Origin of the sequence: Akkermansia massiliensis, assembly GCF_018847375.1 — a bacterium.
Lineage (GTDB): Bacteria > Verrucomicrobiota > Verrucomicrobiia > Verrucomicrobiales > Akkermansiaceae > Akkermansia > Akkermansia massiliensis.
This window is the reverse complement of record NZ_CP072036.1, coordinates 2,531,064-2,588,734: the sequence shown is the minus strand read 5'-3', so window position 1 is coordinate 2,588,734 and position 57,671 is coordinate 2,531,064. Positions and strand designations below refer to the sequence as shown.

The window sequence follows — 57,671 nt, the reverse complement described above, 5'->3', positions numbered from 1 at the left end:
TAGCGTTCTTCCTTGATGGCGGCGATGGCGGCTTCAAAGGGTTCGTGGTCTTCATCCGGGTTCTTCTGCACGCCCAGCACCACGTCGCCGTACATCTGGACAAAGCGGCGGTAGCAGTCCCATGCGAAGCGGGGGTTGCCGGTGGCCTTTACCATGGCTTCCACGGATTTTTCATTCAGGCCGAGGTTCAGAATCGTGTCCATCATGCCGGGCATGGATTCGCGGGCGCCGGAACGCACGGCCACCAGCATGGGCATGGCTTCCGTATCGCCGAACTTGCGGCCCAGGATCTGTTCCATCCTGGCAACGCCTTCCTTGATCTGCGCGTCAAGCTGGGCGGGATAGGTGCATTCGTGATCGTAGTAGTAAGTGCAGACCTCCGTGGTGATGGTGAATCCGGGAGGGACAGGAAGGCCAATGCGGGCCATTTCCGCAAGGTTGGCGCCCTTGCCGCCCAGAAGATTTTTCATGCTGCCATTGCCGTCGGCGGACCCTCCGCCGAAGGAATAGACGAATTTGTCAGTAGATGCGCTGCATGCGCAGGAATTGGTGGACATATCGATTGTTGTAGTCGAATTAATGATTCTGCCCAAACATCAACCACAGGAGCCAACAAAAGACCCGATAGCGAGTTAGGGTCGAGTAAGGATGCCCGCCGCCCCTCGCTTTGTCAACTCGAAATTGTACGGAAAACGGAAATGTTTTTTATGTTTTTTAGGGAAAAATATCTTCCGCTTTTTCTCTCCGTCTCCGTGCTCCCGGCTGCATTTTTCAAAGAGATTCCCGGAAGGAGGAATCCGGCTCGTAATAAAGGATATCCACCGGACATTCCACATAAATGGTGCCGCCCGTCCAACGGAGTAATGGAAGAATGATCCCCGGGATTCTATAATTCCGGGTGCGGGCTACCGTCATTTTACCCTTGATCCGCACATTGGGAGGTTCCGAAATATAACAGATATCCTGAATTTGCTTCCTTGTCACCCGGTCGATGTCCAGGATTGCGCGGCCCGTAAAATGGTAGGATACATCCGTGGAAAAAACCAGAATATTGGAACTGAAGTTGCTGTACCCGGCCTTGCGGCATGCTTCCTCCCCCGCCCTCTGCAATTCTTGCGAGGCTGTGGAGGACAAAACGTTGGAAAGGCCTTTTATGTGCACAGGGCTTTCCTGGGTAATGGAGCAGGAGGAAAGAACCAGCAAGGAGCTTCCCGCCAGAAGAATAGGTTTCATGATTTTGAGAGAGAATATTAAATTAATCCGAGTTTTTCGGAACGGATAAGTCTCCGCCGGAAGATGGGGTTCTTCAAGACAGCTTTAAGGATTCACGAGGACGCCGGCAGCGGCGGCAGTCCTTGTAAATAAAAAGCGGACGCTTATCAACCAGATAAGCGTCCGCCGGAAGGAATATGTTTTTTATTTTTACGCCTTGCAGAAGGTGTCTTCATCCGCGCAGGCCGCCTGGACCCACTTGACGGAGGAATCACTGGAGGCGATATGCACCAGGCAGTGGTACACGGCTTCCTGGTCCGCATCCAGCCGGGCAGCTACCTGGGCGGCGGTTTCCGGGGTGGAGCCAAGGGCCGCCCTTACTTTCCCCAGCAGGGCCAGGAAGGTTCCCGCGGCCTTTTTGCCGGCCTCCACGCCGGGTTGGTGGTAGGCGTTGATATTCACGAGGGAGGCATAGAAGGAGACGGCGCGCTCAAACAGGGCGACCAGCATGCCGAGCGTTTTGGCGTTCACTTCCGGAATGGAGATGGTGATGGAGGAACGGCCGGATTCCGCCAGCGCCTGGCGGGTGCCGCGCAGGAAGCCCTGGAGGAAGTCTCCGCAGGTGGCGCCCGCTTCCACTTCCACCGCGTCCGCGGAACATTCCCGCACTTCGATAAAGGTGGCGAAGAAGTTGTTCACGCCGTCGCGGAGCTGCTGCACATAGGCGTGTTGGTCCGTGGAGCCCTTGTTGCCGTATACGGAGATGCCCTGGCAGACTTCGTTGCCATCCAGGTCCAGCCGTTTGCCGAGGGATTCCATAATGAGCTGCTGAAGGTATTTGGAGAAGAGCACCAGGGCATCCTTGTAGGGGAGAACCACCATGTCCTTTTCCCCCTTGCCGTTGGTGGCCTTGTACCAGGCCAGCGCCAGCTTCATGGCGGCGTTGCATTTCACGCAGTCCTGGCGGGTCTTTTCATCCATCAGGCGCGCGCCTTCCAGCAGTTCATCCACGTCCACGCCCTGAAGCACGGCGGGAACCAGGCCGACCACGGACATGACGGACGTGCGGCCGCCCACCCAGTCTTCCATCGGGAAGCGCTTGAGCCAGCCTTCCGCTTCAGCCGTTTTGTCCAGTTTGGAGCCCACCCCCGTGACGGCAACCGCCTGGGGCGCGAATTCCAGTCCGTTCTTCCTGAAGAAGTCCTGGGCCACCAGCATGCCGTTGCGGGTTTCCGGCGTGCCGCCGGATTTGGAGATGACGACGACGAGCGTTTCTTCCAGCGGCAGGGATTCCAGCACTCTGTACATGCCATCCGGGTCCGTGTTATCCAGGAAGAACATGTCCAGCCCAGCGGCCGGGATGGCGTCCGCCACCAGTTCCGGGCCAAGGGCGGAACCGCCGATGCCGATGACGAGGGCGGCGGAGTATTGTTCCGCGCGGGGAGGCGTGATTTTGCCGTCCAGAACATCCTGGCCAAAGGCCTTGACGTCCGCCAGAGGTCCATCAATGGCGGCTTTCAGTTCCGGCGTGGGAGCCAGTGCGGAGTTGCGCAGCCAGTAGTGGCCCACCATGCGTTTTTCATCCGGGTTGGCAATGGCGCCGGATTCCAGCGCCTTCATGTCGGCGAATGCCCTGTCTATCCGCCCCTGCATGGAGGACAGGAAGGCGTCGTCCAGAGGAAGTTTGGAAAAGTCAAGGGAGATGCCCAGTTCAGGGTAGCGAACGAGTTGTTGTGCGTATAGGCTCATGATAGTAATGGATTGGAAAAAGAGTTACTGGAGTTTTTTCAGGATGCTTTTGGCCTGCACGTCATCCTGGTCCGCCGCTTTCTGGAACCATTCCCGGGCCTTGGCAGGGTCCTTGGGCATGCCAAAACCGGTGTGGTACATGATGCCCATGTTGTATTGTTCCGAGGCATAGCCTTCCGCAGCCGCCCGCTGGCGCATATGGAGCTGTTCCCTGGCTGCCGTGGCGGAGAGGCCCAGGGCCCGCGCGGCATCCGGCCACGTGGCGCCAAATTTGGAGGCGGAGGCGGCATAGCCCGCAGCAGCGGCCTTGCGGTTCATTTCATCCGCTTTTTTCTTGTCCCGCTTCACGCCGTATTTGCCCAGCTCAGACAGGAACGCCATGCCCCAGTAGCCGCGGGGACTGCCCAGTTCCGCCGCCTGCTGGAAGCATTCAAAGGCGTCTTCATATTTTTTGGTGCCCATGGCGCGCACGGCATCGGAGATGTGGAGTTCCGCCTCCTTCAATCCGGGGAATTCCGGGATGGCGGCCCATTCCCTCTTCAGTTCCTCCCGGTCCCTTTTGGATTTGGGGGGCATGCCGGACGGCCCGGAAAAGCGGAAGAGGGGGAAATACCCTTCCATGGCTCCCATGTTGCCCAGGCCGGACATCAGGAAGACGCCGGGGGATACCCTCCACATGTGCATGTACTGGATGCGGCCTTCCTGAAGGGATTCCTTGGCCACCCATTCCGGCATGTTCGCCGGTTCCCCGAATTTTTCCGTCAGGCCCACCAGAAGAGCCTTGTAGGCGGATTTCAATTTGGTTTCATACTCGGAACCGCGGCATTTGCTCCGGGAGTAGAAGACAACGGCCCTCAAGCCGCCGGAGGGGTCATAGTCAAAGTTCAGGGAAAAGGTCTGGCCGCCGATGGACTGTTTGGTCTTAAATACGCCGTTGAGGCCGGTGCGTGAAAGGAGGGCGTCCGTGGGCGGCCCTTCAAGCTGCTTGCTCTGCCTCAGGGTTTTCAGCACCTGGTCCTTGTCCATTCCCACCTCCAGGTTTTCATAGAGGGCGGCAAGCAGAGGGGCGCACGTAAGCGCGAAGAGTCCCGCAACATAGGCTAGTTTTTTCATAGAAAAAGTAATTGGGCGGTTTCCTACCAGACCGGGAGGGCTTTCAAAAGGATAAAATGCGTCAGCGGAGGTGAGGAAAATTTTTCATAAAATATTCATTTCCAATCTATCCACAATCTTTTCAGATAATCCTCTCCGGTGAAGTCCGGAGGCATGGGATCATGGGTCAGCCGGAAGCCGGGAAGAGCCTCCGCCACCATCCTGCGGAAGTCCGCGTGGCTCAGCTTGCGGCAGTTGCTGGTGCACAGCATCCAGCCGCCGGGTTCCAGGCATTCGCGCGCCTGGGCCACCAGTTCCCCGTAGTGGGATTCCACCCGGAACACCCTTCCCCGGTCATCCCGGGAGAAGGTGGGGGGGTCCAGAATAATGCCGTGGAAGGTGCGGCCCTGCCTGGAGAACCGTTCCAGCCAGCGGCGGACGTCTCCCTTGCAAAAATACTGGGTGGCGGGGTCAATGCCGTTCAGGCTGAAGTTTTCCCTGGCCCAGTCCAGGCACGGCTGAGCCAGGTCCAGCGTGGTCGTCTGAGCCCCTCCCAGGGCGGCATAAACGGAAAAGGCCCCCGTGTAGGCAAAGGTGTTCAGCACTCTCATGCCGGGGGCGCTCCGTTCCCTCACCTGGCGGCGGTGGTCGCGCTGGTCCAGAAAGATTCCCTGGGAATAACCGGTGGACATGTCTATTTTGAAACGCACGCCCTGCTCCGTGACCGTAAATTGCAGGGGAAGTTCCGGTCCGGCTATTTGCACGGGCGCCTCCTTCTGATTCTGTTCCAGCCTTTTGTGGAACACGGGGATATCCAGTTCCCGGAGTTCGCGCTCCAAATCCGCAGGGATGGGACAATCCCGCGTGGAGACCAGAACACGGTCTCCCATCTGGTCCGCAAATACGCCCGGGCGCCCGTCCCCTTCCCCGTCAATCACGCGGAAGATGTCGGTATCAGTGGGAATCAATCCCTTTTTGTAATCCAGGCAATGGCGGTAGGTGCGGCTCACGGCGGGACGAGACTACGGAATTTGACGGCGGGGGGCAATGCAAAAGCAATGAAAAGGGGGGAGAATCCTGTGGGTGCAGGGCTGTTCCATTGCCGCGGAAATGGACTTCATGGACTTCATGGACTTCATGGACTTCATGGACTTCATGGACTTCATGGACTTCATGGACTTCATGGACTTCATGGACTTCATGGACTTCATGGACTTCATGGACTTCATGGACTTCATGGACAAAGTAAAGATTAAGTCCATTCTGTCCATCAGGTCCATTCACTGCCATTCCGGATGAAAGCTCCCCATGGAGAGAGTCCGGGGAGCTCACAAAAAAGGGAGCCGGATCCAATGATCCGGCTCCCTGATGATTGAGGCTGTTTTTCCAACGAGGGCCTTAGTCGGCGTATTGTTCGTTGAGGGCTTCCATGATTTCCTTGGAGGCTTCCGGGATGTTGGTGCCGGGGCCAAAGATGGCCACAGCGCCGTGTTCCCTCAGGAAGTCATAGTCCTGGGCGGGGATGACGCCGCCGCAGAAGACCAGGATGTCCGGACGGCCCTGCTTGGCGAGTTCCTCCACCAGGGCGGGCAGCAACACCTTGTGGCCGGCGGCCAGGGAGCTCATGCCGATCATGTGCACGTCGTTTTCAATCGCCATTTTGGCGGTTTCTTCCGGCGTCTGGAAGAGCGGGCCTACGTCCACGTCAAAGCCGAGGTCGGCATAGGCGGAGGAGACCACCTTGGCGCCGCGGTCGTGGCCGTCCTGGCCCATCTTGGCGACGAGGATGCGGGGACGGCGCCCCGTGCGTTCGGCGAAGTCGTCCGTCATCTTGCGGACTTCCTCCACCAGCGGATCTTGACCATAGGTTTGAGCGTACACGCCGGTAATGAGTTTGATTGGTGCTTTGTGGCGCCCGAAGTGTTTTTCCAGGGCGGAGGAGATTTCACCCAGGGAGGCGCGGGCCTTGGCTGCCTTGATGGCAAGGTCAAGGAGGTTGCCTTCACCTGTGCGGGCGCATTCGGACAGGGCTTCCAGCGCGGCTTCGCACGCGGCGGAGTCACGTTCCGCGCGCAGCTTCTGCAGGCGGGCGATCTGGGCGTCCCGGACGGTGGTGTTGTCCACTTCCAGAATGTCCATCTTGGCTTCCTGTTCCAGACGGTATTTGTTGACGCCGATGATGGGCTCCTTGCCGGAGTCAATGGCGGCCTGGCGGCGCGCCGCGGCTTCTTCAATGCGCATCTTGGGCAGCCCGGTTTCAATGGCCTTGGCCATGCCGCCGAGTTTTTCCACTTCCTGAAGGTGGGCCCAGCCCTTGCGGATGAGCTCATTGGTCAGGTATTCCACGTAGTAGGAGCCGCCCCACGGGTCGATCACCTTGCAGATGGTGGTTTCATCCTGAAGATGGAGCTGGGTGTTGCGGGCGATGCGGGCGGAGAAGTCCGTCGGCAGGGCGATCGCTTCGTCCAGGGAGTTCGTGTGCAGGGACTGCGTGTGGCCGCAGGCGGCGGCCAGGGCTTCAATGCAGGTGCGGGTCACGTTGTTGAACGGGTCCTGCTCCGTGAGGGACCAGCCGGAAGTCTGGGAGTGCGTGCGCAGGGCCAGGGATTTCGGGTTCTTGGGGTTGAACTGCTTGATGAGCTTGGCCCACAGCACGCGGGCGGCGCGCATTTTGGCCACTTCCATGAAGTAGTTCTTGCCCTGGGCCCAGAAGAAGGAGAGGCGCGGGGCGAAGGCGTCAATGTCAATGCCGGCCTTGATCCCGGTGCGCACGTATTCCAGGCCGTCCGCAAGCGTGTACGCCATTTCCAGGTCCGCCGTGGCGCCGGCTTCCTGCATGTGGTAGCCGGAGATGGAAATGGAGTTGAATTTGGGCATGTACTTGGAGGTGAACTCAAAGATGTCCGCAATGATTTTCATGGAGGGATCAGGCGGATAGATGTAGGTGTTGCGCACCATGTATTCCTTGAGAATGTCGTTCTGGATCGTGCCGGAGAGCTGGTCCAGCGTGCAGCCCTGTTCCTGGGCGGCCACGATGTAGAAGGCCAGCACGGGCAGCACGGCGCCGTTCATGGTCATGGAAACGGACATCTTGTCCAGCGGAATGCCCTTGAAGAGGATTTCCATGTCCAGGATGGAGTCCACGGCCACGCCGGCCTTGCCCACGTCACCCACCACGCGGGGGTGGTCGGAGTCATAGCCGCGGTGCGTCGCCAGGTCAAAGGCGATGGAGAGGCCCTTCTGGCCGGCCGCCAGGTTGCGGCGGTAGAAGGCGTTGGATTCCTCCGCCGTGGAGAAGCCTGCGTACTGTCGCACCGTCCAGGGACGGGCCACGTACATGGTGGCGTACGGTCCGCGGAGGTTGGGGGCCACACCGGCGGTAAAGTCCAGGTGCAGGCAGTCGTCGTACACGCTTTCCGAGTAGGTGGGCGGCACGGGAATCTGTTCATTGGTCATCCAGGTTTCCGTTCCGGAAGCCGTGGCCGGGGCGCCGGCCTTGATTTCAGGATAGGAGGCGGATGCAAAATCAGGAATATTGCTCATTGAATGAAATAGGTTGGTGGTTGTTAGAGGCCGATCTTGTTCTGGATAGCTTCAACGGTGTTGTAGCAGTTGGCCTTGACGTGGATGAAGATATCCACGCCGGCTTCCTTGAACACTTCCACATGGTCGGCCGGATAACCGGCGAGGGCCACCATCATGTCCGGCTTGATTTCCTTGAGCGCCTTGCAGAAGGCGGGAACGATTTCCGGATAGGTGTCGTCCGTGGAGCAGATCACGCACACGGCGCAGCCGCTTTCCGCAGCCGCCCTGGCCGCGTCTTCCGGGGTCTGGAAGCCGGACGGGTAAACCACGTCCAGGCCGCCGGCGCGCAGGAAGTCGCGGGAGAAGTCCGCACGGGCCTTGTGCTGGCGCAGCGGGCCCATGTTCGCGAAGAATACCATCGGGCGGGAGCCTTTTTCCTCCACCCAGGCATCGGCCTTGGCAAGCAGGGATTCAAAGCGTTCCGCCAGGCGGCGCTTCGGCAGGGCTTCCATTTCCAGCGGTTCGCCGCACTTGCAGTCGGCGCCGGCCACGAGAGCCTTGTTGATAAGGCAGGTGGAGAAGCCTTCACTGGCGGCCTTGCAGGCGGAGTCCACGCTCATTTCTACTTCCGGGAGCTGCACGTCCGCATTTTTGCAGCAGCCGTGTCCCTTGGGAGCGGCGCAGGCGGCGCCTTCCGGCGTTTCCAGCTTTTTCTCCGCCAGGTTGACGTACTGGTTGACGCCCACGATGGACTGGCGGCGCTGGTCCGCCAGTTCATAGCGCTTGGCGGCGGTGGCGTTTACCTTCTTCTGGATGGTGCCGGCCTTGAGGGCCTTGATGATGCCGCCTTCCTTTTCAATGCCCTGGAAGACGTCCCAGATTTTCCGGGAGGCTTCGTCCGTCAGGTTTTCCAGGTACCAGGAACCGCCGGCGGGGTCCACTACCTTGTCCAGGTTGCATTCGCCCAGCAGAATCAGCGGGCAGTTGCGGGCGATGCGGCGGGAGAATTCGTCCGGCATGCGCACGGCCGCGTCAAAGGGCAGCACGTCGATGCTGTCCACGCCGCCCATGATGGCGGAGAAGGCCTGGGCGGAGCCGCGCAGAAGGTTGACCCACGGGTCCACCTTGGAAAGGGTCCAGAAGGAGGTGTGGGCATGAAGCTTGATTTTGGCAGCTTCCTCACTGCCGCCGCATTCCTTCACGATGATGGCCCAGAGTTCGCGCAGGGCGCGGATTTTGGCGATTTCCAGGAACAGGTTGGCTCCAATGGAGACCGTAAAGCGCATGTGCGCGGCGGCTTCATTCACGGAGATGCCGCGTTCCTCCATGGCGCGCAGGTAGGCCACAGCGGTAGAGAGCATGGCGCCCACTTCTTCAAAGGAGGAAGCGCCGGAGTCCGCATAAGGCAGTCCGCTGACGCCGATGGTCTGGAAGGCGGGAGCGTTGGCGACGGCCCATTTGGTCATCACCGCCATCTGGTCATAGCAGGCGCAGATGCCCTTCCCCCCGCAGAGGGAGCCCTTCATCACGGCCTTGCCCACCGGGTCGTACAGAACGCCGCCCTTGAGGTCCGCCGTGTTGAATCCGGCCGCCTTGTACGTGTTCAGGAACATGGAGAAGGTGCCCAGGCCGCAGGAGCCGGGCGTGATGTACACGGGCAGCTTGTCAAGCTGCACACCCTTGAGAGCGGTATCCCAGTCGGCCTGCTTGCGCAGCTTCAAGCCGCACTTGCAGTTGAGCTGGACGTTCACGGCAGTGAGGCCGCGGTCCAGATCGTGCAGAAGCTTGCCGTTGAAATCTTCCGGAGTGGAGGCGGGAATGCTCTGGGCAATTTCGCAGGGCTTTTCCATATAGCCCAGGGCGCGCGTTCCGCGGCGGTACGGGAATTGCCCGGCAGGCGCCACCGGAGCGTGTTCATCCCATTTGTTATAGATGGGATGCAGAGTGATTCCCTCCACAAGCTTGGTAAAAAGCTTCTTGTCAAAGTCAGCCCCTTTCAAGGCAGCGACGGCTGCCTCACGCCATTCGGCGTATGTGGCTGGTGCGAATTCTCCGAAGTCAACCTCCGGAGCCGTTGTTTTGTTTCCCTGTTGCATGGCGAAGTCAATGGGTAAGGCCTAATATGTTGGTTTTTAGTCATGCGCAAACCAGGCCAGATTTAAAGCGCAGCGTTATTTTAGGAAATCAAACTATAAAGTCCAGCGAGAAAAACACTCCAAGCCCAATGAACGCGAATTTGCCACATCACGCGCGGCGAGCTTGCAAAAACGATGTAAATAGCGTAAATACCGGGATTAAGCATGCCCCCTTCAACTACCGTCAAACTTCCTGCCCAGCTGGTCAGGCAGCTTCACTCCTTCCGCCGCCGCCTCAGAACGGTTAAGATGCTGGAAGCCGTATGCCTTGCAGGCATTGCCGTGATCCTTTCCTACGTTCTCCTGTACCTCTCCGACAGATTGTGGGAAACGCCCTCCGCCGTGGGCTGGATTCTTTTTTTCACCGCCATGGCCGGCCTGGCGGTGTTTATCCCGTGGTGGAGCTTCCGGTGGGTGTGGCAGCGGCGCACGGAGGCCCAATTGGCGCGCCTGATTTCCCGGACGGATGCGGCGCTGGGGGACCGGCTCCTGGGCGTCATCGAACTGGATTCCGAAAAGTACGGGCGCCAGTACAGTTCTGAAAAATTGAAAGCGGCCGCCATGGAACAGGTGGCCCGCGAAGTGTCCGCGCGGGATCTGACGGTGAATATCCCAAGGCCCAGCCACAAGAAATTGTTCGTCCTGCTGGCCATCCTGGCCTTATGCACGGCAGGCGTATGCCTGGTGAGCCCGGAAGCGGCGGGGAACGCCCTGGAACGCTGGCTCCAACCGTTCGATCCTCCGGAACGCTATACGTTCACCCAGCTGGACCCTACGCCGGATTCCCTGGTCATTCCCCTGGGGGAAAGCTACCTGTATGAGCTCAAACTGGCGAACGCCACCAAGTCCCGCCCGCAGACGGCAGAGTATTTCTTCCGCAACAGGGTGCGCCAGCAGGCCCCCCTGACGGACGGCGTGTATAAAATCCACATTCCACCCATGCAGCAGGCGGACAGGCTGGAGTTTTTCGCGGGGGACGTCGTGCGGCGGCTGAAAATCATTCCGAAGGCCCGCCCCTCCCTGCTGGGCGCTACGGCCACCGTGGCCTACCCCGCCTATATGGCGCGCCCCGACGGGCAGGAGGCCATGCGCGCAGGCGTCATTTCCGCCCCGGAAGGCTCCACGCTGACGTTGAAGGTGACTGCCTCCCAGAACCTGGCATCCGCGGCGGACGCGCAGGGTAAGCCGCTCCGCGTGGAAGGGAGCAGCGTTGTCATTCCGGATATCCGCCTGGAAAAAGACCCCAGGGAAATAGAACTCACCTGGACGGACAGCGACGGCCTTGCGGCCTCCCAGCCTGTGCGTATGCGCCTGGAACCCATTGAGGACAAGCAGCCTTCCATTTACCTGAGAGGAGGGGAGAATGACCGCTACGTGCTGGAAGACACCAGCATTGAATTGGAGGTGGAGGCGGCGGACGATTTCGGCCTCCGGGAAATGGGGGTGGAATGGCAGGGGGAAAAATCTTTTTACGACGATGAGGAAGAGAACGCCGCCGCTCCGGACCCGGCCAAGGCAGGCAAGCCCGTTCCCGGCCTGCGCGGGGAAAAGGTTCTGGCGGACGGCCATCCCACCCAGGCCAGCCTGAAAGGGATGTACCTGTTCCAGGCCAGGGCGCTGAAATTGTCCCCCCAGCGCGTCGTCGTTCGCGGGTTCACGCAGGATTACAAGCCCGGGGGAAAACGCGTTTATTCGGAACCCATGATCATCTTCGTCCTTTCCAAATCAGAGCATGCCCAGATGATCCGCAATGAACTGGAACGCATCACCAGCGAGCTGGAGGGGATGATCCGCCGCATGGACGCCATGACGGACGAGGCGAAGCGCCTGAAAGGAATGGAAGGCAGTGAATTGAAAAAGGCGGAGTCCCAGGAACGCCTGCACGCCCTGGCGGATGAAGAACAGACCAACAGGCGCGAATTGAGCGACCTGCTCAACCGCTCGGAGGACCTGTTCAAGGAGGCTTCCCGCAACCCCCAGATAGACCCCTCCGGCATGAAGGAGTTCATGAAGGGCATCTCCATGCTCAAGCCCATTCCCAACGGCCCCATGAAGAAGGCGCAGAAGCAGTTCCGGGATTCCGCCTCCGAGAACCGCTCCGAACAGGAGAGCCGGAAGGACCTGGACGACGGGGAGAGCTCCCATTCGGACGCCACCCAGGCGCTTAAAGACGCCATGAACCAGCTTTCCAAGTCCGCGCAGGACATGGAGGCCAGCACCTTCGTGGCGCGGCTCAAGCAGGCCGCCGCCAAGGAGGATTCCATCGCGAACGCGCTTGCCGGCCAGATCAATATCATTGTGGGCATGACCATGGATGAACTTGACCCCTCCACCAAACGGGAGATGGAAACCATCGCCACCCTTCAAAACGCCTCCACGCAGGACATCGGCTGGATTCTGGAAGACCTCAGCTATTACAAGTCCCGCACCGGGGAACGCATTTACAGCGACCTGTACAACCAGATGAACGCCTTCTCCCTCCGCGAGAAGCTGGACCTGGTGCACGGCAACATCCTGAACGCGATTACGGCCCGCTCCATTGACGAATCCCGCCTGTATGCCTCCACCCTGCGCCACTGGGCCAAGCTGATAGACGATTACAAGAAGAGCCGCGGCGGCGGCGGTGGCGGAAGCGGCGGTGGCGACCAGGCCTCCATTTCCGACGCCGAGTTCGAGTTCATGCTGAAAATCATCCGCATGATCCAGCAGGAACAGGACATCCGCATGCGCACCCGCGCCGCCGAGCAGGAACACCGCAAAACCCTTACTGCGCCAGCCCCATGAATACCGTGAACCTTTCCGCCCTGATTCTGGCAGTTTCCCTGCCCTGCGCCGCCGCTCCGGAGCCCGCTCCGGAATATTCCGCCAAGCACAAGGAAACGGCCTCCAAGCTGGCCGGACAACAGGACGAACTCCAGGCGGACACCTCCGACCTGATCCTGGGAGAAACCAATGAGAATGTGGTGGATCTGCTGAAAAAGTGCCGCCATGCCATGAATGACGCCGTGGACCTGCTAGAGGTTTACAATACGGGCGGCCAGACGCTGGCCGCCCAGTCAGACGTGATTGAGCTGATCTACCAGGCCGCCAAGGCCAAGATGACCGGAGCCGGCGGACAACCCAAGCCCGGAGGACAGGCCCTGATGGACATGCTGCGCCAGCTACTGGGCATGGACAACGATTCCCAGTCTGCGGAACAGCAGGACGGGGAGGGAGAAGGCGAAGGAGAAGGACAGAACGGCTCCCAGAAAGGCAAGGGAAACAATCCCGGACACGGAGCGGACGGAAAATCCAACATGGCCTCCACCCAGGAGAAGGGTGTTTCCAATCCGGACATGGCTACGGAAACGCGCTCCGTTCCCAAATCCACCGGCATGTCCGCGGACGACATGCCCTCCGAATTCCGCAAGGCGCTGGACGCCTACAACAAAACCCTTCAGAAGTAAACATGCACGCCCGCCGGGCGGCTCCCGCCCGTGAATGAACAATAACTCCCTTTCCCCCATGAAAAAGGCCCCCATCCTCCTTACCGTTCTTCTCGCCTGCTGCATGGCGGCCGCGCCGCAGAACGCCGCTGCCCAATCCTCCATGAGAACGTCTTCCCCCGTGCCGCCCCAGGTGGAGCTGATGTACGTGAAGGGACTCCGTTACCTCCAGAACGCCCAGAAGACGGACGGCACCTATGATGGCACCTACGGGCAGGAGCCCGGCATCATCGGCTTCTGCCTCATGTCCGTGCTGGCCCACGGGGACGACCCGAACACGGGGCCGTACGCCACCATGGTGCGCCGCTGCGTGAATTACATCCTTTCCAAGCAGAACAGGGGATCCGGGTACATTGGGGATTCCATGTACAACCACGGTTTCGCCACGCTGGCGCTGGCGGAGGCCTACGGCATGGTGAGGGACGACCGCATAGGCCCCGCCCTCCGGAAGGCCGTGGCCCTGACGCTGACCGCCCAGAAGAAGAACAAGACGGGAGGCTGGCGCTATTCCCCGGAGTCCACGGATGCGGACAGCACGGTGACCGGCTGCCAGATCGTCTCCCTGTTCGCGGCGCGCAACGCGGGCATTCCCGTGCCGGACGAGGCCTTTGAACGCGGCCTCAAGTATATGGCTTCCTGCCGTGACAAGAAGGGCGCCTACGGCTATACCGGCCCGGCGGGCCCCCGCGTCACCCTCACCGCCATCGGCTCCCTGACGCTGTCCCTGGCACGCCTCAAGACGGACCCGTCCTTCAAGGATTCCCTGGCCTACCTGAAAAAGAACCTGAATTACCGGGATTCCTCCTACCCGTTTTATTTTGAGTATTACATGTCCCAGGCCCTGTTCCATGCGGACCAGGAGGTATGGAAGGAATGGAATTACAAGAACATGCGCTACCTGGGCGCCTCCCAGGCACCCAACGGTTCCTGGCTCTCAGACCATTCCGCAGCGTATTCCACCTCCGCGGCCCTGCTTTCCCTGGCGCTCAATTACAGATTTTTACCCATCTATGAACAATAGAATCCGCCTTTCCCTCCTGCTGGCTCCGGTCTGCCTGCTGACCGCCTGGGCCAATTCCGTCGTAGACGTGGTCACGGACAGCAATTACCGCCTCCGCGGGGAAATCGTCTCCTACGGCAAACAGGGCATCGTCATCAAGCACCCGGCCATGCGCCAGAACGCGGTCATCCTCCCGTCGGAAATCCGCGCGCTTTATTTCACAGGCACCTCCTCCCCGGACCTGCGAGCCAGGGACAAGATTTTCATGGCCACGGGGCACCGGGATATCATCCCGTGCAACATCATCTCCATCACGCAGGACAAGGTGCAGTACCGGGACATGCTGGGCAACGAGCGTTCCATCCCCCGCGACCAGGTGGCCGGCTTCCGGCTGGATACGCTCCAGGAAAAGGGCTTCTGGCAGGAACCCCTGATTTTCGACAACAGCTGGGTTTATTCCGGCAACCGGGAGGACGATTACCGCACCCAGTCCGGAAGAAAACTGATGAACGCCCTGAAACCGAAAATCCAGGGAGACAAGTACCAATACCGGCTGGGCAACAGCGACTACCCCACCTGGATTCCCCTGTACAAGAACATCGGCCTGGATCCTTCCTCCTTCACCTTCCGCACCACCATGACGATGGACGGCAACAACGACCGCGCCGGCATTGTCTTCTGCTTCGGAGGGAACGAGAACATTCCCTTCCGGTCCAATTCCGGCAGCAGCCTGAACAGGCTCATGCTCAGCATCGCTCCCGGCAAATGCACCCTTCTCCGGGAACAGAAGTCCGGCATCATCGTGCTGGGGGAAGTGGACATCCCCACCCCTACCCTGACGGAAGGCGTGGATATCAGGCTGACGGCCTCCCGGCAGGGAGAGAACGAGCAGGTTTACGAGCTGCTGGTGGGAGACCTGCCGCCCAAGCTGATGACGGACCCCAGTCCCCCGGAACAACCGTTGCAGGGGGACGCCTTCGGCCTCCAGATGGAAGGGCACGTCTCCCTGACCATCAGCAGGCTGGCCCTTTCCTCCATCACCCTGAGCGCCAAATCCGTGACCAAGAATGGAAATGCCGCAACGGACCTTGTCCTGACGAAGGAGGAGGATGCCATTCCCGGTTCCATCAGCGGCTACAACAGCAGGAATAAGACGCTGACTCTTTCCACGGACAAGGAATATCCGGGCATTCCCCGGGAGCTTTCCATCCCCGCCAAGTATCTGGATACCGTCTTTTTCGCGGAACAGAACAAGAAGGACGATTCCCGCTCTGCGGCATGCCACAGCATTCTGATGAAGGACGGCTCCCGCCTGCACGGCAACATCCTGAGCATGGATTCCCTGAGAATCATCCTGCGGCATCCGCAGCTCGGGCAGATTTCCCTGCCCCTGAAAAACATCACCCGCGTGGAGTTTCTGAATTCCGCACAGCCATCCCGCTCCACCCCCTGATATATCCGCCATGAAACAAGCAATAACGCTTTTCCTGGGTGCCTGCATCCTGCTGGCCGCCGCCCTTCCGCCCACCGCACGGGCGGAAGGGGTCATTACGCTTAAATCCGGGGAAAAACTGCCGGGCAGCCTGGACACGCTGGACAGCCCGTACCTGAAAGTCCGCTCCAGCATTCTTTCCAAACCTGTGGATGTCAACCTGGAGGAGCTTGACGAGCTGGTTTCTTCCCGTCCGCTGGAGATACCGGAGCAGTTTTCCGTCATCAGGCTCGCCAACGGGGACGAGTTTTACGGCACCCTGAAGGCGCTGGATACGGAGAGCCTTCAACTGCAAACCGCGTGGGGCGGCCTGCTTCCCGTCAACAGGAAGTACGTGCGGCACATCGGGTTCGACTCCCAGAAAGCCTACCTGCGCAACGCGACGGAATCCCTCCAGGGCTGGAAGTCCTCCGCCAACAGCATGCTCCCGGAATGCCGCAACGGGTACTGGATCATGCGCGGCTCCAACAATACGGAACTGCAAACCTCCTTCCCCATGCCGTCCCGCCTCCATGTACAGTTTTCCCTTTACCATACCAATACATTCCGGATCAATCTCTCCCTCTGGCAGGACTCCAACTCCGGAAGCAGCATTGACCTGGGCCTCTCCCTGGAAAAGGCGGAACTCTCCAAGAATAGTTCCGGCCAGTACCGGACGCTGGGGAGGGTGAAAAGGAACACGGAGCGGAACTGGTATGCCGACAAGAGCGTCAAGCGTTCCGACGTTCATTTTTACGCCGACCCGGAAAAAGGCAATTACTACCTGTACGTCAACGGAGAACAGGTTGGCCGGTGGGAAGAGGTCAAGGACATGGACAATATCTTTGAGAATGAAAGCGGGGACGATGAGGAAGAAGACAGGGAAGCCTCCAAAAAGCATGAATTCAAACCGGGCAACACTCTTGCCGTGAGCGGTTACGACGGCTTGAACATGGCCGTGTTCAACCTGAACGTGTTTGACTGGAACGGCGCCCTCCCCCACCTGGCGGAGGAACAGGACATCATTTCCAAGTACGACACGGACGCCTCCAGGGACAAGGCCCTGCTGGTGAACGGAGACGTGCTCCGGGGAGCCATTTCCCTCCAGGAAAACGGCTCCATCCGCATCAAGTCGGACCACTATGACGTGACCATCCCCACCGCCAAGGTGCGCGCCCTGGACCAGAAAAGCCAGGAGGAGAAGAAACTGCCGGAGGACGGCGCGGACACCCGCGTTTTCCTGACGGACCAGAGCATCCTTTCACTGAACCTGGAGACCCTCAGGAACGGCTTCATGGAAGGGCGTTCCGCAGCGCTGGGAAAAGTCAGAATCCCGCTGAAATCCATCCGGAAAGTCCAGTTCAACCTGCAAAGCCCGGAGCTCCGGAAGCAGAGGGAAACGCCGTTCCGGAACAGGTAAAGGCGCGCCGCACGCGTTTTAGCCAATCCGGTTCCCGGGAGCGTTTAAGAGCGCATGCGTCAATGCTCCTCCATTTCCTCCGCCCGCCGCACGGCGCTTTTCACCGCCTGAATCCAGGCATTGCGGAATCCGCATTCGTCCAACGCGTTCAGGGCGGCAATCGTGGTGCCTCCGGGGGAAGTCACCTCATCCCGGAGCGCCATGGGATGCTTCCCGGTCTGTTCCAGCATGAGGGCGGACCCCCGCATGGTTTCCACGGCCATTTCCAGGGCGGTTTTCCTGGACAGTCCCATGGCTACGCCGGCGTCCGAAAGAGCGTCCAGCACCGTAAACATGTAGGCGGGCCCGCTGCCGGAAATGGCGGAAACAGCGTTCATCCTGGCTTCCTCCACCTTGTAGACGGAGCCGCAGCCGGAGAGCAGCCGCCGGGCCGCCTCCTCATCTTCATCCGTCACGGCGGCTCCCGTGCTGTAGGCGATGACCCCGGCCAGCACCATGCACGGGGTATTGGGCATGGCGCGCACGATGCGCGTTCCGTCGCTGGCGCAGGCTTCCATGTCATCCAGGGAGATGGCGGCAGCGATGGAGATCAACAGCGGCAGCTCCTCCCCCCGTTCGGAAAGGGAGGAAATGAGGGAAAGTACGCCGTGCGGCTTAACGGCCAGAATCAGGGCCTCCACAGCGTCCGCCGCATCCGCCTCCGTGGCCGCTTCATGCACGCCGGGGTATTCCTGCTGAAGGGCCTGCACGTTTTCATGGTGGTGGTCGTACACCCAGACTTCCTCCGGGGACACCGCTCCGGCTTTCAGCATGCCGCGCAGGAGGGCGCCGCCCATTTTTCCCAGTCCAATGATACCTGTTTTCATGGTTGATGATTTTCTTGCGGTCAAAAATATAAACGGTTTATAGAAAATAAAGATATTAATTACAACCTGTGAAAGTGAAAGATAAACTTTTGCACCTGTTTCCTCCAGCTTTCAGTGGCAAATTATTCGTAAAAATTGTAAACGGCTAATCTCCAGTCTATTCCGCCTGATTTGCTTTGCAGAAGCAGCCTTCCACATGGTCGTTCACAAAGCCGGCCGCCTGGAAAAAAGCGTAGCACATCGTTGAACCGAAGAATTTGAAGCCTCTCTTTTTCATGTCTTTGCTCATGGCGTCAGATTCGGGAGATGTGGCGGGGATTTGGCTTAGGGTCTTGAAATTGTTAACAACAGGCTGACGGCCGGGGAAGAATGAAAGGGCATACTGGTAGAAACTGCCGAATTCTTTCTGAACAGCCATAAACAGTTTCGCGTTATTGACTGTGCTATTGATTTTCAAACGGTTTTTGACGATTCCATCAAATTGCATCAACCGGTCGATGTCTTCCGGCGTCATTTGCGCTACTTTCTCCACATCAAAGCCATGGAAGGCTTCCCGGTATCCTTCGCGTTTCCGGAGGATAGTAATCCAGGCCAAGCCTGCCTGGGCGCTTTCAAGCACCAGAAATTCAAACAGGGTTTTGTCGTCGGTAACGGGTTTGCCCCATTCTTCGTCATGGTATTTTATATATAGTTCGTCTGTTCCGGCCCAACCGCAACGTGCATTGATGATGTCTTCCATACTTTTCCAGGTTAAAATTCCTTTTTCCTGAACAGCCATGCGGCCAGCGTCATGTGAAAGACGAAGTACCCCAGCGTAATCAGGGCCAGACTGCCGAACAGGGAAAGGGGAATGGTCTGCCCGTTCAGGGCGGAATCCGTTACGGAATAAATCTGGAAATTCGGAAAGATGAGGGCAAACAGCCTGCTGCCCGCCATTTCCCACCAGGAGATGCCTCCCGTTCCGGAGCCCACCCACAGGGAGAGCGCCTGCGTCTGGAACAGCCCCGCCAGATAGACCATGAACGTCAGCAGCGCGCTGATGATGGTTCCGTTCGTCATGCAGGACATCAGCAGCGTGAGGGAGGAGAGGACCACGAATTCGCACATCATGACGCCCAGGCCCGTCTGCACGTTCCAGGTAGCGCCCTGGAGGCGGATTCTGTCCAGGTACGGCTGCATTTCCTCCACCGTATAGCGGCCTTTCAGGGAGGCGATCTGCTCCGCCACTACCGTATCCGTCCGCAGCCACAGCACCAGCGTCATCACAGCGTCCATCAGCAGCACGGCGATCAGGGTGAGGGCCAGCACCCCCAGCACCTTCCCCATCAGGTAGTCGATGCGAGGAACCGGCTTGCACAGGATGGTGTACAGGATGCGGTCTTCCGCGTCCTTGGGGATAATCAGGGCCGTGGCCGCCACGCAGAAAAAGAGGCCGAACACCCGCATGGCGCCGTAAGCGGAGTTTTTCAGCAGAACGAGTTCATTGATTCCCCCGGTTTCCGGCCCCAGCACCGCGCTCAGGCGGAAGGAGCTCAGGGCCAGCAGAGCCACGGCAAAGAGGCCCAGAAAGAGAAACACCTTCATCCGCACGAGCTGCGTGAAGGTGGTACCGGCGATTACGGCCATGCGCCTGGGCGAAGGTATATAACCGGAGGTAATCCATGCCATGCGGACCATCTTGCCGTATTCCGGAACAAATAAAAGAGCTTTTTATTTCATGTGCTGAACTCCTTCCGCCTTGAAGAAGCTTCCCTCCCGTGTTCTCATGGGGCGCGTATGAGTCTACGATCCCAGTTGGAAGAATTGCTTCCGGAACTTTTGCCTTCCGACCCGGCCCAGGCCATCAAGGGGACCGAACTCATCCGCCTGGTGCGCCTGAGGCTGGGTGAGGAGTATTCAGACGCCTCCCTGCGCTACCATTTCTCCTTCATGGCCTCCGAGCCGGACTCGGAAATCGCCAAGGTGGAGCGCGGCCAGGGCTATTACAGGCGCGTTCGGGACCGGGACGGCAAACCGGCGGCCAGGGGGCTGCTGCCCCTGTTTCTGGGGGAAAACGAACCGGACGCGCTGAACTGCCGCGCCAAGGCGCTGGCCCTGGCCGTGCGCCAGTATGATACCACGGGCCGCGGGGTTTTCGTGTTCAGCACCAGTGAAACGGGAACCTCATGGGTGAAGCCGGACCTGGCCGTCGTGGAATGGCCGGATGGGGAATGGGAGGGGAACGCGCTGGTCTTCGACCAAAGCGCGCTTCAGCGCCGCCGCATGATCGGAGCGCCCATGATGGGCATCCGCAGCGTCTGCGTGGCCCGCATGCCCGGAGGAGAAGACGGCAGGAGGGAGTTTTTCAGGACCCTGGCCACGTCCCGCTGGGCGCAGTGCGGGGAACTGGTCATCGTGGGGGAACTTCCGGATGATTCCGAATGCGCCGCGCTGCGCGGACTGGCCGCCGAATTCGGCGTAGGCGTCGTGTGCCTGGAAATTGCAGACGAACGCCTGTGCGAACTGCCGGGGGCGGAAGAGATTTTCAAGGCAGGGGACGAGGAATGCGCCGCCCTGCTGGCGGAGCTGACGCCCGTGCGCCTGGCTTCCAGCCGCCTGAAGGCGCTGGAGGCCGATACCGGGGAAACCCTGGGCGGGGAATTCGGCGCCCTGTTCGACTGGCTGGCCGCCTGCCTGGAACGCGGCAGCGTGGAGGAATATGAATTCCGGGTTTCCTGTTATTGAATACGGCAGAGAGATTCTTGACAGAACTTGCGTATTGAATTAAAGATTTTCCCGGCCCCAACCCGCCCTCCCCCCTGACATGGAACAAGAAACCCTGGTTTACCCGCTTGCGAACAATACCGTTCTGCAAGACAAGTATACGATATTGAATGTGCTGAACGCCGGAGGCTTCGGCATTACGTACCTGGCGCTGGACAATCCCCATTCCCGGTACGTCGTCATCAAGGAATGCATGCCGGACGCCTACGCCTACCGGGACATGGAAACCGGCTTCGTCCACCCGCGGGACGAACAGGCCGCCGTCAACTTCGCCCAGAGCATTTCCAACTCCCGGCAGGAGGCTTCCGTCCTGGCCCAGCTCAACCACCCCGGCATCGTACAGGTGTTCGACATGTTTGACGCCAACGGCACCTGCTATTACGTTATGGAAAACATCCAGGGGCAGACCCTGTTCGACCTGATGACCACCATGCACGCCACCGGACAGAGCATGGAGCCGGCACGGGCCACGGACCTTCTGTTCCGCCTGCTGGACATCCTGCACTATCTTCACGCCATGGGGGTTTACCATTGCGACATCAAGCCGGGAAACATCTTCATCCAGCCGGACGGCACGCCCAAGCTGATCGACTTCGGCGCCGTGCGCACCAAGACCCTCCAGCACCAGGGCCTCGTCCAGATCACTCCCGGCTACACGCCGCCGGAATTCTACCCCGGACGCCGGAGCGAAATCGGCCCCTGGTGCGACATGTACGAGCTGGGCGCCACGTTCTACGAATTGCTTACGGGCCAGGTTCCCCACCCGGCGGACCAGCGTTCCGTGGTGGACCGCAACCCGAAGGTGACCAGTTACGCGGCCCTGCGGAAGACATACCCCATGAACTTCCTTTCCGGGATTGACAAGGCCCTGTCTCCGGATGAACGCAGCCGCTTCCATTCCGCCAAAGCATGGAACGATTACATCAACGCCATGGCGGCCGCAGGAACCCTGCAAGCCGGAGGAGTGGCGCGGAAAGCCCTGCCCAAGGCCAGAAAGAAATCTTCCGCAGGCACCGCCTTCGTCATCATCCTGCTCATCGCGGCGGCGGCCGTCTGGATATGCTGGAAGCAGGGCCTGATCAATTTCTGACCCCCACCTCCCGTTCATGCTGGACCTGGCGGAAGAACTGAAGGCGGCGGCCGCGGAGGGGATGCAGCTCCCTTCCCTGTGCGTGGACCCGGCGTCCATCCTGGCCGTGATGGTCAATGAAGTGGTTCCGGAATGCCCGGAAGACGATTTTTACGGGAACGCCCCCGCGCCGCTGTACCTGTCCACCGCCCTGCCCCTGTTCCGCCGGGGCGGCCTCCCAGCCTCTTCCATCCGTGACGTGACGGAAGCCGGCATTTACATCACCAACGCCGTCAAGAGGCCCAAAAGGGAAAGCGCGGTGCCGCAGGAAATGATTGAAGAGAGCCTCCCCGTGCTGGAACGGGAATTGTCCCTTTTCCCGAATCTCCGCGCCGTGATGCTGATGGGGGATGTAGCCAAAAAGGCGTTCAACATGATTGCCCGCAGCAAGACGGGGAAGAGCGCCATTCCCGCCGGCTCCACCTACAAGCTCCGCAGGACGCCCTTTCATGCCATGGGGCTCCGCATTTTCCCGTCCTACATCATGACGGGGCGCAATCTTCTGATTGAAAAGTCAAAGACGGCCATGGCCGCGGAGGACATCCGCGCCATGCTCGAGTTTATCCGCAGCCAGGAGCTCTGAAGGCGCTTGCGGCCATGAAACCGGATGGAGAGGAAGAGAGCCCTCTTTTAAAAACAGATGCGGCCTTTGTCCGCATTCTGATCAGGTTGCCGCGCAGGCATGCGGCTCTCCTGCAAACGCCGGGAGAAATTCCGCCATCAATTAATAATCTAAGGTATTCTATTGCGCCAGGGAGTGAAGGAGCATTTCAGATTCATTTGCCCTGCGGGCTTGAAATTTCGCTTTCCGTTCTACCGGGCTTGTCCGGATTTCCGGCCTCTTGGCCGAATCCCTTTCCGCAGCGCAGCAAAGGGAATTTTTTACCCTTTTCATGTTCCGTTCGGAGCCGATAAGGGCGGCAGCCCCTTATTTTCAGCAACGCGACAGTGGGAAAAATAACGGAGGAAGGACATATCCCCGGCATGCCCGCTGCATCTTTCCACGCAGGAAGACTTTCATGACGGCAAGGGCCGAACCAGACGGTTCAGCCCTTGCAAATGGTTGAGAACTGAGAAAAGGCGCTTACAGGCTTTCCCCGAAGTCCTGGCGGTACTTGGCCGCCAGTTTTTCAGGCCAGTCGCTCTTGGCGCGGAGCTTGCCCATGAAGAAGCGCAGCACGGGCGGTTCCTCCACGAATTCCAGGCCGCCGATCAGGTCGCGGTTGTCGTAGAGCCATTTCATGCGGTCCGCCACGTATTTGACCTGGGACAGCGTGAAGACGCGGCGCGGGAAGGCCAGGCGGAGCAGTTCCACATCCGCCAGAATGTCGTCGCCGTTTTCGTCGCGGACGCTGGAGAGCGTGCCGCGTTCCATCCCGCGCACGCCGGAGGCGATGAAGAAGGCCGCCGCCAGGGCCCCGGCAGGATAGTCCTCCTGCGGAATATGGGGCAGGAAGCGCCCGGCGTCAATATGGGCGCCCAGGCCGCCCGCGGGGGTCACGCAGGGAATGCCCATGTCCACCATCTGGCCGATGAAGTATTCAATGAAGGAGGGGCTCTGGGAAATCACGGTCAGGTCCGTGGTTTCATACAGGCCCACGGCCATGGCTTCAATTTCACGCACGGAGATGCCGCCGTAGGTCAGGAAGCCTTCAAACAGGGGAACCAGGTGCTCCATTTTCTTGGCGATGGAGCGGTCGTTCGTGCAGATGCCGCCGCCGCGGGAGGAGGAAACCTTGCGGGCGGAGAAGTATACCAGGTCCGCCAGGCCGCACATGGTTTTCAGGATGTCAGCGCAGGAGGAGTCCTTGAACTCGTCTTCACGCATCTTGATGAAGTAGGCGTTTTCCCCGATCAGGGAGGCGTCCAGCACCAGCATGATGCCGAATTCGTCGCAAATGCCGCGGATTTCACGCATGTTGGCAATGGAGAAAGGCTGGCCGCCGATTAAATTGGTGGAGGCCTCCATGCGCACGAAGGGAATTTTGTCCGCCCCATGGCGGGCGATGCAGTCGCGCAGCTTGGCGGGGTCCAGGTTGCCCTTGAAGGGGTTGGTGCTGACCGGGTTGACGGCGTCATCCGCCACCAGTTCCTCAATCTTGCCGCCGTTCAGGTCAATGTGGGCGTGCGTGGTGGTGAAATGGTAGTTCATGGGAACCACGTCCCCGGGCTTCACGAAGGTGCGGGCGATGATGTTTTCACAGGCGCGGCCCTGGTGGGCGGGAAGCAGGTATTCCTTGCCGAAGACGTCCCATACGGCCTGCTTCAGGCGGTCAAAGCTCTGGGAACCGGCATAGGCGTCGTCCGCACGGAACATGGCGGCGATCTGGTTGTCGCTCATGGCGTTGACGCCGGAATCCGTCAGCATGTCCAGGTAAACGTCGTTCGTGCTCAACTGGAACGTGTTGAACCCGGCTTCCTGCGCGGCTTCCAGACGGCGTTCCACGGGGACAAGATGCAGCTTCTGCACCACGCGGACTTTATGCAGTTCCAGGGGAATTTGTTCCCCATTGTAAAATTTGACAACGTTGGATGGTTCTGAATTCATAAAATAAAAGGTGAATAAAAGTGTAGCAGAATGAGTCCTTTCCGCAACATAAAAGACACCCCGCTTCTTTTTCTCCCCTTCCGGAAAGGCAGGAATGCCGCTGGCAGGAAAAATGTGGAACTTACGGGAGGAAACTCCTAGCGTGAACTCCTATGAAAGAACACTGGAAATTGATTCAACAGCATCTGGGACTGGATGCGGACGGCATCCCCGGTCCCCGGACGGCGCAAGCCCTGATGGAAAAACTGGGCATCCGCCAGCCGGAACATTCCTGGCCCAGCCAGGAGGAAGTGCGCTCCGGGAAGTCCGTCTTCGGCCGCGCGGGGGATGAAAGCAACATGACCAGTATCCGGCTGCCATACATCATGCGACTGGCATGGGAGAGGAACACGACCGTTTCCACCATGCGCTGCCACAAGCTGGTGGCGGAACCGCTCCTCCGCATTTTCCAGGCCACCCTGGACCATTACGGCATGGAGAAGATACGGGAACTGGGGCTGGACCTGTACGGAGGCTGCTTCAACAACCGCTCCATCATCGGCGGGAAGGCCACGTCCATGCATGCCTGGGGCATTGCCGTGGACATGGACCCGGACAGGAACGGCCTGAACATCCCTGCACCGAAAGCGGTACTGTCCGGACCGGAGTACGCGGCCTTCTGGCAGTTCGTGGAGGCGGAGGGGGCCGTATCCCTGGGACGCGCACGCGATTACGACTGGATGCACTTCCAGTTCGCTACTCTTTGACCGGAGCGGACGGGTCCGTGCGCCAGCCCTCCTCCCAGCGGCGGCGGAGGGCTGCCCAGTCCAGCCCTTCCCCGCCATGCCCCAGGAAGGAGCGTTTTTTCAGTTCACGGAAGTTTTCTCCGGGCAGATGGAGCAGCTCCCCCCGGTCATAGGCGTCCTGGTCGCACATGCCGTTGAAGAGGGGCGTCCACTGCCAGCGGCGCACGCCCAGGTAGTTCTTGAACGTATCCACCAGCTCCGTCGTGCAGTTGGCGGTGACGGTGTTGTAGTAACGCGGGCGTTCATGGAGGCTGTTGATTTTCTCCGCAAAGCCCAGGAAGGCCTTTTTCAGGTTTTCCCTGCCGATGTTGATGCGGTACAGGTACATGTCCTCCTTCCGGTAGGTGGTGCGCAAGTCGAACAAATCTTCCTCGTCCGCCAGGATGTAAATCACGTTGAACTGCTTGTAGAGGCCCGGAACGGTCCCCTGCTCCACCCCTTCCGGCAGGCGCGTCTCCACGGACAGGGCCAAATGCTTCCCATCCTCAAAGCCGAAGGAGAGCATGGTGTGGGCTACAAATTCCATTCCGTCCCAGTGGCTCACGGCGAAGTCCAGCGTGGCCAGCTTGTCCAGGTCAAAGCGGCGCGTCACGTAGCGCACGTCAAAGTCCCGCTCCGTCCGGTAAACGAAGCTGCGCACGTCCTTCACCAGGATTTCATTCCCGTTGATTTCCACGGCGGGCAACCGGCTCCAGGACGGCTGCCATTCCTTGCCGTTCGTCGCAGGAATGCACAGGTAGTACGCCAGCAGCAGGGCCAGCACGCCCCAGGAGGCGCGCCAGAATACGGGCCGCTTTCTGCGGAAGATGAAGGCGCACGCCATGGCCGCCAGGTAAAGCCACACCAGCACGGCGCCGCCCCATACATTGTAAAATACCACGCCCGCCGCCCATACGGACAGGCCGAACCATGCCGCCATCATCAGAACGCGGGCGGCAGCCAGGCCCGCATGGCGCAGGGAAGTCAGGTGCATGGGAAATGAAAAGAGAGGCCGCGCGCTCCGGTTCATGAAACGCGCGGCCCGTTGACGGGGGTTATCTGAAGGAAAGGCCCTTTACCTTGTCCGCCAGGGCTTTCAGCACGCGCTGGTGCGCGGCGTCCACTTCCGCGGCCGTGAGGGTCTTGGCCGGATCCCTGTACAGGAAGGTGTAGGCAATGGATTTGCGGTCCGCCGGGAGCTTTTCACCGGAGGGGTCCGTGAATACGTCAAAGCAGGAGTAGCTGACAAGCAGTTTTTCCCGTGCGGCTTCAATGGCTTTCACGATGTCCGCATTGGGCGTGGAAAGGGGCAGTTCCATGGCCGCATCACGGGAGGAGCCGGGGAACTGGGGCAGTTCCGCGGCCTTCACGGGAGCGGTGAGAATTTCCTGCATCTTGCGGAGGTCCAGTTCCGCCACGTACACGGGCTGGTCCAGGCCCAGCTCCCGGCAACGCGCCAGGGACAGGCGGGCGAAGTAGCCGCAGGCCTTCCCGTCAAGCTGCACGTCCGCCCCCAGGGCGGCCTGTTCGCGCGGTTTGGCGGGGGTCAGCGTAAAGCGGTGGCCCGGAGCCAGCGCTTCCATGACGGCCAGCAGGTCTTCAAAGGAGGCCTGTTCCGGCCTGGGGTCCGCCCAGGAGCGCGCCGTGCGGTCCCCGGAAAGCAGGATGCCCAGGGTATCCGTTTCAATGTCCCTGCCCTTGCCGCCGCCCGTATTGCGGAAGACGCGGCCAAGTTCAAAGAAGCGCAGGCCGGAGACGCCCTGGTTGCTGTTGCGCACGGCGGCGGCAATCAGGCCGGGCGTGTGCGCGGGGCGCAGTACGGAGTGGTCCTCGCTGAGCGGCAGGGACACGCGGATGAGGTCGCCGTCCTGCAGGGGGCGCAGGGGTAGCGCGTCCTTCACCTGGGCGATGGCGCCGTCAGCGGCTTCAGAGGCGATGAGCTTGATGGTCTGGGTTTCATAGAACCCCAGGGCCGCCAGCTTGCGGCGCAGGCCCATCTGGAAGTTATAGGCCACGTCTACGGGGGATTCCGTGACGAAGGGGCCGGAGAAGCGGGACGGGATGCCGTCCAGCCCGAAGACGCGGACGATTTCCTCCAGCAAGTCGCAGGGGCGCGTAAGGTCCAGGCGGTGGGAGGGGATCAGCCAGCATTCCGGGGCGTCCGGAACCTGCATCAGGCCCAGCGCCGCCAGGATGCGCGCGCCTTCCTCGTGGGAAATGGAACCGCCGGACATCTGGTCCAGAGCCTTCCAGGGAAGCTTCACGAAGCCCAGTTCATTGGTCACCGTGGCGCCCTTCCCCTGCTTCAGGGAAGCGAACGCGGAAACGGGGCCGTCCGGCTCCCCGCAGGAAGGCATGCAGGCATGGGCCGGATTCGCCACGGGGGCGCCGGCCACATACGTCTTGGAGGCCGTGCCGCCCGCCAGCTGGAGAATCAGTTCCACGGCGCGCACGGAACCGCGCAACACGTTCCAGGCGGAGGTGCCGCGTTCAAAGCGGTAGGAGGAGTCGGAAGACAGGGCCAGCCTGCGGGACGTGGCGCGCACGGAGGAGGGCTTGAACCAGGCGGATTCCAGAATAATGTCCGTAGTGGCTTCCGTCACGCCGCTTTCCTCCCCGCCCATCACGCCGCCGATGGCGAGCGCCTTGCCGGACTGGTCCGCGACGACCAGGTCCGTGCAGTTGAGGGTGTATTCCTGCCCGTCCAGGGCCTTGAAGGTTTCCCCTTCGTAGGCGGTGCGGGTGACGATGCCGCCCTGCACCTTCGCCGCGTCAAACGCGTGGAGGGGCGTGCCCAGTTCATGCAGGACGTAGTTGGTGACGTCCACGATGTTGTTGATGGGGCGCAGGCCGATGGCCACCAGGCGTTCCTTCAGCCATTCCGGGCTTTCCTGCACCTTCACGCCGCTGATTTTCACGGCGGTGTAGTACGGGTTCAGGTCCGGCTGGTCCAGCCGCACGAAGTCCCCGGCGGGTTCCAGCTCCACCCCGGCGTCATCAATGGAAACGGGCCTGTACTCCCGTCCGGAGATGGCGGCCAGTTCATACGCCATGCCGTTGTGGGAAAGCAGGTCCGGACGGTTGGGCGTCACTTCCACTTCCACCATCGTATCCGCCTTGACGACCTGGGAGATCGGCGTGCCGGGTTCCAGCTCCTGCGGAAGAATCCAGAGGCCGTGCTCCTTGTCGGGCAGCCCCAGTTCGGAAGCGGAGCAGAGCATGCCGCGGGATTCCACCCCGCGCAGCTTGCCCACCTTGATTTCAAAGTTGCCGGGCAGCACCGCTCCCGGCAGGGCGCAGGGAACCTTGTCCCCCACCTTGTAGTTCTGCGCGCCGCACACAATCTGGTGCAGCGTGCCGTCGCCCACGTCCACCTGGCAGACTTTCAGGCGGTCCGCCTGGGGATGCTGTTCCGCGGCAGCCACGCGGGCCACCACCACGTACGGGGAGTCCACGCCCTGCTGGCGGATGTCTTCCACTTCAATGCCGGCAAAGGTCAGCATGTCCGACATTTCGTCCACGCTCAGGCCGGCCAGGTCAATATACTGGGAAAGCCAGTTAAGGGAAATTTTCATATCTGAGTAAGGTAAAAATTATTGGAATTGGGCAAGGAAGCGCACGTCGTTCTCAATCAGGGCGCGGATGTCCCGGATGCCCCAGCGGATCATGGCCAGGCGGTCCAGGCCGATGCCGAAGGCAAATCCGGTCAGCCCCGTGTAGCGGGCCTGCACGCCGGGTTCCAGCCCCAGTTCGCGGTCCACGGCTTCAAAGACGTTCGGGTCCACCATGCCGCAGCCGGCGATCTCCACCCAGCGCGGTTCTTGGCCGTCCACCTTCAGCTTCACGTCAATTTCAAAGCTGGGTTCCGTGAACGGGAAGAAATGGGGGCGGAAGCGCACTTCCGTATCGGAGCCGAAGAGGGCGCGCAGGAAGTATTCCAGCGTCCCTTTCAGGTCGCCCACGGAAACGTCCGTGTCCACATACAGGCCTTCCAGCTGGTTGAAGGCGGAAAGGTGCGTGGCGTCAATCTCGTCACGGCGGTAGGCGGAGCCGGGGGAAATCACGCGCACGGGGGGCGTCTGCTTCTCCATGGAGCGTATTTGCACGGTGGAGGTGTGCGTACGCAGCAGCTTGCCGGAATCAAAGTAAAACGTGTCCTTCTCATTGCGGGCCGGATGGTCCTCCGGCGTGTTCAGCGCGTCAAAGCAGTGGAACTCGTCCTCAATCTCCGGGCCGTCCGCCAGGGCAAAACCCATGTGGCGCAGAATGCGGATGGCTTCATCCCGCACGATCGTGAGGGGATGCAGGCCGCCCTGCGGCAGGGAGCGGGCCGGAAGCGTCAGGTCAACGCCGGCCACGGCGGCCTTGTCCGCCTGGGCCTGCACTTCCTCCAGCTTGGCGTCCAGCGCTTCCGTAATAGCCTTGCGGGCCTCGTTAAGCAACTGGCCGACGGCGGGCTTTTCCTCCCTGGGAACGTCCTTCATGCCCGTCTGGGCCATGGTCAGTTCCCCTTTTTTGCCGAGGATGGCTACGCGCGCGTCTTCCACGCCGCGCCTGTCAGACACCTGGGCGATGCGCGCCAGGGCATCCCGTTGAATGCGTACAATCTCTTCCTTCATAAAATTTGACGGGCAAGAGCTTACCCGTCCCCCCCGCCAGCGTCAAGCCCTTCGGAGGGCAGATCACAAAGTCATTGCACCTGATTTTGAAAAGATCAAACTTTCATTGTTTCCTTCATCATTGGAATCATATAGTTCCTCTTATATTATTTTCCAAATAATATCACAATAAATTTATTTTTATTCAATATCTATCGGTGATATATGGATGGAAAACGATCATTAATTGGAAGATATATATCCTAATACAGTCAAACATAATCCAATGCACCATATTGCAACACACAAAAGAGGCAACCATGTACCAAGAAGAGAAACAACTTTAAAAGAACAATGTTTTCTCTCTTTTAAGCATTTATCTGTTACAGAGAATACATGATATTCATCAAGATTATGTAATATTTTAAGAACGATATCCAATTTTATGTAAATTCTGTAAACAGAAAACCACAATAACGATTGAATTATCACGCCAATAAGTAGTATCCATATGAGATTAGCATTGCTCCTTACTGTTACAGCTGCCATTAGAATTAATGAAAAAATAATGAAAAAATAGTTTAGTCTAGTACAAAATAAATTCTCCATAAACTCTCTTTCTTCATAAAAAGTCCAATCTCCATTTTCCCTTTGTTTTTCATAAAACCGAAGAAAATCGGCTTTGGAAAGAGTGGATGGTTCAAGTAGACAAGAAATACGCGTACTCATTTTTTGATTATCGTCTTTCATACAGTATTTTTCGTATCTCTTATTTAATAGCAAAGAAATATAATTTTTCAAGATAATTTTTTCTATTTCCCATAAAGTCGGAATAGATGAATCTAATTCATCAGGTCATAAATAGAAAGTTTGGAAATCTTTTAATAAAACAAAATATTACAGAAAAAATTATAAATATAATAAAAAACCATTTATAAAGTCACTAATTTTCAATTAACAATTTACACATACCCCGGCTGGGCGGACATGCGGCCGGAAATCATGCCGAGCACGCAGAAAAAGGTATAAACCAGGCAGAACGGCAGGAAGGAACCGCCCTGGTGGAGGAAGGAGGTGAACAGCAGGCTCAGGGCAGCGCCCATGGTGAAGCCGATGCCCTGGGACATGCCGGAAAGCCTGATCGCCTCCGACGGGGTTCTGGCCCGTTCCACCATCAGCGCCATTCCGCGGCTGAAAACGGTTCCCGTCGCCAGGCCGAACAGAATGGCCATCCAGACAGCCCAGTCCAGCGGAAGATACAGGATGCCCCAGCAGGAAAGAGCCGCCAGGGCCATGGCCATCACGATGAGAAGGCCCCGGCCCCCCGTGGCTTTTTCCAGAGCGTGCGCGGAGAGCGTGGCGGGAAGCTGGGCAAACATGGCTACGGAAAGGATGAAACCTGCGTCCACGTAGCTCATGCCGCGCTGCCTCAGGAAGATGGGAATCCAGGTGTAAAAGAAATAGGCTGCCCCCACCCGGCTCAAATAAAAGATGGTGACCTGCCATGCCTTGCTGCTGCGCAGCAGGTTGCGGCCGGAAGAATCCGGATCGCGCTGGAACACTCCTACCGGATGCTTGAGGAAGTACGCGCCCCACACCAGCATTCCCAGCAGGATGGGAATAATCCATATTCCCAGCCCAAAGCGCCAGCCGCCCAGCATGTTGGAGATGGGAACGGACAGGCCGGAGGCCACCGCGCTCCCCACGCCGATCATGGCGCTGTAAATGCCCATCATGGCGGAGGCGTGGTCCGGAAACTGGTGCTTGATCAGTCCGGGAATAGCCGCTCCGGCAATCCCCATGCCCAGCCCCATCAGGACCATGCCGCCGTACAGGCCCGCCACGCCGTCCCAGCTGCGCCAGAAAATACCGGCCACGGCCAGAAGCTGGAACCAGAAAATGATCTTCCACGGCGTCAGCCAGCGCGCCACGCGCGGAGAAATGGGCGCGGCCACGCCCAGCACAAACACGGGCAGCAGGGCAAACAGCCCTGAATTTTCAAGGGAAAGGCCCATATCCTTTTCAATCGTTCCCAACAGCGGGTCCGGAGAGTCAAATCCGGTCCGCAGATTGAAACAAATGATCAAAAAGGCCACAAGCAGCAGCATCTTTCCCTTCATGCTTCCGGAAGTTCCTGCCTTATCCATCCCATGTTATACAGCCGTTCCCCCGCCCCCGTTCAAAAGTAAAAAACTTTTCCGGCTGTATGCGGCAGGGGGCCCGGGAAACGGTTTGCGCGGCTGGACGGAATGCGAAGCATGAACTCCGCAGAATGAGGGAAGCCGAACGTGGAACAAATCACTCTCTTGACCCCGGCACCGCAGCCATCAGGAAAGGCAGAGGAAGACATGTTCCCGCAGCTTGAACGAAACAGGCCGCCTGGGAATGAAGGCCTCCCGGCCTTCGGGAATCCATCCTGGGAGCGCAGCAAGCCAAGCTCTGGAAAGGCAGCCATTTATATCTCTCCTTTTCCAGTTTTTCCACTCACATCTAAAAAAACACCATCATATTAAAAAAGAATGTCTTACGGCTTGTCTGCATTTTATATTCCTATAGGAATATTTGGAATTAAACTAAATTCCCTTGACGATGAATATTTTCAGTATTACAAGCGGATATGCCTACTACATGCCCGTCCCCTGAAAAATGCCTCCGATACGCCGAGACCGTCCAACGGTTCGGCATCAATTTTCTGAGAGTGGCCGTCTTCATCGTCTTTGCCTGGATTGGCGGCCTCAAGGCCTTCCAGTATGAAGCGGACGGCATTGTTCCCTTCGTAGCCAACAGCCCGATGATGAGTTTCTTCTACGACAAGAAGGCTCCCGAATACAAGCAGCACATGAATAAGGAGGGAGCCGTGGTGCCGGCCAATATCGCATGGCACAAGGAAAACAACACCTACGGCTTTGCCTACGGGCTGGGAATCCTGATCGTCTCCATCGGCACGCTCGTACTGCTGGGCCTCTTTTTCCCGAAGGTGGGCCTCATCGGCGACTGCCTGCTCATCATCATGACCGCCGGAACCTTGTCCTTCCTGATAACCACCCCGGAAACGTGGGTGCCCGACCTGGGCGGACCCAACCACGGCTTCCCCTATCTGTCCGGGGCGGGACGCCTCGTCATCAAGGATATCGCCATGATGGCCGGAGGCTTCATCCTGCTGGGCACGGATTTCAAGCGCATCCTGAAGGCGCGCCTCGGTTGCCCAAGGAGCGGGGAATCCTGCTGCAAGAACTGATTCTTTCCGTCACCGCCTCTGCCGAACGGCAGAGGCTTTTTTATGCGTTAATGTTCCATATGCAGCCGTCTGGAGCGGCTTAACCTCTTGCGTCAATTGAAAGAAAATCAAGCGTCAGCGAAGGAATAATAAAAAAGGGCGCAGTCCCTGGCCGCATTCCGTTCAGAAACCGCAGAGGCCTGCGGCGCCCCGGGAACCGTTCCTCCTGCATTCAGAGCGGGAGCACGGAACAGCCGCCTGTTCCGCTAAATTTCTCCCGGCAGGGAATGGAGGTACATGTCAGGGCGTCCGTGCTGTTTTCCAGCACGTCCATGGTGAGCTGCAAGGGTTCCGCGTAAATTTCAGGATAATCCGCTTCCCCTATTTCCGGCCTCACGCGGAACGCGAGCCGTTCCTTCTCCAAATCCATCTCCGCCCGGATGCCCTCTTTATTGCCCCTGGCGTCAAGTCTGATCCACCTGCCCGGATCTTGCAGAAAAACCGCATTCAGGGCATGGATGCAGTACCCGCTTCCCGGCGTATCTTCCAGCGTCAGCCGCTGGTAGCATATCCCCGCCGGGATGCCGCAGGCTCTGAGCAGGGCCGCAAGCAGATTCGCCTTAGCCCAGCAGATGCCCGTTTTCTCCCGCAGCACGTCTGACGCCGAAACCGTCACTCTTTTATCCTGCGCATCCCATGAATGGCTTATTTCATCCCTCACGAAGCGGTAGGCGCCTGCTATCCATTCCAGCTCTCCTTTACCTGCGGCGCGGAGCCGGGCGGCCCTGTCCAGCACCAGCTCATGCTTCCAGTCAATATAAGGACTGGTTTTCAAATATTCACTGAGGTCGTTGACGATGGCGGCCATGCTTGCTTCTTCACCTCTTACTGGAAAACCGGAAGGAAGTACAGGCGGAAAAGGCCACGCAGGTTCCGGGGGCAAGATGGAGCTTCACGATGAAGAAATCAGCCACGGTGTCCTGGGCATGCAGCAGGCCTGATAAGAGCGAAAGCATTCCGGTTTTCGTACCTGAACTTATCCCAAGCGCGGCAAAGGGAAATTTCTGCGTTTGCCGTTCATGGTTTTGCAAGGGGCGGGAGCCCTTGTTCCCGGGACGCGGCCATAAAAATACACCGGAGAAGACGTATGGGGCGATTATTCACCTGGCCGCTTTCCTGTGGCCGGAGGGCCGTCATGGAGCGAGAACACCCCCATGAAAAAGCGCCGCCGTTCCGGAGAACGGCGGCGCCCGAACACGCTAACCTCTTAAGCTTTTATTTGGCGGGACGCTTGCCGTACGCCAGCGTACGCTTGCCATCCCAGGAAACGGCCTCAATCCGGGTGGAGCCCTCCGGATAGGGAACCGTGGTGGAGGAGTTGTCCTTGGAATCCGTCCCCACCATGGTGATGCGGACCATTTCCTTATCCTTGTAGGTTTCAAAGACGGCGGCGTTTTTCCACACGTCATGGGAGATGATGCGCCGGTTGCCCTGTTCCGTGATGCCCTGGTTGCAGGCGCCCCGGACGGGCAGGCGGTTCTTGTACGCCTCCACGCTGTTGACGGAAAGGTAGTAAATGACGGGGCTTTCCGGCTTCTTGTACTTTCTGGCGTACGCAATCAGGTTTTTGCAATCGGACTCCGTGATGGTCATGCGGGCGCAGGTGTAGTCGTCCAGTTCCTGGTCAATGGGCTTGAGCATGCCGGTCTTCTGGAAGAAATCCGTCAGGTCCTGTTTGGAGACGTCGCAGGCGTTCTTCATGAACGCAAGCTGAAGCTCGCCGTCCTTCTTCCCCTTGGTGTCCATCTTGATGGCCTTGTAGAAGATGTCCGGATAGAAGTCGGGATTGCCCTTCCCGGCCACCTTGAAATACAGCTCCAACTGCCACAGGGGAGCCAGCTTGACAAAGTGGTCGTGCACCATCGGGCGGTTGTCCCCTCCGGAACGCTTGTCCGGGCCAGTCTGGATGAGCCAGTTTTCCCCCTTCAGGATGCCGTTGTTCAGGTAGGCGTTAAAGCGGCCGCCGATCATGTTGCCGTCCCCGCCGTTGATGCGTTCATGCTCCAGGCGCATGCTGGAGGGATTCAGCATGTAGTTCACGTAGGCGGAGTAAATGTTGTTGGTCACTTCCCCGGTGGATACCCATTTCATGGCGGGGCGCACCTGGTTGACATGGCCGAATTCATGGGCGATGCCCCAGGCGCTGCCGGGAATCTTGTCCGGATTGCCCACTTCCCCCATCGTGCCGTTGTGGAAGGCGGCGCCCGTGCCGTCCGCGTGCATGAAGCCATTCCAGATCACGCGGCCGAACATCCGGTTTTTAGGCAGCATCTTGTACTTGTACAGGCCCATGATCTGCTGCTCCATGCCGATGATCTTGTCATACAGGGCGATCAGTTCCTCCCCCTTGTCCGGGCAGAATTTCTTGAGTTCCTCCACCGGATAAACCAGGTGCACGCGGCTGCCAACGATGTCCACCACCTCCGTGGGGGAATTTTCCAGCATCTTCTTCCAGTCGCTGTTCTTGCTCACGCCTCCCACGAACACGCCGTTCACCTTGCCGGACGGGATGGAGAGCCGTACCTTGGGAGCTTTCTTGTAGTTGGGCGTGAAGTATTCAATGTAGCCCAGCCCCTTGTTTTTCGCCTTGATGATGTTGATTCCCGCCTTGAGGGGGTAGGAGCTGCGGCCTCCGTCACGCCCGAAGTTGTGGATGACCAGGTTCAGTTTTTCCCCTTTGGGGTCTTCCATGACCAGCAGCACGTCCTCCCCTTCCTCAAAAAAGATGCCGGTGGGGTTTTCAAACTTGCTGTACTGGCTGGTGCGCAGGCGGTCCGCCAGGTCCTTGACCGGTTCGTACGGTTCCGCCGTGATGGCGCGCGCCTTGCGGTCATATTTTTTCTCCGCCATCTGGCGGGCGAGCCCGCGCACGAAGGGATCCTTGATTTTGGCGATGCGGTCACGCGTGACATTGGGTTTCAGCGCCAGCATGAAGTCATTGGTGAAGACGTTGGAATCCAGCGCCTTCAGGCCCGCTTCCGTAATCGGAACGGACCCGGTCTCCTGGGCGGAAAGCACGCCGCCGCCCAGCATGCCGCAGAGAGCGAGCAAAATGGCTCCCTTTTTCAAGAATGGTAAGAGGATCATGTTTATAAAACTATACTGATCAGTTTCCTGAATTGTTTCAAGGAAAAATCCTCCGGCAGGAACATGGACGGAAAAAGGCCGTTTTTGTGACATGGGGCGTTCCTGCCACCGCTTAAAAACTGTCCATCCCCTTGACGAGATCCCTATAATGGCACCCGTAACACATTTTTCCATATGAATACAGAAACGCATCAATTCCAGGCGGAAGTCCGGCAGCTGCTGGACATTGTCATCAACGCCCTTTACAGCGACCGGGAAATCTTTGTGCGGGAGCTCGTTTCCAACGCCTCCGACGCCCTGGAGAAGCTGCGCTTGAAACAACTGACGGATTCCAACATCTACCAGCCGGAAAAGCCTCTGGAAATCAGCATCACCACGGACAAGGAGAACAAGACCATCACCATCGCGGACACCGGCATAGGGATGACGGAAGCGGACCTGGTGGAAAACCTGGGGACCATCGCCCATTCCGGCACCAAAAAGTTCATGGAAGCCCTCAAGCAGAAGCAGGAAGGCGGCGCGGACCTGATCGGCCAGTTCGGCGTGGGCTTTTACAGCTCCTTCATGGTGGCGGACCAGGTGGAGGTCTTTACCCATTCCTACGAACCGGAGGCGGCCTCCCTGCGCTGGACTTCCAACGGACGGGAGGGCTACAGCATTGAAACCCTTGACGAACCGCTGGACCGCGGCACCCGCATCGTCATCCACCTGAAGGATGAGTATGAGGAGTTTTCCCAGGAATACCGCGTGAAGGAGCTCCTGCGCCGTTATTCCAACTTCGTGGGCTTCCCCATCAACTTCAACGGAGAGCACATCAACACCGTCCAGGCCATCTGGTCCAAGTCCAAATCAGACGTGAAGCCGGAGGAATACGACGAGTTTTACCAGTTTATCTCCCATACGGATGAAAAGCCCCTGTCCTACATGCATTTCAGCGCGGACGCCCCCATCATGCTGAATGCCCTGCTTTTCATCCCCAAGCGTAATCCGGAAATGTTCGGCTTCGGCCGCGTGGACGCCAACGTCTCCCTGTACTGCAAGCGCGTGCTGATTGACGCCAAGCCGGAAGGCCTGCTTCCGGAATGGCTGCGCTTCCTGAACGGCGTGGTGGACAGCGAGGACCTGCCCCTGAACATTTCCCGCGAAATGCTCCAGGACAATTCCCTGGTGCGCAAGATCAGCGACATTATCACCAAGCGCTTCATCAAGCACCTGGACAAACTTGCCAGGGACGAAAAAGAAACCTATAAGGAATTCTACGGACAGTTTTCCCGCTACCTGAAAGAAGGGGTGGTCACCTCCTGGCCGAACAAGGAATCCCTAGGCAAGCTGCTCCGTTTTGAATCCACCGCCACGGAGCCGGAGGAAACGACCTCTTTCGAGGAATACATCACCCGCATGAAGGAAGGGCAGACGGCTATTTACGCGCTCACCGGCCCCTCCCGCTCCCACCTGGAAAACAGCCCGTACCTGGAAGCCTTCAAGGCCCGCGGATACGAAGTTGCCTTCTTCACGGACCACGGGGACGAGTTCGTGCTGGACTCCCTGTCCAGCGTGGACGGCAAGCCCGTCACGATGATCGACCGCGCCGACGTGGAGCTTCCCGAGCTGGAAGAGGAACAGAAGGACGCCCTGCCCCAGGAGGAAGCCACCGCCCTGGAAGAATGGCTGAAAGAACTGTACCCGGACAAATTCTCCAAGGTCACCCTGGGCAAGCGCCTGGTCAGCGGAGCCGCCGTGGCCCTGCAAAGCGGCAATGACATGGGCCCGGAAATGAGGGCGTACATGAAAGCCATGGGGCAGGAAATCCCCGAAAGCCATCCCCAGCTGGAACTGAACCCCTCCAACCCGCTGGTGAAGAAGCTCTCCGCCCTGAGGACGGAAAATCCGGAACTGGCCCAGATGGTGGCGGACCAGATCGCGAACACCGCCCTGCTCCGCGCCGGCATGCTGGACGATCCCGCCGTGCTGGCCCAGTCCTCCCAGGCCCTGATGGAGCAGCTCCTGCTTAAATAAAGCCTCCGGCGGAAACGGCCTCTTTCACAAGCCGCTCCCTGCCCCGGGGGCGGCTTTTTCCTTTCATTCCCCGTCATGAACGCGTTCCACCACATGCCCCGGCACTTCCTGTTCCTGAAGCTGGCCTATCAAACGGGCATGTGCCTGCTGGCCCTGGTCGCCGTGACGCTGGCGGCCATTGACCTGACTTCCGAGGCGGCGGAATGGGAAGTGACGGCAGACCGGGTCATTTACTGGATTTTCGTGCTGGATTACGTGGTCCGCTTCTCCATCAGCAGGTCCAAATGGCTCTTCGTCAAGGACCATGTCTGGGACCTGCTGGCCATCATTCCCTTTGACGTGCTGTTCCGTCTGTTCAGGTTCGCCTCCCTCGGCGAGATTCTGCGGCTCGCCAGGTACCTGGACCTGTTCTCCTACGCCATGAGGTTCACCACGCGCATCAGGCGTTTCTTCAACACGAACGGATTCAAGTACATCTGCATTGCCGCCCTGGTCATCATCCTGCTGGGGGCCGTGGGCATCCATCTGGCGGAAGGCATGAGCCTTCCCAACGGCATCTGGTGGTCCTTTGTCACCGCCACTACCGTGGGCTACGGGGACACCTACCCGGTCACCACTCCCGGAAAGTTCCTGGCCGTTTTCCTGATGCTCACGGGCATCGGCTTCGTGGGAACGCTGACCAGCACCATCACCTCCTTCTTCCTGCATCCCCATGCGGGAGAACCCATGCCGTACAGGGAGGAGGAAATTGAAGCCATCAAGAAGAAGCTGGACGGCCTCTCCTCCATGACGGACGAGGACATAGACACCATGGCGGCCCTGCTGAAAACCCTGCGGGACGCCCCGCACGCATCTTCCCCTTCAGAGCTGGAAACTCCTGCCTCCGGCCCCGGCACTTTACCGCAAAAGCCGGAATGACCCGAATGCCGGATGCGTCTCTGCACCCCTCCTGCCGTCCTCCCTTCTTTTTGCACCAAGACTGACAAAAATCCGTCTGGCATTGCACGGGCAAAGGCGGACAATCCCTCTGTGCCGCCTCTCTCCTTTTTCCAACCTCTCCGCCTTTCTCCATCATGCCAGTGACCAGCCCCCCCCGCGCCTGGGCCGAAATCGACCTCGGGGCCATCCGCCATAACCTGAACGTCGTCAAGCAGGCGGCCAAGGGTGAATATTACATGCCCGTGGTAAAGGCGGCAGCCTACGGTCACGGGCTGGAACAGGTCTGCCGCACCCTGGATTCGGAAGGCATCGCCTTCTTCGGAGTCGCCAACGTGGGGGAAGCGCGGCGCATCAGCCAGGCGGGGTGCCGCACCCGGCCCTATATCCTGGGTCCCGCCTTTCCGGAGGAACGGGAGGAAATCGTGCTGAACGGCTGGCGTTCCTTCATCTCCACCATGGAGGAAGCCGTGCACTACAATTCCCTGGCGCGTCTGTACGGGAAGACGCTTCCCATCCATATCTCCGTGGATACGGGCATGGGCCGCGGCGGATTCCTGCCGGACCAGCTTGAAGAATTGCTCTCCCGCCTGGGGGAACTGGACAGCCTGTACATGGAAGGGCTGGGCGCGCACCTGCCCTGCGCGGACGAGGACCGGGAAATCACCCTCCGGCAAATTGCCCGCTTTGAACAGATGGCCGCCCGCATCCAGGAAAAACTGCCCCTGAAGTACTGCCATCTGGCCAACAGCGCCGCTTCCCTGGATTATGAGATTCCCTCCAACAACATGTGCCGCCCCGGGCTGGTGCTGTACGGCTTTTCCCCCATTACCTCCCCATGGGCCGCGCAGTTGAAGCCGGCCATGGCCCTGTTCTCCCGCCTGACGGTGGCACGCACGCTGCCGGAGGGGCACGGCATTTCCTACGGAGGCACCTTTGTAACGGACCATCCCACCAGGGTGGCTACCGTGGGCATAGGCTATGCGGACGGCTACGTGCGCTCCCTGGCCCACAAGGGCGCCCGCGTGATGGTGGACGGCGTCTCCTGCCCGCTGCTGGGGCGCGTGACGATGGACCAGATCATGGTGGACGTCAGCCGGGTGCCGCACCCGGAACCGGGCATGACCGTGGAGATCATGGGGCCGAACATTCCCGTGACGGAACTGGCGGAAAAGGCCGGTACCATTTCCTGGGAAATTTTTACCGGAATAGGCCCCCGGGTGCCGCGCCACTACATCCACTGAACCCTCTGCCGGAGAAGCGGTCCGCCCGTGTTCCCTTATTCCGCGCGGTGCCTTCATTCCCGATTGACGGGCAGCCTGAAATATCGTTTATTGATCCGGTATGATGAAGGTTTCCACCAGAGGACGCTATGCACTGCGCCTGATGATTGATCTTGCCCAGCACAATGACGACGGCTACATCTCCCTGAAGGAGATTTCAGCCAGGCAGGACATCACCGTACGGTATCTGGAACAAATTATCGCCATCCTGCTGAAAGCGGGCTTCGTTCAGAGTTTCCGGGGGAAGTCCGGCGGCTACCGCCTGTCCCGGCATCCCCGGGAATACACCACGGAAGACATCCTGAAACTGACGGAAGGCTCCCTGCTGCCCCTTTCCTGCACGGCTTCCCAGAACAGCCCGTGCCCGCGGGCGTCAAGCTGCGCCACGCTGCCTTTCTGGCGGGGGCTGCAAAAGGTCATTGAGGATTACCTGGGCCGCGTCACGCTGGAGGACCTGTCCGAGCAGCAGAAGGAAATCGGCTGCGACTACGGAGCAGGCATTTAACCGGAGCACCCGGCCTGAACATTTTTTCGCCCCTTTTTTGTTTTGGCCTTATGTCCCACTTTTTTTACCCGGCACTTGACATCCCGTCCCGCTTTAACTATCTATTCCCTACTTTCCCGATAGGAATATAAAAAATATGAATAAGAACCATCGTTTTGAAACGCGCCAGATCCACGTGGGCCAGGAAAATCCGGACCCGGCCACGGATGCCCGCGCCGTGCCGATTTACGCCACCACTTCCTATGTCTTCAAGGACTCCGAACAGGCGGCCGCCCGTTTCGCCCTGGCGGAGCCGGGCAACATCTACAACCGCCTGATGAACCCCACGGCAGACGTTTTCGAAAAGCGCATCGCCGCCCTGGAAGGGGGAGCGGGCGCGCTGGCGGTAGCCACCGGAGCGGCGGCCATCGCCTATGCCGTCCAGAATATTGCGCGCGCCGGGGACCACATCGTTTCCGCCGCCAACGTGTACGGCGGCACTTACAACCTGTTTGCCCATACATTTGCCGAATCCGGCATTGAAACCACCTTCGTGGACGGCAGCAATCCGGACAATTTCGCCAAGGCCATCCGGGAAAATACGAAGGCCCTGTACGTGGAAAGCCTGGACAACCCGAACTGCAACGTTGCGGACATAGACGCGCTGGCGGAGGTGGCGCACGCCCGCGGAATTCCGCTCATTGTGGACAATACCTTCGCCTCCCCCTTTCTGTTCCGCCCTCTGGAGCATGGCGCGGACGTGGTGGTGCATTCCGCCACCAAATTCATCGGCGGCCACGGAACGGCGATGGGCGGCGTGATTGTGGACGGCGGCAAGTTCGACTGGACGCAGAATGATAAATTCCCCGGCATCAGCCAGCCCAACCCGAACTGCCACGGCGCCGTGCTGGCGGAAATCTGCGGCCCTCTGGCCTACATCATGAAGATCCGGACCACCCTGCTGCGGGATACGGGAGCCACCATCAGCCCGTTCAATTCCTTCCTGCTGCTCCAGGGGCTGGAAACCCTTTCCCTGCGGGTGGAGCGCCATGTGCAGAACGCCCTGCGCGTGGTGGATTACCTGGCGGCTCATCCCCAGGTGCAGAAGGTGAACCATCCCTCCCTGCCGGACCATCCGGACCACGAACTTTACCGGAAATATTATCCGAACGGCGGCGGCTCCATCTTCACCTTTGAAATCAAGGGTGGCGCGGAAAAGGCTCGCAAGTTCTGCGAAAGCCTGGAATTATTTTCCCTGCTCGCGAATGTGGCCGACGTCAAGTCCCTGGTGATTCATCCGGCCTCCACCACCCACTCCCAGATGACGGAGGAGGAACTGAAGGCGGCAGGCATCTCGCCCTCCACGGTGCGGCTTTCCATAGGCACGGAACATATCGACGACATTCTCGAAGACCTGGAACAGGGCTTCCGCGCCATTCTCTAACGATTTAACGGCTACAACGCTCTTTTCCTACAAGCCATGAGAATTTACAGAAACATTACAGAACTGATCGGCGGCACTCCTTTGCTGGAGCTGACCAATTACGAACGCAAAAACGGCCTGAACGCCGCTATCCTGGCCAAGCTGGAATACCTCAACCCCGCCGGCAGCGTGAAGGACCGCATCGCCCGGGCCATGATTGACGCCGCGGAAGCCTCCGGAGAGCTGAAGCCGGATTCCGTCATCATTGAACCCACCAGCGGGAACACGGGCATCGGCCTGGCGGCGGTGGCCGCCTCCCGCGGGTACAGGATCATCCTGACCATGCCTGAAACGATGAGCGTGGAACGCCGCAACCTGCTGAAGGCCTACGGCGCGGAACTGGTGCTGACGGACGGCGCGCTGGGCATGAAGGGAGCCATTGCCAAGGCGGAGGAACTGGCCGCAGGACTCCCCAACAGCTTCATTCCCGGCCAGTTCGTCAACCCGGCCAACCCGGAAGTCCATTTCCGGACCACCGGACCGGAAATCTGGAACGACACGGACGGCAAGGTGGACATCTTCGTAGCAGGCATCGGCACCGGAGGCACGATTACGGGCGTAGGCAAGTACCTCAAATCACGCAATCCGGAAATACGGATCGTGGCCGTGGAGCCGTCCGCCTCCCCGGTGCTGACCCAGGGAACCGCCGGCCCCCACAAGATTCAGGGCATTGGCGCGGGTTTCGTGCCGGAAACGCTGGATACCTCCGTGTATGACGAAGTCATCACCGTCACCAATGAAGACGCCTTCGCCACCGGCAAGGAGCTGGCGCGCACGGACGGCGTGCTGACGGGCATTTCCTCCGGCGCAGCGCTCTGGGCCGCCACGCAGGTGGCACAGCGCCCGGAAAACGCAGGCAAGACCATCGTGGTCCTGCTGCCGGACACGGGGGACCGCTACCTCTCCACCCCCCTGTTCACGGACTAATCCTTCCCATCCTCCAGCCATGAAAGAATTCAGCCTCCATCTCTACCTGGTCACTGATGAAGCGGCCAAATGCCGCCACAGCCTTCTGGAAACCGTCCAGAGGGCGGTGGACGGCGGCGTCACCATCGTTCAGTACCGCTCCACCAATCCGGACGCGGGCACCTGCTACCGGGAAGCGCTGCCCATCCGGGACTTCCTGGCGTCCCACGGCGTTCCCTTCATCGTCAACAACCGCATTGACCTCGCCCTGGCGCTGGACGCGGACGGCGTCCACATCGGCCAGCGCGATCTTCCTGTTCCTGCCGTCAGGGCCATGATCGGCCCGGACAGGATTCTGGGGCTTTCCGTCTCCAACGCGGACCAGCTCCGCGCCGTAGACGCCGCCCTGGTAGACTACCTTGGGATGGGGCCTGTCTTTCCCACCATCTCCAAGCTGAACGCCCCGCCCGTGCTGGGCGTGGACGGCTTCGCCGCCCTGGCCTCACAATCTCCCCTGCCCGTCGTCGCCATCGGCGGGCTGGACGTGGAGCGCGCCCGGCTGGTGCGCGCTACGGGAGCGGCCAGCGGCATTGCCGTCGTCTCCGCCATTTGCGGAGCGGAGGATCCGGAAGCCGCCGCACGGGCGCTGGCCTGACCGGCTGCATTCCGGAAACAAGCGGGCAGCAAAACATTCTTTCAAACGCCATGCCTTCACCAACTGACCTCGTCCATGCCGTCTCCGCCGATCTGGAAAAAATCCGGGAGACGGCTCCGTTGGTTCTCTCTCTGACCAACTCCGTCGTCCAGCCCCTGACGGCCAACCTGCTGCTGGCCGCAGGAGCCGTTCCCGCCATGCTTAACGATGCGGAGGAAGCCGTGGAAATGCTCCGCGGCGGAACGGGAGCCCTGCTGGTCAACCTGGGCACCGTGACGCGCGAACAGGGCGCCGTCATGCAGACGGCGGTGCAGGAAGCCAACCGGCTGGACATCCCCTGGGTTCTGGACCCGGTAGCCGTTGGAGCTCTCTCCCTGCGTACGCGGCTGGCGGAACAGTTGAAGGAACGGAAGCCCCGCATCATCCGCGGGAACGCCTCTGAAATCATGGCTCTGGCCGGGTACTCCTCCGTCACGAAGGGACCGGAAAGCACCAGCTCCAGCGCAGACGCCCTGCAGGCGGCCAGGGAACTGGCCCTGCATACGGGGGCGGCTGTCCTCGTCACGGGCCGCACGGACTATTCCACGGACGGCCGCCAGGTGATTTCCACGGAAAACGGACATGCCATGATGTCCCGCGTCACGGGCGTGGGCTGTTCCATGGGCGCGCTGGCCGCCGCCTGCGCCTCCGTCTCCTCCTCCCCCTTGCAAGCGGCCGTCTCCACGGCCGTATTAATGGGCATCGCGGGGGAAATGGCCTTTGAACAGAGTCCCGCTCCGGGCTCTTTTGCCGTCTCCCTGCTGGACAGCCTGTACTCCCTTTCTCCGGAAGAAGTGGCGCGGAGAGCGCGCATTCTTCCCTTTTAAACCGTTACTCCTCCTTCCCGTAACCGCGGAAAAGCAGCGCGCCGCACTCCCTCCGGAATGCGGCGCGTTGAATTTACAGGCCTTCTTTATTCGTTCCGCGGAACGGAACGGCGCAGGAACACCGCTCCCAGCGCAGCCATCAGCAGCATGCATGAGGACGGTTCAGGAACAGGAGCAGGCGCCGTAGCCGTAAACGCCGATGCCATGGCTGAAGAAGCTTCCGGAGCCGCATTCGGCGTCCACACCATGCTCACTTCCTTGGAATCCTCGTTCTTCTGGAGGCTCCACTGGCCGTACGCCGCGTAATCTCCGGCGGAAGACGCATCCAGCGTGAAATTACCCGTCAGGGTCGCGTTCGCTCCCCCCTCAATGAAGTTCAGGATGTGGGAGGTTCCCCAGAAGTCGGTGGAATAGTCGAGGCTCAACGCCGCCAGCTTCAGCTTGGCCCCCGCGTCAATCTGGAAGACGCCGGACTGAAGCATCAGGCTGTTGTACGCCAGTTCATTCCCGGCGGAACCGCCCATGGACAAGGTCAGTTCAAAGACGGAGCCGGACTGAAGCGTCGTATTCCCGGACAGGGTGGCGGAACCGGACAGAATGCCGCCGTTCTTCACCAGAATATTATTCCCCAGGCTGACCGTGCCCGCATCCGTCCCCAAGCCTCCCAGTACCAGGCAGCCACCGGAATTGACCGTCGCCATCCCCGTCCCGAGAGCCTGGTTGGAGGCCGCTGCCAGCGTTCCCCCATTGACGGACGTTCCGCCGGAATAGGTATTCTTTCCGGATAAAACCATGATCCCCTCTCCTGTCTTGGCAACGGAGCCCTTTGCTCCGGAGTAATTGACGATGTTGGCTGATACTTTTAAATCCGCCTCCGCCGTGCCGCGCTCCACCGCAAAGACAGCAGGACTGCCTCCCCTCAGCTTGACATTAACCGTCCTGATTTCCGAGGCCCTGTCCGCCGCCCTTACCTGGAAAACGGTATCCGTCCAGACCTCCATGCTTCCCTTCGCCACGCCGTCCAGCGTCCCTCCTGCCAGGGTGACGGTCATGTTCCGGAAGGTCTGGTTCCTGGTATCATTCTGGAACAGGGTTCCTCCGTTAATTTCCACATGGCTGACGCAGGCCTCATTTCCCGAATTGCCGAAACAGTCCACCCCGCGCAGGGAAACCGTTGCGCCCCGGTTGATAACCAGCCCTCCGCGGATAATACCTTCCTCACCTCCTGAAATAAGCATCAGCGTTCCTTCATTGACCGTAGTTCCTCCGGTATAAGCCTGGTGTTTCTGCACGGCGAGCATTCCGGAACCGTTTTTCACGAGGCGGCCCGTCCCGGATATTTGCAAATTAACGGAGCCGGCGCGGAGCGAATTGAAAGCGAGGGTTCCATTGTTGACAATCGTTCCCGTACCCAGGGAACCGTCTTTTTCCCCGTCACCCACGGCGAGCGTCCCCGCATCAATGACGGTACCTCCGGAATAGGAATTGGCCCCGGTCAGCACCAGCGTTCCTTCCCCGGTTTTCACAAGAGAGCCGGTTCCTGAAATAACGCCGGATTCCGTCGCGGAACCGGAGTCCACTTCCGCCCTCATGACGGCCCCGGAACCGGATAGAGCCACGTTCCCGCTGTGACTGCCGCCGGAAAGAATGGCATACGTCCCTCCGTCCGCCACGTTCACGGAAGAGCCAACTTCCGCATGGCCTCCCGCCGTGAACCGCGCACCGCTCTCCACATTCACCGTTCCGGTGGCAAAGAGGGCCGTCTCCCAGTCGTTCTCATCCACATAGCCGCCCGCGTGCAGGGCATGCACCCCGGCTACCTTCACCTCACCTCCCTGCACCGTCCATGTCCCGGTATTGAAAATATGCCCGGACAGGTTCCAGACGGAACCTTCTCCCGTGCCGGGCGCGTACACCACATGAAGCTGGCCGTCCTTCAAGGCCCCTCCGTCCATGAAGCCTCCAAGATAGTCCTGCGCCCCGTGCCCCGTAAACGTGAATGTCACGGCGGTATTCGCACGGAAATTGCCGAAGCAGGCTCCGGAATCCAGATGCGTGATGGCATTCAGCGTCAAATTATGCCCGTACATGTCCACCACGCCCCCGCGGTGGCCGAAGATGAACTCCCCGGACACTTGGTTTTCCCCGGCAAGGCGCACCATTACTCCGCCCCCGTTCAGCTTCACGTTACGGGCCGCGTAGCCGTCCCTGTCCAGAATCAGATTTCCGCCGCCGCCCACGTTGATGTCCGCCGCATTGTTCCCGTGGCCGCTGACGATCAAATCGCCTTCCCCAATCTTCCTCCACTCGTCTCCGGAGGCTCCGGTCAGCAAGGTGGTGACCGCAGCTCCCTTGTTCACCACAAAGCCCGCCGTATTCAGGCGGCGGGAAGAATCGCCCCCGTCGCTCAGCACGTAATCGCGGTTGAAGGTGAGGGAGCCCGCTCCGGTATCCACGGACCCCTGGAGCACGATTGTGCCGCCGGAGCCGTCAAAAATCAGATTATTGCAGGCGTTCAACTGCTCATTTGTAGCTTGTGTACCTTTCGTGGAGGTATCCCCGCGTAATCCGGCCGCCAATCCGGTGTAATCCGTAGTCACGCCTCTCTGCACAAAGGTCCCGTTGCCGTCCGTATCCGTCACGTTCCACAGTACGTCACCGCTCGCCGCAACGCTTATGGTACGGTTGAAGCTGTCCACGTAATCGCTGGCCCACTGGTTGCCGGAACGCATCTGGGTAAACTGTCCATACCCGCTTCCACTGGCAGACTGTGCCGCACCTACCCACTCCCACTTGCCGGAATTCTCATTGTACACATAGCACGGGCTTCCACTATCCCCTGACAATCCACCGGAAGGCAATGGATTGGACTCCGAAGGCTTCTTGAAATTGTACCAGAACCGGTAAGCCGGATAGGTCTTGGCATTTTCCGGGTCTGGCTCTCCTGTTCCCGGAGCGCTGGCCTGCCCCTCAAAAACAAGGGTTCCTCCGGTCAAATAGCCATAAGAGGCATCAATCTTTTCCTGTTTGCCGTTTCCTGTGGCGACAGCCTGAACTCCGGAACCAGCTCTCATGACCAGCCTCCCTTTCATGTTGTCCAGGTATTCCGGGTCAGTCAGGTAAGGTGCGTATTCCGCCTCCGTCACGATCTTGCTCAATCGCTGCACACGGTAGTCGTATGTCAAATCGGACTTATCACCCCATGCATCCTTTCTCGTAACGCTGCGGTAGGAATCGTAAAAAGGAGTTCCTTGCTTGGCACCGAAACGAACCGTAAAGGAAACGAAATGGTTATAATAATCATGTGATACGGTGGCGATGAAGCCGGGACCGCCCACCAGCGCGGCCTCCCCGATGTGGGCATCCGCCACGCCGTCAAAATTCATCATTTTGGGGATAGTTCCCACGTAATTGCCATTCTTGTCGTAGATGGCGACGTCTTTGGCATTCACGTCAAAAATGCCCCGGTTTTCCGCGAAATCACGGTAGGTCTGAACATCAAACGAGTCAGACATCAACCCGCCATAGGCGGGAGTGAGGAGGCAGGCCGCCCCCAGCAGCCCGGAATAATGATAAACATTCATAAGAAATTGAAATTAAGTTATGATTAAACAAGGAACAGGCAAGTCTGCCGCACTTCCCATCTTCCAGTCCAGACCGTTTGCACGAACATCCGGCAGGGCTTCGGGAAGTGCGGCGGGGTTCTTCATCAGGCTCACCGCACACGGCGGCGGAAAATACACGTCCCCAGGCCTGCCAGCACCAGCAGCGCGGAGGAAGGTTCCGGAACCGGCGCAGGAGACGGAGCCGCGAGCAACGCCGCAGTTTCCGAATGGTCCAAAACGGCCTCGGCATTGGGAGTCCAGACCATGTTCACGGTTTTGGAATCCTCATCGCCCTGGAGGGACCAGGACCCATAGGAGCCATAATTTCCGGCTCCGGACAGGTCCAGCGTAAACGCCCCCTTCAAACTGGCGTTCGCGCCGCCTTCTATCAGGTTCAGGATATGGGAGGTCCCCCAGAAGTCGGAGGAATAATCCAGAGACACCGCCGCCAGCTTCAGCTTGGCTCCCGCGTCAATCTGGAAAACGCCGGACTGGAGCATCAGGCTGTTATACGCCAGTTCATCCCCGGCGGCCCCTCCCATGGACAGGGTGAATTCCAGCATGGACCCGGCATTCAAGGTAGTATTCCCGGACAGGGTGGCGGAACCGGAAAGAATGCCGCCGCTCTTCACCAGAATATCATTTCCAAGAGAAACGGAAGCCAAATCCGTTCCCAGGCCCCCAAGCGCCAAACGTGCGCCGGAGTTGACCGCCGCCAAACCGGTTCCCAGAGCCTGGTTGGAGGCCGCTACCAGCGTTCCCCAGTTAACCGTGGTTCCTCCTGAATAGGTATTTCTGCCGGAAAGCACCATGATCCCGGCCCCTTTCTTAATGAAGGAGCCCTTCACCCCGGAAGAGTTGATGATGTTGGACGAGACATTCAGGTCAGACGCAGACTTGCCGCGTTCCACCATGAACACCGTCGGATTGGCGTCCCGCAACAGCACGTTGATGTTCCTGATTTCCGAGGCTTTGTTCGCGGCTTTCACATTAACCACAGCCTTCGTCCAGATATCCATGCGGCCTCCCGTGACGCCATCCACTACAGCGCCCTTCAGGTTAAACACCGTATTCTGAAACGTCTGGTTGGCTTTGTCTCCAAAATACAGGGTGCCTCCTGTGATATTCACGTTCTTCACGGAAGCGTTCCCTCCGGAATAACCGAAGCTGTCGCCGCCCTTCAACGTCACCTGCGCCCCCTCCTGAATGGCAAGGTTCCCGCGGATCATTCCGTTGGCACCGCCGTAGCCCAGCACAAGCGCGCCTTCATTCACGGTGGTTCCTCCCGTATAGGAAAGCATCTTCTGGATGGTAAGCGTGCCGGAGCCGTTCTTCACCAGAGCTCCGCTGCCGGATACATTGACGTTCACGGCAACGGCATCAGAGCGGTTGAAGGCCAGCACCCCGTTGTTGACCACAGCCCCGGTTCCCAGGGAACCGCTGGTTCCGCCATCGCCCACAGTGAGCGTTCCTGCGGCAATTGTCGTTACTCCGCTGTAGGAATTATTACCCGTCAGCACCAGTTCCCCGGCGCCTTTCTGGATCAATGCCCCTGTTCCGGAAATGGCGTTTCCCGCCGTCATCTTGTCCGTCCTGTTGAACGCCAGCGTGCCGTCATTCACAACGGCGCCCGTTCCCAGGGAACCGGCTGTTCCTCCATTGCCTACCGTCAGGAAAGCTCCGGACAAAATGCGCGTTTCACCGGAATAAGTATTATCCGCCGCCAGGATGACTCCGCCTGAGGTCTCCATTCCCTGCGTATCCACCGTCATGGCATGGGCCCCTCCCAGGGAGCTGGCTACCGTCAGCGTTCCGCCGCCGCCGAACAGGTAACCCTGCGTTCCGGCCGTCACGGAACCGGACAGGACGGCCTGGCCGTCCGCCCCGATGTAAACGGAATCCAGTCCCATTCCGCCCAGGTCCAAACCCGACGTGCGGTCACCGGACAGCAGCAGTACGCCACCGGACGCATTGGACACGTGCGCCAGGGCTGCATCCACTTCCGCTCCAAGGGAAAACGAGGTTCCGTATTTGACGAGCACGTTCTTGTTCTCCAGGCCAAGGGAACGCACGTCCGTATAGGCAAGCCGTACTCCCCCATTCAACTCAATGGCTCCGGAAAAGGCGGCTCCGCCTTCCGAATCACTGTTATGCGCATTGGCAAGCACCACGGCGCCCGTATTGGATCCGTTGCCGATGGACAAGGTGCCGGAACCGCTGAGCTTCAAGTTCACCGTCAGCGTTCCTCCTCCCCCGCCCAGGGACCAGCCACCGTCCGCGGTCCAGCCGGATAGAACTTCCGTGGTTCCGGACGTTCCCAAATTCACCTCTCCCAATGCGCCGACGGACAAGTTTCTGAAGCCGTTCAGGCCGGAAATCGCCGCCTGGTCTTCCAGCAGCACGAACGTTCCGGAAGACGCCTGGTCCAGCTTTCCGGCAATAGCGGAAAAACCAGCGCCTTCCACAGCCAGGGCTCCGGCGGCATCCAGCGACCAGACAGCCTGCCCGAGAGCCCCGGCGGAAGAGGCGCGCACCAGGCCTTCTTCAACCGTGGCAGTTCCGGAAAAACTGTTGTTCCCGTTTTTCAGAAGCAGGGTTCCTTCCCCGGTTTTCACCAGAGAACCGGCTCCGGAAATCACGCCGGACTCCGTCGCGGACCCGGAATCCACCTCCGCACGGAACATGGATGCGGTTCCGGACAACACAACGTTTCCGCTGTGATTTCCCCCGGCCAGCACGCCATACGTGCCTCCGTCATCCACCTGCACGGCAGACACCACCAGGGAATGGCCGCCGGTGGTAAACCGGGCGCCGCTGTTCACCTGCACTGTTCCAGTGGAAAAGGAGGCCATCTGCCAGTCGTTCTCATCCACATAGCCGCCCGCGTGCAGGGTGTGCACTCCGGCCACCTTCACCTCTCCTCCCTGCACCGTCCACGTTCCGGTATTGAGAATATGGCCGGCCAGATTCCAGACGGACCCTTCCGCCGTGCCTGGTGCGTACACCACATTCATCAGTCCACGGGAAGCGGCCTCCCCGTCCCGCAAAGCCCCCAGGAACGTCTGTTCCCCGGAGCCCGTGAACGTAAGCGTTACGGTGGAATTGCCAAGGTAATTGGCAAAAACGGCTCCGGAATCCAGGTGAGTGATGGCGTTCAGCGTCAAATTGTGCCCGTACATGTCCACCACGCCCCCGCGGTGGCCGAAGATGAACTCCCCGGATACTTGGTTTTCCCCCGCCAGGCGCACCATTACTCCGCCGCCGTTCAGCTTCACGTTGTGCGCCGCGTAGCCGTCCCGGTCCAGAATCAGCATCCCGCTTCCTCCCACGTTGATGTCCGCCGCATTGTTCCCGTGGCCGCTGACGATCAAATCACCTTCCCCGATCTTCCGCCACTCGTCCCCGGAGGTTCCGGTCAGCAGCGTCGTCACGGTTGCCCCCTTGTTCACAACGAAACCCGCCGTATTCAGACGGCAGGAGGCATTTCCTCCGTCGCTCAATACGTAATCCCGGTTGAACGTGAGGGAACCCGCCCCCGTATCCACCGAGCCCTGGAGAACAATGGTGCCGCCGGAGCCGTCAAAAATAAGATTGTTGCACACGCCTATCTGCGTGTCCGAGGCCCGCGTTCCCTGTGTGGAGGTATCTCCTCGCAGGCCGGAGGCCAGCCCGGTGTAATCCGTGCTGATATCTCCCTGAACGAAGGTTCCGTTTCCGTCGCCATCCGTCACATTCCACAGAAGATCCCCACCCCCTTCCGACACGCTGACGGTGCGGTTGAAACTGTCCACGTAATCGCTGGCCCACTGGTTGCCAGAGCGCATCTGGCTGAACTCGCCGTAGCCGCTACCGCCCTGGGATTGACCGGCCCCCACCCATTCCCATCTGCCGGACTTCTCATTAAATACATAGCTGGGACTTCCGCTGTCCCCTGCCAATATGCCGGAAGGCAGGGGATTGGATTCCGAAGGTTTCTTGAAATTGTACCAGAAACGGTAGGCCGGGTAAGTCTTGGCATTCTCAGGGTCCGGCTCTCCTGTTCCCGGAACGCTGGCCTGTCCCTCAAAAACCAAGGTTCCCCCGGTCAAATAGGAATAACCTCCGCTGACCGTGTCCTGTTTACCGTTCCCCGTGGCAATAGCCTGGGTTCCGGACCCGGCACGCAGAACCAGCCGTCCCTTCATGTTGTCCAGGTATTCCGGATCCGTCAGGTAGGGGGCGTATTCCGCTTCCGTCACGATCTTGCTCAACCGCTGCACGCGGTAGTCATACGTGTAATTCGTCTGGTCGCCCCAGGCATTCTTGATTACCACGCTCCGGTAGGCGTCATAAAACGGCGTTCCTTCCGTGGCTCCAAAACGCTTGGTAAACGTAATGGTCTGGTTATTGTAATCATGGGACACGGTGGCGATGAAGCCCGGGCCTCCTACCAAAGCGGCTTCCCCGGCATGGGCGTCCGCCAATCCGTCAAAATTCATCATTTTGGGGATGGAGCCCACGTAATTGCCTTCCTTGTCGTAAATGGCGACGTCTTTGGCATTGATTCCAAAGATGCCCCGGTTTTCCGCAAAATCACGGTAAGTCTGAACGTCGAAGGAATCAGACATCAATCCCCCATAAACGGGAGAGAGGAGACAGGCCGCCCCCAGCAAGCCGGAATGATAGAAATAATGTAAATTCATGGCAGAACGAGCTTTAGGTTAAAATAATTCAAATCATAAAAAGTGCTGCTATTCAAAATGTTTTTTAAAGGACGCTCCAGGAATCTGGAACTTTATTTCATTCCCAATAATTTTAATTATTCTTCATTTTGTTAGAGTTTGAAAACACCATTTGTTTTCAACAAACGACTTTACATTCCCCCCACAACAAGAACTGGCGCGAATACCAAGCTTTGCATGACACAAATTATTTCTTCTTTTTCCTTGCTTCAAATAAATTTACCTGAAAGTTCGCCTTTTCCGGCACTCCGCCTCATCTCTTCTCCATACCGCGCAAGAATGAAACCTGTTTAGTATTGTGAAATATCCCCGGCCTTTTATAATGAAGGGCAACCCATTTCAGCATGGCAAACCATACTACCACGCAAAAGCTCTGCAACTGGTTCATTCAGCAGGCGAATGCAAAAAACCTTCCTCTCACGCCCGTCAAACTGAACCACCTGGTCATTCTGGCGGACTGGTGGCACCTGCACCATCACGGCGATTTCCTGATCAACGAACGGGCGGAAGCATGGACCTGCGGGCCGGTGCTCCCCTCCATTCATCACGAATACAAGGACCAGCCGCCCTGCTCCATCATTGAACACCCCAGCCGCCGCCAGCCCCCCCTGGAAGAGGAAACGGACATCATCCCTTTTCTGGAACACATCTGGAACGTCTATGGCAAATACACGGCCCAGCAGCTTGGCCGCATCAACACAGCGCCGGCCTCCCCCTGGCAGCAGGCGCAGGGCAGGCACGGAGAAGCGGAACACCAGCAAATTGCCCGGGAACACGTGAAAGCCTACTTCCAAACCCTGGCTGAATGACCCCGGGAGAAAAGCTGGACCGCCCTTTTTTCTCCGCATTCATTTTTTCTATTCAAAACACACATTTGAGTGAAAAAAAAACTTGCAAAGAACAGCCGGTTCCGCTTTAATTCGCCCGCACCGCAAAGGTGCCCGTTACATAGCCCTATAGTGTAATCGGTAACACAGCGGATTCTGGTTCCGTATTTTGGGGTTCGAGTCCTCATAGGGCTACCACCTTTAAGAAAAAGGCCGTCTCTCCGGAGGCGGCCTTTTTTACTTTTAACGTTCCTCTGGGCCAGGAAAAAGTCCGGAACTTTCCAGCAACTGCGGAGTCCTTCAAAGCGTGGACGGCACCTTTCCAAATAATCCCTCTGTTGATCTGAGGACACGGACAGTAAGAACGCAAATGCACATTTTCTCCATCCTCCACCGTAAGGGAATATTCCCGGACCTAGAAAAACGGTCAAATAGCCGCTAACAGCGCCAGACGGACCATGGGAAAAAGACAAAAGGCCTTCCCTCTTTCCGGCCCTTCCTCTTTCCCTGAAAGGAACTTGTGTCCGGACCGCCGGGATGCCAGCCCCGGTAATTCCTGAGAAACATTTTGTCAAAGGGTCCACCATTTCCTTTCGCGGGCATGAAGCATATTCCGCCGCGTGCTCATGAAGGAGCAAATTTTTGAAAGATTCTCTCCCGGCACGGCTTATACTGAAAACATGACAAGGCTTTTTCCACTCCTGGCCGGATTGCTGCTGTTCCCGGTATTTCAAACTGAAGCAGCAGAAAAATACAGCATTATTCCGGAGCCGGAGAAAACGGAGCTGAAGCGGAACGCCACCAGGACCTTGAAGCTCCTCTCCGACAAAACCTCTCCTGCCCTGGGCAAGGACGCCTACCGCCTCGCCGTCACCCCGCAGGGCGTCCACCTTGCCTCCGGCGGCAGGGAGGGCAGGATGTACGGCCTGGTCACCCTCCAGCAGCTCCAGGACCAGCTGGCGGCACAGCCGGAGGGCATCCCCTGCGGCGTCATCACGGACAAGCCCCGCTACCCCTGGCGCGGCATGATGGTGGACCCCGCGCGCCACTTCATCCCCATCAAGGACCTGAAGAAATTCGTGGACCTGATGGCCTACTACAAATTCAACAAGCTCCACGTGCACCTGACGGACAACCAGGGCTGGCGGCTGCCCGTGCCGGGCTATCCCAGACTGCAAAGCGTCGCCTCCAAGCGGGAGGAAAGCTTCGGAGACGGCATCCCCCATGAAGGCATGTACACCAAGCAGGAGCTGAAAGACCTGGTGGCCTACTGTGCGACGCGCGGCATTGAAGTCATCCCGGAGATAGACGTGCCGGGCCACAACCAGGCCCTGCGTGCCGCCTACCCCGAATTCTTCTGCTTCCCCAAACCGGACATGAAGGTACGGACAGTGGCCGGCAACAGCAAGGAACTGGTATGCCCCCAGAAGCCGGAGGTCTGGAAATTCTACGCCGCCGTCTTCAAGGAACTCAAGGACATCTTCCCGTCCAACACCGTTCACCTGGGCGGCGACGAAGCCCCCACGGAACTCTGGAAAAAATGCCCCCTGTGCCGGGAAGCCCGGACCAAGGCAGGCATGAAAGACGAACAGGAACAAATGAGGGCTTTCTTCGCCAAAATGACAGCTCTGCTCGACAAAAACGGGCAAACGCCGCAATTCTGGTATGAAGGGAACGCCGGCATCTACCACCCGGGCGAAACAGTTTACGCGTGGCGGCAGGACCAGGCGCGCCAGGCCATTGAGAAAACAAAAAAGGCCGGGCTGAACCTGATTATGGCGTCCAATGAATATTGTTATCTGGATTTCCCTCAATTCCCGGGACAATACAACTGGGGATGGATGCAAACCACGACCTTGCAGAAATGTTATGAACTGGATCCGGCCTTCGGCAAATCCACCGCGGAAGCAGGCCACATCCGGGGCGTGCACGCTCCCGTGTGGGCGGAACACCTTCCGGACCTGAACTACCTGCTTTACCGCGTCTATCCCCGCGCCATGGCCCTGGCGGAAGCGGGGTGGTCTCCCATGGAGGTGCGTTCCTGGGAAAACTTCCAGAGGAAAGTGGCCGACCACCGCCCCTTTGTCCTCAAGCGCTTTAATTACGACTTGAAACGCACGAAGGACAATGAGCCGCCCTTCCGGTGGGAAAACAAAAAGTAATTCCGCCGTTTTTCCTTATCACTCCTGATTCTCCATGATAGAATCTCTTCTGAAAAAGCCCTCCGTCATGTTTAAACTGATCTACCTCCTGGCCTGCACAGCCTTCTCTGCATCCATGGCGTGTGCCGCACCAGCAGAAAAATACAGTATTATTCCGGAGCCGGAGAAAACGGAGCTGAAGCGGAACGCCACCAGGACCTTGAAGCTTCTCTCCGACAAAACTTCTCCTTCCCTGGGCAAGGACGCCTACCAGCTCACCGTCACCCCGCAGGGAGTGCACCTCTCTTCCGGCGGGAAAGAGGGCCGTATCTACGGACTGGTCACCCTCCAGCAGCTCCAGGACCAGCTGGCGGCGCATCCGGAAGGCATTCCCTGCGGAGTCATCAAGGACAAGCCGCGCTACCCGTGGCGCGGCATGATGGTGGACCCTGCGCGCCACTTCATCCCCATCAAGGACCTGAAGAAATTCGTGGACCTGATGGCCTACTATAAATTCAACAAGCTCCAGCTCCACCTGACGGACGACCAGGGCTGGCGCCTGCCTGTGCCGGGCTATCCCAAACTGAAAAGCATCTCTTCCAAACGGGCGGAAAGCTTCGGCAACGGCACTCCCCACGAAGGAATGTACACCAGGCAGGAACTGAAAGACCTGGTGGCGTACTGCGCCGCGCGCGGCATTGAGGTCATCCCGGAAATAGACATGCCGGGCCACAACCAGGCGTTGGCCGCCGCCTATCCGGAATTCTTCTGCTTTCCAGACCACAACACGAAAGTCAGCACGACCGGCGGTGTGGGCTTGTACCTGGTATGCCCCCACAAGCCGGAAATATGGAAATTCTATGCCGCCGTCTTTGACGAGCTCAGGGACATCTTTCCGTCCACCATGGTTCACCTGGGCGGCGACGAAGCCCCGCTGGAAAAAACCTGGGAAAAATGCCCTCTCAGCGTCAAATACCGCCAGCAGAAGGGAATGAAGGACGTCCACGAGGAACTGAAGGAATTTGAAGCGAAAATGGCCTCCATGCTCGCCGCGCGCGGCAAAAAGCCCATCTTCTGGTATGAAAAGCCGTGGGCCCAGGCCAGCGTTTACCGCAAGGGAGACACCGTCTTCACCTGGCGCATGGGCTTGACGCCCTCCACCATCACGGAAACGAAAAAGCAGGGCCTTCCCCTCATCATCGCCGCCGGGGAACACTGCTATCTGGACTACCCCCAGATTCCCGGCCAGGACAACCGGGGCTGGATGCCCACCACTACGCTGGAGCAAAGCTACAAGCTGAACCCCGCCTACGGCAGGCCGGAGCAGGAAACAGACCATATCATCGGCGTTCAGGCTACCATGTGGGCGGAACAGCTCCCCACCCTGAACCACCTGCTTTACCGCACCTACCCCCGCGCCTGCGCCATTGCGGAAGCGGGCTGGTCACCAATGAACGTGCGTTCCTGGGAAAACTTCCAGCGCAAGCTGGCCGATCAGCGCCAATTTGTCCTCAAACGTTTCAACTACGATATGGAGCGCACCAAGGAAAACGAACCCCCTTTCAAATAATCCGCATTCTCTATCCATGAGCAGCACTAAATTTGCACGTCCGCACCGCCCCTCCGT

43 protein-coding genes, 1 tRNA gene and 1 pseudogene (2 of these 45 cut by a window edge) are annotated in these 57,671 nt (G+C 59.1%); 25 read left to right on the top strand and 20 right to left on the bottom strand.

Annotated elements, in window-relative coordinates:
* The 5 genes from ppdK to J5W70_RS10775 all read right to left on the bottom strand — a co-directional run.
* Window positions 1-557: the beginning of a pyruvate, phosphate dikinase gene (gene ppdK / locus J5W70_RS10795; RefSeq protein ID WP_102726264.1), read on the bottom strand. The gene continues 2,188 nt to the left of window position 1, outside the view; the window shows 557 of its 2,745 coding nt (coding positions 1-557); it begins with the start codon at window positions 555-557; the stop codon falls past the left edge of the window.
* Window positions 558-771: 214 nt separating this feature from the next.
* Window positions 772-1,233 (bottom strand): hypothetical protein, encoded by a 462-nt coding sequence (locus tag J5W70_RS10790; protein WP_022398219.1) that lies wholly within the window; start codon window positions 1,231-1,233, stop codon window positions 772-774.
* 189 nt (window positions 1,234-1,422) lie between these two features.
* The gene (locus J5W70_RS10785; RefSeq protein ID WP_022398218.1) at window positions 1,423-2,961 is read right to left on the bottom strand and encodes a glucose-6-phosphate isomerase; all 1,539 of its coding nucleotides are present in this window, start codon (window positions 2,959-2,961) and stop codon (window positions 1,423-1,425) included.
* A 24-nt stretch (window positions 2,962-2,985) separates the two neighbouring features.
* Complete coding sequence (locus J5W70_RS10780; RefSeq protein ID WP_102728817.1) at window positions 2,986-4,074, bottom strand: tetratricopeptide repeat protein; 1,089 nt, start codon at window positions 4,072-4,074, stop codon at window positions 2,986-2,988.
* A gap of 95 nt (window positions 4,075-4,169) precedes the next feature.
* Window positions 4,170-5,063: a class I SAM-dependent rRNA methyltransferase gene (locus J5W70_RS10775; protein ID WP_102731005.1), complete on the bottom strand. Its 894-nt coding sequence runs from the start codon at window positions 5,061-5,063 to the stop codon at window positions 4,170-4,172.
* Window positions 5,064-5,172: 109 nt separating this feature from the next.
* On the opposite strand from J5W70_RS10775, the gene J5W70_RS10770 reads away from it, so the two are divergent.
* Window positions 5,173-5,352, top strand: a complete 180-nt coding sequence (locus J5W70_RS10770; protein ID WP_215833023.1) for a hypothetical protein — start codon at window positions 5,173-5,175, stop codon at window positions 5,350-5,352.
* A 99-nt stretch (window positions 5,353-5,451) separates the two neighbouring features.
* On the opposite strand, the gene scpA is transcribed toward J5W70_RS10770, so the two are convergent.
* Together scpA and J5W70_RS10760 are read right to left on the bottom strand one after the other, a co-directional pair.
* Window positions 5,452-7,596 (bottom strand): methylmalonyl-CoA mutase, encoded by a 2,145-nt coding sequence (gene scpA / locus J5W70_RS10765; RefSeq protein ID WP_022396076.1) that lies wholly within the window; start codon window positions 7,594-7,596, stop codon window positions 5,452-5,454.
* Between the two features lie 23 nt (window positions 7,597-7,619).
* Window positions 7,620-9,674, bottom strand: a complete 2,055-nt coding sequence (locus J5W70_RS10760; RefSeq protein WP_022396075.1) for a methylmalonyl-CoA mutase family protein — start codon at window positions 9,672-9,674, stop codon at window positions 7,620-7,622.
* 204 nt (window positions 9,675-9,878) lie between these two features.
* Here J5W70_RS10760 and J5W70_RS10755 point away from each other — a divergent pair, with 204 nt between their 5' ends.
* The 5 genes from J5W70_RS10755 to J5W70_RS10735 are packed head-to-tail and all read left to right on the top strand — an operon-like array spanning window position 9,879 to window position 17,089.
* A complete protein-coding gene (locus tag J5W70_RS10755) occupies window positions 9,879-12,497 on the top strand; it encodes an MFS transporter (RefSeq protein WP_022396074.1) in 2,619 nt (872 codons plus the stop codon).
* Complete coding sequence (locus J5W70_RS10750; RefSeq protein ID WP_022396073.1) at window positions 12,494-13,159, top strand: hypothetical protein; 666 nt, start codon at window positions 12,494-12,496, stop codon at window positions 13,157-13,159. Before J5W70_RS10755 ends, J5W70_RS10750 begins: the two co-directional genes overlap by 4 nt.
* Window positions 13,160-13,193: 34 nt before the next feature.
* The gene (locus tag J5W70_RS10745; protein ID WP_022396072.1) at window positions 13,194-14,219 is read left to right on the top strand and encodes a prenyltransferase/squalene oxidase repeat-containing protein; all 1,026 of its coding nucleotides are present in this window, start codon (window positions 13,194-13,196) and stop codon (window positions 14,217-14,219) included.
* Window positions 14,209-15,651: a hypothetical protein gene (locus J5W70_RS10740; protein ID WP_022396071.1), complete on the top strand. Its 1,443-nt coding sequence runs from the start codon at window positions 14,209-14,211 to the stop codon at window positions 15,649-15,651. The genes J5W70_RS10745 and J5W70_RS10740 overlap by 11 nt, the downstream gene beginning before the upstream one ends.
* A gap of 10 nt (window positions 15,652-15,661) precedes the next feature.
* Window positions 15,662-17,089 carry a hypothetical protein gene (locus tag J5W70_RS10735; RefSeq protein ID WP_022396070.1) on the top strand — a complete coding sequence of 476 codons (1,428 nt, stop codon included), beginning with the start codon at window positions 15,662-15,664 and terminating at the stop codon, window positions 17,087-17,089.
* 59 nt (window positions 17,090-17,148) lie between these two features.
* Here the strand turns inward: J5W70_RS10735 and proC are convergent, their stop codons facing one another.
* The 3 genes from proC to J5W70_RS10720 all read right to left on the bottom strand — a co-directional run bounded on the left by proC (window position 17,149) and on the right by J5W70_RS10720 (window position 19,581).
* Complete coding sequence (gene proC, locus J5W70_RS10730) at window positions 17,149-17,955, bottom strand: pyrroline-5-carboxylate reductase (RefSeq protein ID WP_022396069.1); 807 nt, start codon at window positions 17,953-17,955, stop codon at window positions 17,149-17,151.
* Between the two features lie 157 nt (window positions 17,956-18,112).
* Entirely contained in the window at window positions 18,113-18,694 is a 582-nt protein-coding gene (locus tag J5W70_RS10725; RefSeq protein WP_022396068.1) for a DNA-3-methyladenine glycosylase I, read from the bottom strand.
* Between the two features lie 11 nt (window positions 18,695-18,705).
* Window positions 18,706-19,581 carry an ABC transporter permease gene (locus J5W70_RS10720; RefSeq protein ID WP_146017775.1) on the bottom strand — a complete coding sequence of 292 codons (876 nt, stop codon included), beginning with the start codon at window positions 19,579-19,581 and terminating at the stop codon, window positions 18,706-18,708.
* A gap of 150 nt (window positions 19,582-19,731) precedes the next feature.
* Between J5W70_RS10720 and J5W70_RS10715 the strand changes: the two genes are divergently transcribed.
* From J5W70_RS10715 to J5W70_RS10705, 3 genes are all read left to right on the top strand, one after another.
* On the top strand, window positions 19,732-20,679 hold the full coding sequence (locus J5W70_RS10715; RefSeq protein ID WP_022396066.1) for a hypothetical protein: 948 nt from the start codon (window positions 19,732-19,734) through the stop codon (window positions 20,677-20,679).
* A 79-nt stretch (window positions 20,680-20,758) separates the two neighbouring features.
* Window positions 20,759-21,808 (top strand): serine/threonine protein kinase, encoded by a 1,050-nt coding sequence (locus J5W70_RS10710; protein ID WP_022396065.1) that lies wholly within the window; start codon window positions 20,759-20,761, stop codon window positions 21,806-21,808.
* Between the two features lie 19 nt (window positions 21,809-21,827).
* On the top strand, window positions 21,828-22,430 hold the full coding sequence (locus J5W70_RS10705) for a uracil-DNA glycosylase family protein (RefSeq protein ID WP_417194336.1): 603 nt from the start codon (window positions 21,828-21,830) through the stop codon (window positions 22,428-22,430).
* Window positions 22,431-22,931: 501 nt separating this feature from the next.
* Here the strand turns inward: J5W70_RS10705 and J5W70_RS10700 are convergent.
* A complete protein-coding gene (locus J5W70_RS10700; protein WP_022396063.1) occupies window positions 22,932-24,395 on the bottom strand; it encodes a tryptophanase in 1,464 nt (487 codons plus the stop codon).
* A gap of 152 nt (window positions 24,396-24,547) precedes the next feature.
* Here J5W70_RS10700 and J5W70_RS10695 point away from each other — a divergent pair, with 152 nt between their 5' ends.
* Window positions 24,548-25,141: a M15 family metallopeptidase gene (locus J5W70_RS10695; RefSeq protein ID WP_022396062.1), complete on the top strand. Its 594-nt coding sequence runs from the start codon at window positions 24,548-24,550 to the stop codon at window positions 25,139-25,141.
* Here J5W70_RS10695 and J5W70_RS10690 read toward each other — a convergent pair.
* The 5 genes from J5W70_RS10690 to J5W70_RS10670 form a co-directional block, all read right to left on the bottom strand.
* Window positions 25,131-26,153, bottom strand: a complete 1,023-nt coding sequence (locus tag J5W70_RS10690) for a lipoprotein N-acyltransferase Lnb domain-containing protein (protein WP_215832813.1) — start codon at window positions 26,151-26,153, stop codon at window positions 25,131-25,133. The genes J5W70_RS10695 and J5W70_RS10690 overlap by 11 nt on opposite strands.
* 61 nt (window positions 26,154-26,214) lie before the next feature.
* Window positions 26,215-28,734 carry a phenylalanine--tRNA ligase subunit beta gene (gene pheT / locus J5W70_RS10685; RefSeq protein ID WP_022396060.1) on the bottom strand — a complete coding sequence of 840 codons (2,520 nt, stop codon included), beginning with the start codon at window positions 28,732-28,734 and terminating at the stop codon, window positions 26,215-26,217.
* Window positions 28,735-28,752: 18 nt separating this feature from the next.
* The gene (locus J5W70_RS10680) at window positions 28,753-29,778 is read right to left on the bottom strand and encodes a phenylalanine--tRNA ligase subunit alpha (protein WP_022396059.1); all 1,026 of its coding nucleotides are present in this window, start codon (window positions 29,776-29,778) and stop codon (window positions 28,753-28,755) included.
* Between the two features lie 222 nt (window positions 29,779-30,000).
* Window positions 30,001-30,507, bottom strand: a complete 507-nt coding sequence (locus tag J5W70_RS10675) for a hypothetical protein (RefSeq protein ID WP_146016934.1) — start codon at window positions 30,505-30,507, stop codon at window positions 30,001-30,003.
* A 212-nt stretch (window positions 30,508-30,719) separates the two neighbouring features.
* A complete protein-coding gene (locus J5W70_RS10670) occupies window positions 30,720-31,877 on the bottom strand; it encodes an MFS transporter (RefSeq protein WP_022396058.1) in 1,158 nt (385 codons plus the stop codon).
* 497 nt (window positions 31,878-32,374) lie between these two features.
* On the opposite strand from J5W70_RS10670, the gene J5W70_RS10665 reads away from it, so the two are divergent.
* Window positions 32,375-32,995, top strand: a complete 621-nt coding sequence (locus J5W70_RS10665) for a DUF417 family protein (protein WP_022396057.1) — start codon at window positions 32,375-32,377, stop codon at window positions 32,993-32,995.
* Between the two features lie 245 nt (window positions 32,996-33,240).
* Here the strand turns inward: J5W70_RS10665 and J5W70_RS10660 are convergent.
* A pseudogene (locus tag J5W70_RS10660) lies at window positions 33,241-33,842 on the bottom strand (transglutaminase domain-containing protein).
* Between J5W70_RS10660 and J5W70_RS12855 the strand changes: the two are divergent.
* Entirely contained in the window at window positions 33,841-33,975 is a 135-nt protein-coding gene (locus tag J5W70_RS12855; RefSeq protein ID WP_257228523.1) for a hypothetical protein, read from the top strand. The pseudogene J5W70_RS10660 and the gene J5W70_RS12855 sit on opposite strands and share 2 nt — an antisense overlap.
* Window positions 33,976-34,249: 274 nt before the next feature.
* Here the strand turns inward: J5W70_RS12855 and J5W70_RS10655 are convergent, their stop codons facing one another.
* A complete protein-coding gene (locus J5W70_RS10655) occupies window positions 34,250-36,121 on the bottom strand; it encodes a M60 family metallopeptidase (protein WP_022396054.1) in 1,872 nt (623 codons plus the stop codon).
* Between the two features lie 174 nt (window positions 36,122-36,295).
* Here J5W70_RS10655 and htpG point away from each other — a divergent pair, with 174 nt between their 5' ends.
* From htpG to thiM, 8 genes are all read left to right on the top strand, one after another.
* On the top strand, window positions 36,296-38,137 hold the full coding sequence (gene htpG, locus J5W70_RS10650; protein WP_022396053.1) for a molecular chaperone HtpG: 1,842 nt from the start codon (window positions 36,296-36,298) through the stop codon (window positions 38,135-38,137).
* Window positions 38,138-38,212: 75 nt separating this feature from the next.
* Entirely contained in the window at window positions 38,213-39,055 is an 843-nt protein-coding gene (locus J5W70_RS10645; RefSeq protein ID WP_215832812.1) for a potassium channel family protein, read from the top strand.
* Between the two features lie 155 nt (window positions 39,056-39,210).
* Window positions 39,211-40,317 (top strand): alanine racemase, encoded by a 1,107-nt coding sequence (alr, locus tag J5W70_RS10640; RefSeq protein ID WP_022396051.1) that lies wholly within the window; start codon window positions 39,211-39,213, stop codon window positions 40,315-40,317.
* 103 nt (window positions 40,318-40,420) lie between these two features.
* A complete protein-coding gene (locus J5W70_RS10635; RefSeq protein ID WP_102722359.1) occupies window positions 40,421-40,861 on the top strand; it encodes an RrF2 family transcriptional regulator in 441 nt (146 codons plus the stop codon).
* A gap of 136 nt (window positions 40,862-40,997) precedes the next feature.
* Entirely contained in the window at window positions 40,998-42,284 is a 1,287-nt protein-coding gene (locus J5W70_RS10630) for an O-acetylhomoserine aminocarboxypropyltransferase/cysteine synthase family protein (protein ID WP_022396049.1), read from the top strand.
* A gap of 36 nt (window positions 42,285-42,320) precedes the next feature.
* Window positions 42,321-43,250: a cysteine synthase A gene (cysK, locus tag J5W70_RS10625; protein ID WP_022396048.1), complete on the top strand. Its 930-nt coding sequence runs from the start codon at window positions 42,321-42,323 to the stop codon at window positions 43,248-43,250.
* Between the two features lie 19 nt (window positions 43,251-43,269).
* Window positions 43,270-43,884: a thiamine phosphate synthase gene (thiE, locus tag J5W70_RS10620; protein WP_022396047.1), complete on the top strand. Its 615-nt coding sequence runs from the start codon at window positions 43,270-43,272 to the stop codon at window positions 43,882-43,884.
* Between the two features lie 50 nt (window positions 43,885-43,934).
* Entirely contained in the window at window positions 43,935-44,750 is an 816-nt protein-coding gene (thiM, locus tag J5W70_RS10615; RefSeq protein WP_022396046.1) for a hydroxyethylthiazole kinase, read from the top strand.
* Window positions 44,751-44,836: 86 nt separating this feature from the next.
* Here thiM and J5W70_RS10610 read toward each other — a convergent pair whose 3' ends face one another.
* Window positions 44,837-48,334 (bottom strand): S6 family peptidase, encoded by a 3,498-nt coding sequence (locus J5W70_RS10610; protein ID WP_022396045.1) that lies wholly within the window; start codon window positions 48,332-48,334, stop codon window positions 44,837-44,839.
* Window positions 48,335-48,465: 131 nt separating this feature from the next.
* Window positions 48,466-53,037, bottom strand: coding sequence for a S6 family peptidase (locus J5W70_RS10605; RefSeq protein ID WP_102731018.1), 4,572 nt, complete (start codon window positions 53,035-53,037; stop codon window positions 48,466-48,468).
* A gap of 383 nt (window positions 53,038-53,420) precedes the next feature.
* Here J5W70_RS10605 and J5W70_RS10600 point away from each other — a divergent pair, with 383 nt between their 5' ends.
* From J5W70_RS10600 to meaB, 5 genes are all read left to right on the top strand, one after another.
* Window positions 53,421-53,885: a Panacea domain-containing protein gene (locus J5W70_RS10600; protein WP_022397185.1), complete on the top strand. Its 465-nt coding sequence runs from the start codon at window positions 53,421-53,423 to the stop codon at window positions 53,883-53,885.
* Window positions 53,886-54,026: 141 nt separating this feature from the next.
* Window positions 54,027-54,101: transfer RNA gene (locus J5W70_RS10595), tRNA-Gln, on the top strand.
* Window positions 54,102-54,583: 482 nt separating this feature from the next.
* A complete protein-coding gene (locus tag J5W70_RS10590; RefSeq protein ID WP_102731183.1) occupies window positions 54,584-56,065 on the top strand; it encodes a beta-N-acetylhexosaminidase in 1,482 nt (493 codons plus the stop codon).
* Window positions 56,066-56,099: 34 nt separating this feature from the next.
* Window positions 56,100-57,614, top strand: coding sequence for a beta-N-acetylhexosaminidase (locus J5W70_RS10585; RefSeq protein WP_022397959.1), 1,515 nt, complete (start codon window positions 56,100-56,102; stop codon window positions 57,612-57,614).
* Between the two features lie 16 nt (window positions 57,615-57,630).
* Window positions 57,631-57,671: the 5' end (the start) of a methylmalonyl Co-A mutase-associated GTPase MeaB gene (gene meaB, locus J5W70_RS10580; RefSeq protein WP_022397960.1), read on the top strand. It continues 979 nt past the right edge of the window; only the first 41 of its 1,020 coding nucleotides appear in the window; it begins with the start codon at window positions 57,631-57,633; its stop codon lies off the right edge, out of view.

Bases quoted from the DNA above. Each gene is read 5' to 3' on its own strand.
- J5W70_RS10790 (WP_022398219.1), bottom strand. From the start codon at position 1,233: ATGAAACCTATTCTTCTGGCGGGAAGCTCCTTGCTGGTTCTTTCCTCC.
- J5W70_RS10785 (WP_022398218.1), bottom strand. From the start codon at position 2,961: ATGAGCCTATACGCACAACAACTCGTTCGCTACCCTGAACTGGGCATC.
- J5W70_RS10780 (WP_102728817.1), bottom strand. From the start codon at position 4,074: ATGAAAAAACTAGCCTATGTTGCGGGACTCTTCGCGCTTACGTGCGCC.
- J5W70_RS10770 (WP_215833023.1), top strand. From the start codon at position 5,173: ATGGACTTCATGGACTTCATGGACTTCATGGACTTCATGGACTTCATG.
- scpA (WP_022396076.1), bottom strand. From the start codon at position 7,596: ATGAGCAATATTCCTGATTTTGCATCCGCCTCCTATCCTGAAATCAAG.
- J5W70_RS10760 (WP_022396075.1), bottom strand. From the start codon at position 9,674: ATGCAACAGGGAAACAAAACAACGGCTCCGGAGGTTGACTTCGGAGAA.
- J5W70_RS10755 (WP_022396074.1), top strand. From the start codon at position 9,879: ATGCCCCCTTCAACTACCGTCAAACTTCCTGCCCAGCTGGTCAGGCAG.
- J5W70_RS10750 (WP_022396073.1), top strand. From the start codon at position 12,494: ATGAATACCGTGAACCTTTCCGCCCTGATTCTGGCAGTTTCCCTGCCC.
- J5W70_RS10745 (WP_022396072.1), top strand. From the start codon at position 13,194: ATGAACAATAACTCCCTTTCCCCCATGAAAAAGGCCCCCATCCTCCTT.
- J5W70_RS10740 (WP_022396071.1), top strand. From the start codon at position 14,209: ATGAACAATAGAATCCGCCTTTCCCTCCTGCTGGCTCCGGTCTGCCTG.
- J5W70_RS10735 (WP_022396070.1), top strand. From the start codon at position 15,662: ATGAAACAAGCAATAACGCTTTTCCTGGGTGCCTGCATCCTGCTGGCC.
- proC (WP_022396069.1), bottom strand. From the start codon at position 17,955: ATGAAAACAGGTATCATTGGACTGGGAAAAATGGGCGGCGCCCTCCTG.
- J5W70_RS10725 (WP_022396068.1), bottom strand. From the start codon at position 18,694: ATGGAAGACATCATCAATGCACGTTGCGGTTGGGCCGGAACAGACGAA.
- J5W70_RS10720 (WP_146017775.1), bottom strand. From the start codon at position 19,581: ATGGCCGTAATCGCCGGTACCACCTTCACGCAGCTCGTGCGGATGAAG.
- J5W70_RS10715 (WP_022396066.1), top strand. From the start codon at position 19,732: ATGAGTCTACGATCCCAGTTGGAAGAATTGCTTCCGGAACTTTTGCCT.
- J5W70_RS10710 (WP_022396065.1), top strand. From the start codon at position 20,759: ATGGAACAAGAAACCCTGGTTTACCCGCTTGCGAACAATACCGTTCTG.
- J5W70_RS10700 (WP_022396063.1), bottom strand. From the start codon at position 24,395: ATGAATTCAGAACCATCCAACGTTGTCAAATTTTACAATGGGGAACAA.
- J5W70_RS10695 (WP_022396062.1), top strand. From the start codon at position 24,548: ATGAAAGAACACTGGAAATTGATTCAACAGCATCTGGGACTGGATGCG.
- J5W70_RS10690 (WP_215832813.1), bottom strand. From the start codon at position 26,153: ATGCACCTGACTTCCCTGCGCCATGCGGGCCTGGCTGCCGCCCGCGTT.
- pheT (WP_022396060.1), bottom strand. From the start codon at position 28,734: ATGAAAATTTCCCTTAACTGGCTTTCCCAGTATATTGACCTGGCCGGC.
- J5W70_RS10680 (WP_022396059.1), bottom strand. From the start codon at position 29,778: ATGAAGGAAGAGATTGTACGCATTCAACGGGATGCCCTGGCGCGCATC.
- J5W70_RS10675 (WP_146016934.1), bottom strand. From the start codon at position 30,507: ATGAAAGACGATAATCAAAAAATGAGTACGCGTATTTCTTGTCTACTT.
- J5W70_RS10670 (WP_022396058.1), bottom strand. From the start codon at position 31,877: ATGAAGGGAAAGATGCTGCTGCTTGTGGCCTTTTTGATCATTTGTTTC.
- J5W70_RS10665 (WP_022396057.1), top strand. From the start codon at position 32,375: ATGCCTACTACATGCCCGTCCCCTGAAAAATGCCTCCGATACGCCGAG.
- J5W70_RS12855 (WP_257228523.1), top strand. From the start codon at position 33,841: ATGCTTGCTTCTTCACCTCTTACTGGAAAACCGGAAGGAAGTACAGGC.
- J5W70_RS10655 (WP_022396054.1), bottom strand. From the start codon at position 36,121: ATGATCCTCTTACCATTCTTGAAAAAGGGAGCCATTTTGCTCGCTCTC.
- htpG (WP_022396053.1), top strand. From the start codon at position 36,296: ATGAATACAGAAACGCATCAATTCCAGGCGGAAGTCCGGCAGCTGCTG.
- J5W70_RS10645 (WP_215832812.1), top strand. From the start codon at position 38,213: ATGAACGCGTTCCACCACATGCCCCGGCACTTCCTGTTCCTGAAGCTG.
- alr (WP_022396051.1), top strand. From the start codon at position 39,211: ATGCCAGTGACCAGCCCCCCCCGCGCCTGGGCCGAAATCGACCTCGGG.
- J5W70_RS10635 (WP_102722359.1), top strand. From the start codon at position 40,421: ATGAAGGTTTCCACCAGAGGACGCTATGCACTGCGCCTGATGATTGAT.
- J5W70_RS10630 (WP_022396049.1), top strand. From the start codon at position 40,998: ATGAATAAGAACCATCGTTTTGAAACGCGCCAGATCCACGTGGGCCAG.
- cysK (WP_022396048.1), top strand. From the start codon at position 42,321: ATGAGAATTTACAGAAACATTACAGAACTGATCGGCGGCACTCCTTTG.
- thiE (WP_022396047.1), top strand. From the start codon at position 43,270: ATGAAAGAATTCAGCCTCCATCTCTACCTGGTCACTGATGAAGCGGCC.
- thiM (WP_022396046.1), top strand. From the start codon at position 43,935: ATGCCTTCACCAACTGACCTCGTCCATGCCGTCTCCGCCGATCTGGAA.
- J5W70_RS10610 (WP_022396045.1), bottom strand. From the start codon at position 48,334: ATGAATGTTTATCATTATTCCGGGCTGCTGGGGGCGGCCTGCCTCCTC.
- J5W70_RS10605 (WP_102731018.1), bottom strand. From the start codon at position 53,037: ATGAATTTACATTATTTCTATCATTCCGGCTTGCTGGGGGCGGCCTGT.
- J5W70_RS10600 (WP_022397185.1), top strand. From the start codon at position 53,421: ATGGCAAACCATACTACCACGCAAAAGCTCTGCAACTGGTTCATTCAG.
- J5W70_RS10590 (WP_102731183.1), top strand. From the start codon at position 54,584: ATGACAAGGCTTTTTCCACTCCTGGCCGGATTGCTGCTGTTCCCGGTA.
- J5W70_RS10585 (WP_022397959.1), top strand. From the start codon at position 56,100: ATGATAGAATCTCTTCTGAAAAAGCCCTCCGTCATGTTTAAACTGATC.